This is a genomic window from Paractinoplanes toevensis, assembly GCF_018332695.1.
GTDB lineage: Bacteria > Actinomycetota > Actinomycetes > Mycobacteriales > Micromonosporaceae > Actinoplanes > Actinoplanes toevensis.
The window spans coordinates 171,044-224,525 of sequence record NZ_BOQN01000059.1 but is presented as its reverse complement, the minus strand read 5'-3'; the positions used below and the strand labels follow the sequence as shown (position 1 = coordinate 224,525).

Here is a 53,482-nt window from a genome sequence, read left to right as displayed (position 1 = left end):
CCGCGAGACCGTTCCAGGAGGCGACGACCTTGTCGTCGCGGGCCGGCTGGGGACGCTTGCTGCGCGCGTCCAGCAGCTTTTCCCGTACGCCGTGCCAGCGCGCGACCAGCGACGGCTCGGCGGCATCGATGTCCCGGGCGAGCACCAGCACGCTGCTGCCGTGCTCGAACGTGCCCTTGTCGGTGACCCGGAACAGGTCGGCGGCCCAGCGACCGTCCTCCTCCCCCAGCACCTCGACGAGCTGGGCAGGCGTCCACGCGTAGGTGAGCCCCTCGACCCCGTCGGTGTCGGCGTCCAGCGCCGACGCCAGCCCACCGGCCGGCGTGCCCAGGTCGCGAAGCAGGAACTCGGCGGTCTCGTCGGCGATGCGCCTGGCGAACGGGTCACCGGTGAGTCGCCACAACTGGGTGTACGCCCGGAGCAGCAGCGCGTTGTCGTAGAGCATCTTCTCGAAGTGCGGAACGGTCCAGGTCGCGTCGACCGCGTACCGGGCGAACCCACCGGCCAGCTGGTCGTAGATGCCGCCCCGCCCCATCTGCTCGGCGGCGTGCCGGGTCACCTCGAGCGCTTCCGCGGAACCGGTCCGCTGATGGTGCCGGAGCAGGAACAACAGACTCATGTGCGGCGGAAACTTCGGCGCGCCGCCAAACCCGCCGTACGTCCGGTCCTGGTCCTTGAAAAGCCCGGCGGCCGCGGCCGAGAGCAGTTCCGCCGAGATCGGCGCGGTGGGCCCACCGACCAGCTGAGCGCCGCCGATCGCCTGTACGACCGCCGCGCCCTGCTTGAGCACTTCCTCGCGCTGCTCCCGCCACGCGGTGCCGACGGACTCGAGAAGCCGGGTGAAGTGGGGTTTGGGGTAATAGGTCCCGCAGAAGAAGGGCTCACCGTCGGGCGTGGCGAAGACGGTCATCGGCCAGCCGCCCTGCCCACTCATGGCCTGTGTGGCGGTCATGTAGACGGCATCGACGTCCGGCCGTTCCTCCCGATCCACCTTGATCGCGACAAACCCGTCGTTCATCACCTTGGCCACGCCGTCATCCTCGAAGGACTCGTGTGCCATGACGTGACACCAGTGGCAGGCCGCATAACCCACCGAGATGATCACCGGCACGTCTCGCCGCCGGGCTTCGGCGAACGCTGCCTCCGACCATTGCCACCAGTCGACCGGGTTGTCCCGGTGCTGCAGAAGATAGGGCGAGGTCGCATCAGCGAGGCGATTGGCCATACCCCACCTTCTCACGCGGCCGGATCGGCCGCGCGGTGGTCAGGAGGCGTCGTCGGCGCGTAGGGGGCGGATGTTGTTCGGGGCCGCCTCGGCCAGCTGGGTCAGGGCCTGGACTATGCGGTCGGAGGGCATCGGGCGGCAGAAGTGGTAGCCCTGGGCGGCCGGGCAGCCCAGCGCGATCAAGGCCGCACGCTGCTCCGTTGTCTCGACGCCCTCGGCTACCACTCGCACGCCCAGGCGTGCGCCCAGCTCGACGGCGCCGCGGACCACGGCCTCGGCGGCCGGGGAGTCGATCATATCGTCCACGAAGGAGCGGTCGATCTTGATCTCGTCGACCGGCGCTCTCGTAACTATTGCCAGGGAGGAGTAACCGGTGCCGAAGTCGTCGAGGGAGAGTTGCACGCCCGCGTCGCGCAGGGCGGCCAGGACGTCGTCGACGATGGCCTGCTCGCTCACGGCGACCGATTCGGTGATCTCCAGGACCAGGCGGGAGGCGGGGGTGCGATGACGGCGCAGGGCGTCCGCCACCTGGCCGGGGAAGGCCGGGTCGAGCAGGCTGCGGGCCGACACGTTGACCGAGACGGGCAGGTCGACGCCGGCGTTGTTCCACGACGCGGCGGCGGACAGGGCCAGGTCGAGCACCCGGTGGGTGAACGGGGTGAGCAGCTCGGTGTGCTCGACCGTGCGGATGAAGTCGTTCGGGGAGAGCTGGCCGCGGCGCGGGTGGCGCCAGCGGACCAGGGCCTCGACGCCGCTCGGGGCCGCGGTGATCAGGTCGACCGCCGGCTGCAGGTGCAGCACGATCTGGTCGTCGGTGGCCAGAGCGTCCTGCAGCTCGGCCAGCAGGGCCAGCTCGTCGGTGGTCAGCACGTCCTGGCTGGTGTCGTAGGTGGCGACCGCCACCTCCTGCTGTTTGGCCTGGTCGAGGGCGAGCGACGCGCGGCGCACCATCTCGGCGAGCTCCACCTGGCCGGCCCGGGCCACGACGACGCCGACGGCGATCTCCACGGCGAGGCGTACGCCGGCGATCTCCATCGGCTGGCCGATGTGTTCGCCGAGCTCGCGGGCCCGGCGGATGGCCAGCGGCAGCGGGCTGGGCGTCTCGCGCAGCGGGGTCGCCGAGTCGGTGAGCGTGGCGATGGCGGGGATGAGCAGCGCGAACTCGTCGTCGCCGACCCGGGCGACCAGTTCGGAGTCGCGGGACAGCTCGCCGAGCCGCTCGGCGATCAGACCCAGCACCTCGTCGCCGCAGCGGTGCCCGAGCGTGCCGTTGACCTCGCGGAAGCCGTTCACATCGAGCAGCAGCAGGGCCACGTGCTGGTCACGGTCGAGGCCGCGCAGCATGCGGTCGCCGTCGGCGAGCAGGCTGGCCCGGTTGAGCACGCCGGTGAGCTGGTCGTGGATGAAGTTGTAGGTGGCCTGTTCGCGCAGCTCGGCGACCTGCACGTTGGCCGCCGCATCATGCAGCGCCGCGGCGAGTGCGTCGCCGTAGGCGGAGATCGCGGCCTCGTCGCGGGGCGCGGGCAGGGTGGGCTCGGCCAGCCAGACGGTCAGCTCGCCGACGACCTCGCCGGCCACCGCCATCGACCGGGTGATCGCCGGGCCGGGCAGGCCGGCGAGGAGGTTGTCCAGGCCGGGGCCGTCCTCGGTGTAGCGGTGTTCGCCGTCGGGGGTGCGCACGTCGATCTCGACCCGGCGGGCACCGAAGACGTCGAGCGCGCCACGCAAACCGGCCGCGGCCACCTGGGATTCGCTGCCGCCGGGCAGCGAGGAGGTCGCCGCCGCGAACGCCTCCCACATCCGGCGTTCCTCTTCGGCGCGCAGGTGGAAACGGTAGGTGCGCTGGAGCAGCCACAGGCCGGGCACGAAGGCGAGCAGCCAGACCGGGCCGCGGACCAGGGTGAACACCGCGCCGAGACCGACCAGGACGTTTCCGACGACCATCGGGATCTTGGCGTACGGGATGCGGGCGAAGATCTGACCGGTGGCGGCGTCGCGGTGCAGGGTGAGGGTGAGCGCCGCCAGCCCGAACGTGATCAGCAGGTAGGTGAGCGCGCCGGCGACCAGGGCGACCTGGGTGCGCATGCTCAGCACCGGAGCGTCGCCGCCGACCAGCCGGGCCACCGTGGCCGCACCGGCCGCGCCGAGCGACAGGGAGGCGGCCAGGTGCGCCACCTCGGCGATGTTGTGGTGTTCGTCCAGCCAGGACAGAACCGCCCAGGCGAGGACCGCGCCGGCCAGGGTGGCCAGCGGCAGCCAGCCGGGTGGCACCACAACGAAGCCGATGATGAACGCGGCTTCGCCCCAGGAGACGGAGACGACGCCGCGGCCGAGCCGGAACCGAAGGCGGGCGAGTTGGCCGGCGGCCACGAGAAGAGCCGCGAGACCCACCCCGGCCATTACCGAGAGTGGACGATCGGCGGGCCGTGGGACGGGCAGAAGGACGCCGCCGACGGCCACCAGAACGGCCACTCCGACGACCGCGGCGGTGAGCGCGCGGACGGCTCGGGAACGGCCGGCGAGACCCGCCGCCTCGATCCACGATCGACGGACTCCGGTCCCGGCGACCGGCGGGGCGCTCACGAGTTGTCCCTGTTCACGAGCGGCACACGCGGATGCACGTGCATCTGCAGGGGAGAAAGCCGGGGGCGGGGAGTGGTCATTTCGAGCGCCCCCTTCCGCGCAGGGTCGGGGGTCGTTGGGACCCCCGGCGGAAGGCTAAATCAATCCTGATGAACACAACAAGGGTTGACGCACGACCCGTGGCGGCCTTTTGTCAGACCAATACGGAGAGTGGTGTCCACTGAGGGTGATGAATACCCTGCGACGTGGTTAAACGCGGCGCTGGTCGCCATCCGCGGGAGCGGCATCACTATGAGTAGTAATGCCTTTGACCTCGTGTTCCGTAGCGGTGGTAGCAGCTTCCGATCGATCCTGGTCGACTTTCGCGTCGGCCGGTGCCTCGTCGGAGCGCTCAAGGTCCGCATTGAGGCGCGCGATCTCAGCTTCACGCTGTGTCGGCTGTGCGTCCGCGAAACTGTCGGGAAGCCGACGCAAGCGCTTATTCATATTGCGAATCAGCAGAACAGTCGCTATGACCAGCAGCACGATCACGAACAGGCCCATCGGGCCGGCCAGACCGCCGGACCGGGTGTCGCCGAAGTTGTTGACCGCGAAGAGGTTCACACCTCGGATCGTACTGCCGACTCGTGGATGCCCGCGAACAGGTCGGACTCCGGAATCGGGCTGTCGACCAGCGAACGGACCAGCTCGAAGTCTTCCGTCGGCCACACCTTCTGCTGCAGCTCCAGCGGGATGCGGAACCAGAAGCCGTCCGGGTCGACCTGGGTGGCGTGCGCGCGCAGGGCGTCGTCGCGGGTATGGAAATACTCCCCGCACTCGATCCGAGTGGTGATCTTGTCGCCGCGGTCGTCACGGTCGGACCACTTCTCCAGCCACTCCGTGTACGGCGACTCGAGCCCGGCGGCCAGCATGCCCTCGTGCAGCGCGATCATCCGGGCCCGCGTCCAGCCGGAGTTGTAGTAGAGCTTCAGCGGCTGCCACGGCTCGCCGAGCTCGGGGTATTTCTCCGGGTCGCCGGCCGCCTCGAAGGCCACCACCGACACCTTGTGGCACATGATGTGGTCGGGGTGCGGGTAACCGCCGTTCTCGTCGTACGTCGTCATGACGTGCGGGCGGAACTCGCGGATCAGCTTGATCAGCGGCTTGGCCGCCTCTTCCGGGTCCTGCAGGCCGAAGCAGCCCTCGGGCAGCGGGGGCAGCGGGTCGCCCTCGGGCAGGCCCGAGTCGACGAAGCCGAGCCACGCCTGGTCGACGCCGAGGATCTCGCGCGCCCGGGCCATCTCGGCCCGGCGGATGTTGGTGATGTCGGCCAGCACCTCGGGGCGGTCCATCTTCGGGTTGAGCACGCTGCCGCGCTCCCCACCCGTGCATGTCGCGACCAGGACCTTTGCGCCATCGGCCACATACTTGGCCATGGTGGCGGCGCCCTTGCTCGACTCGTCGTCGGGGTGGGCGTGCACCGCCATGAGACGCATCTGCTCGGTCACGTGAAACTCTCCCTGCAGCCTGCTGCGAAGATGGACCCTGCCATTCTGGCCGATCCCACCGACAAGAAACGCATGAGAGGTCGTCAGGTGAGCGAGACGCACACCACAACCCCGGTCTTCCCACCGGGCCGCTACGGGCGCCGGCGCGACGGCCGCCGCAAACTGGCGGGGCCGATCATCGCCCTCGCGCTGGTCGTCGCGGTCTCGGTGCTGATCTCGATCAAGCTCTACCAGAGGTACGGCGAGACCGACTACCAACCGCAGATCGTCGGCTGGGCGGAGCCCAGCGACACGGTCATGACGATCAAGTTCACCGTACGGGTCCCGGCCGGCGGCGCCACCGAGTGTGTGCTGCGCGCCCGCGACTACGGCGGCAACGAGATCGGCCGCAGGACGGTGGTGGTGCGCGCCGCGGCGGGCGAGACCACGATCGAGGCGGAGGAGGCGGTGACCACCACCGAACGGGGGTCGGTCGGTGATGTGGTCGGGTGTCACCCGGCGCCCTGATCGGTGCAAGATTGAGCAAATCCGGCCCCGTGCGCACCGCTGGTAAGCTTAGTGATTCGCTCCGTTCAGCATGCAACGACGATGTTGAGCGTTTCCCCGTTCCAGCAAGGAGATCGACCGTGTCCAGTTCAGAGGCGCCCAAGACTTGGCTTTCTCAGGACGCTCACGACCGGCTGCAGGCCGAGCTTGACGAGCTGATCGCCGGCCGGCCCGCGATTGCCGCGGAGATCAATGCGCGCCGCGAAGAGGGCGACTTGCGGGAGAACGGTGGCTACCACGCCGCTCGCGAGGAGCAGAGCCGGCAGGAAGGCCGCATCCAATACCTCAAGGAGTTCCTCCGCAACTCCGAGGTCGGCGAGGCGCAGGCGGCCGACTCCGTGCAGCCCGGCTCGGTCGTGACGATCTACTTCGACAACGACAAGAGCGACACCGAGACCTTCCTGCTCGGCTCGCGCGAGATCTCCTCCACCACCGACCTGACGGTCTACAGCCCCGAGTCGGCGCTCGGCAAGGCCATCCTCGGCAGCAGCACCGGCCAGACCGTGACCTACACGGCCCCGAGCGGCGCCGACATCAAGGTCACCGTGGTCAAGTTCGGCGCCTTCGAGGGCTGACCTCCTCGAGAACGAGGTGACGGGCCCGTTCAGAAGCTGAGCGGGTCCACCCGATAGCCCGACCCCCGCAGTGCGCTGATCAGCGCCGCGGAGTGGTCCGGCCCGCGAGTCTCGACCGAGAGAGCCACCTCGGCCTCCCCGAAACTGAGCCGCGGGCTCTGCCTCGAGTGCGACACGTCGACCACGTTGGCCCGCTGGTCCGCGATCTCGCCGAGCAGCCGCGCCAGCGCCCCGGGCCGGTCGTCGCAGCGCACCGCCAGCCGCAGGAACCGGCCCGCCGACGCCAGCCCGTGCTCGATCACCCGCAGCAGCAGCATCGGGTCGATGTTGCCGCCGGACAGGATCGCCACCACCGGCCCGGTCGAGGGCACCACGCAGGCCCCGGTGAGCAGCGCCGCCACTGCCGCGGCGCCGGCCGGTTCGACCACCATCTTGTGCCGTTCGAGCAGCACCAGCAGCGCCGCCGACAGGTCCTCGTCGGTGACCGTGACGATCTCGTCGACCAGCTTGCTGACGTGCGCGAAGGTGAGATCCCCGGGCCGTAGCACGGCGATGCCGTCGGCGATCGTGACACCCCGGTCCAGCTTCACCGGCGCGCCCGCGGCCAGCGACGGCGGATAGGCGGCCGCACCGCTGGCCTGCACCCCGACGATCCGGATGTCCGGCCGCAGCGCCTTGGCCGCCACCGCGAGACCGGAGATCAGCCCGCCGCCGCCGGTCGCCGTCACGATCGTGGCGGCCTCCGGCAACTGCTCGAGGATCTCCAGGCCGACCGTGCCCTGCCCGGCGATCACGTCCGGGTGGTCGAACGGGTGGATCAGCACCGCGCCGGTCTCCGCCGCGAACTGATGTGCGGCGTCGAGCGCGTCGTCGACGCTGGTACCGGCGTACTCGATCGCCGCGCCGTACCCCCTGGTCGCCGTGACCTTCGGCAGCGGCGCGCCCTCCGGCATGAAAACCGTGGAGCGCGCGCCGAGCAGTCCGGCGGCGAGCGCCACCCCCTGCGCATGATTTCCGGCGCTCGCGGCGACGACGCCGCGCTTGCGCTCGGCGTCCGAGAGACGAGCAATCCGGGTGTACGCGCCACGCACCTTGTACGACCCGGCACGCTGCTGGTTCTCGCACTTCAGCCAGGCCGGCACCCCGGTGATCTCGGCGAGCAACCGGGACGGGATCAGCGGGGTCTTCTTGACGACCCCGCTGATCAGCTCACGAGCCGCTTCGACATCAGCGAGGGAGAGGAGGTCCATGACTGCGATCGTGCCACCCGCTCACCCGAAGGCGTGACGCTGCCAGGGGTTGAGCACCTCGAACTGGCCGGCCACCGCGAGCAGCAGCAGTTCCGAGTCGGGCGGGCCGACGATCTGCACGGTCAGCGGAAGACCGTCGGGGCGCACGCCGATCGGCACCACGATGGCCGGGAGACCGGCCACGTTCCACGGCGCGGCGTACGGCGCGTACCGCATGCTGGCCTGCATGTTGTGCCGCCAGGAACCGGTCGAGTACTGCTCGGCCGGCGGCGGAGCCGCGGCCAGCGCCGGGGTGACCAGCAGGTCTACGTTGTGGTCGGCGAAGAACTTGATCGACGCCTCCCGCCAGGCGTCCCGGTGGGCCTGCTTGACCAGCCCGGCCTTCCACGCCCACTTCCCGAGCCGGACGTGCTGCCGGGTGCGCGGCTGGAGTTTCGACACGTCCAGCTGCTGCGACTCGCGGTAGGCCGAGGCGAACCAGGTGGCCAGCACCCGCAGGCCCAGCGAGGTCGGGTAGCGCGGATCGGCGGTGACGGTGTCGTGGCCGGCCTGCACCAGCAGTCTCGACGCGGTGGCGACGGCTTCCCGGTTCGGCTCGTCGGGGCGGACGCCGACCACCGGCGACCGGGTCGAGATGCCGACCCGCAGTTTCGGCGGCTCGACCAGTTTGGCCGGTTCACGGCCGGCCAGCACCGAGAAGCCGAGCACGGCGTCGGCCACCGTGGTGGTCAGCACGCCGTTCTCCACCAGGCCGAACCAGCCGTCGATGCCCAGTTCGGCCGGGATCACACCGCGGCCCGGCTTCAGGCCGACCAGCCCGCAGCAGGCCGCCGGGATACGGATCGAGCCGAGCCCGTCGTTGCCCTGCGCGATCGGCACCAGCCCGGCCGCCACCGCCGCGGCCGAACCGCCGGACGAGCCGCCCGGCGTCCGGTCGCGGTCCCACGGGTTGCGGGTCGGCACGTCCGCGTCGTCGGTGACCGCCCACAGCCCCATCTCGGGCATCCGGGTGACCCCGACGACGATCGCGCCGGCCCCGCGCAGCCGGCGGACCACCTCGTGGTCCACCTCGGCGACCGGGCCGCGCGCGGCGGCCGACCCGCCCCAGGTGGGCAGGCCGGCGACGGCCGTGTTCTCCTTCACCGCGACCGGTACCCCGGCCAGCGGCAGGTTGGCCAGATCTTCCTGGTCGTCGACCTTCTCCGCCTCGGCGAGCGCCTCGCCCTCGCGGACCACCCGGAACGCGTCCAGCGACGGGTCCGAAATGGCGATCTGCTCCAGCGTTTCGGCGACGACCTGGGTGGCCGACACGTCACCGCGTCGCACCGCCCGGGAGATCTGCTTCGCCGTGGCCCCCACCCAGCTCGTGCCGTCCGACATGCCTCGCTCCGTATGTAAGGTCAGCCGAGCGCCTGCTCCAGGTCGGCCAGCAGATCGTCAACGCTTTCGATGCCGACAGACAGTCGCACGAGATCGGCGGGGACTTCAAGCGGTGAGCCCGCAGCGGACAGGTGTGTCATCTGACCCGGGTGCTCGATGAGCGATTCGACTCCACCGAGCGACTCCGCGAGCACGAACAGTTTCGTCCGGTTGCAGATGTCGATCGCGGCCTCCATCCCGCCGGCCGCCCGGAACGACACCATGCCGCCGAAGCGCTGCATCTGCTTGGCCGCCGTCTCGTGACCCGGGTGCGACTCCAGACCCGGGTAGTAGACGGTCTCCACGGCGGAGTGCTCGTTCAGGTAACCGACGATGCGCTCGGCGTTGTCACAGTGCCGGTCCATCCGTACGCCCAAGGTCTTGATGCCCCGCAGGGTCAGCCAGGCGTCGAACGGTCCGTTGATCGCACCCATCGCGTTCTGGTGGAAGAGGATCTGGTCGCCGAGCTCGTCGTTCGCGATGACCAGGGCACCACCGACCACGTCGGAGTGTCCGCCCAGATATTTAGTGGTGGAGTGCACCACGACATCCGCGCCGAGCGCGATCGGCTGCTGCAGATACGGCGAGGCGAACGTGTTGTCCACGGTCAGCAGCGCGTCGTACTCGTGGGCCAGACCGGCCAGCGCCGCGATGTCGGCGATGTTCAGCAGCGGGTTCGTCGGCGTCTCGGCCCAGATCATCCGGGTCACGCCGGGCCGGAACGCGGCGCGCACCCCGTCCAGGTCGTCGAGCGGGACGGCGGTCCAGTCCAGCCCCCAGTTCTCGGCGACCTTGGCGAACAGGCGGTAGGTGCCGCCGTACGCGTCACCCGGGATGACCACATGGTCGCCGGGGCGGCAGACGGTGCGCAGCAGCGTGTCCTCGGCCGCGAGGCCGCTCGCGAAGGCGAGGCCGCGCCGGCCGCCCTCGATCGCCGCGAGGCACTCCTGGAGGGCGTCGCGGGTCGGGTTGCCGCTGCGGGCGTACTCGTATCCGAGGCGTGGTGCGCCGACGGCGTCCTGGGCGTAGGTGCTCGTCTGGTAGATCGGCGGCACCACCGCGCCCGTTCGCGGGTCCGGATCCTGGCCGGCATGGATGGCAAGGGTGTCGAAGCCGTAGCTGTTAGCCGTCATGCTGCGCAAGGCTAGTCTCACCTGGTGGCGGACTGCGTGTTCTGTGCGATCGTGGCGGGGTCGGTACCCGCTTTCAAGGTGATCGATTCTCCCGAGGGAGTGGGCTTCCTCGATACGCGCCCGGTGTTCAAGGGGCACGTCCTGGTGGTCCCTCGCCAGCACGTGATCACGTTGCCCGACTTGTCGCCTACCGATTTGCCCGGATATTTCGGACTCGTTCAGCGGGTTGCCGCCGCGGTGCCGCAAGCGCTGGGTGCGGCCGGCACCTTCGTCGCGATCAACAACATTGTGTCCCAGTCGGTCCCCCACCTCCACACCCACGTGGTGCCACGGACAAAGGGGGACGGATTGCGCGGCTTCTTCTGGCCCCGAACCAAATACGCGAGCGACGAGGAGGCGACCGAATACGCCGCCAAGATCGCCGCAGAGCTCGGGTAAGGACGGCCTAACCTTCTGCGTTACACCAGGCAGACGAAGGGAGTGACCGTGTTCCTGCGGTACAAGAAGCTCGAGCTGCCCACCCCCGACCAGGCCCTCCCCGGCCGCCCGATCGAGATGCCGGTCGCCGACCAGCACACCGTGCTCGGCACCCCGCTCAAGGGCCCGTGGCCGGCCGGCCACGAGGTCGCGGTGTTCGGCATGGGCTGTTTCTGGGGCGCCGAGCGCATCTTCTGGCAGCTGCCCGGGGTGTACTCGACCTCGGTCGGCTACGCCGGCGGCTTCACCAAGAACCCGACCTACGAGGAGGCGTGCTCCGGCTCCACCGGTCACGCCGAGGTGGTCCAGGTCGTCTACGACCCCAGCAAGATCGCCTTTGCGGACCTGCTGAAGGCGTTCTGGGAGAACCACGACCCGACCCAGGGCATGCGCCAGGGCAACGACGTGGGCACCCAGTACCGGTCGGCGATCTACACCACCACCGACGCGCAGCTGGCGACCGCGAAGGCGTCCCTGGAGGCCTTCCAGCCGGTGGTCACCAAGGCCCGCCGCGGCCAGATCACCACCGAGATCCAGCCGCTCTCGACGTACTACTACGCCGAGAACTACCACCAGCAGTACCTGTCCGACGCGAAGAACCCGTACGGCTACTGCAACCACGGCCCGAACGGCATGACCTGCCCGGTCGGCGTCGCGAAGGTCTAGAGCAAGTCGCCGGGGGCGTTTTCACGCCCCCGGTTGAAAAAGATCGACATATCCCTACATGGTTCGCACACTGGGAGTGATCCCCACCCACCCCGGGAGGTGCCACCATGCCGACTTTCCACAACGAGGAGGAGCGAGCCGCCTGGGCTCTCGCTGAATCCCTCACCGAGCAGGCCGGCAAGATGATGCGTCAGGCCGAGGCCGCCCTCGAGACCTGGAAGATGGGCAAGGAGATGAACCGGCTGCGCTGCGAGCGGCGCGGCATCTCCGCCTCGGACGCCGAGATCCGCTGGTCCGGGTCGGCGAACGCGAAGAACGCGCTGACCGACAACAGCTTTCACGTCGGGCTCGCGACCATGTATTTCAGCGCCGCCACCGCGAATTACTCGCGGGCGCTCTATCTGCGCAATCGCGGCAGCCTGCGGTAGTTACCGCTGATCCTTGTCGGCATTCGGCGAGGCGGTCGGCGCGGGCGGACGCGGAGCGTCGGACGGCGCGGCCGAGGCCGGCGCTGCGAGGGCCAGGCCGAGCACGGCTCCCGCGCCGATCAGGCCGAGGCCGGTCAGCGAAACCGGGCGACGGTCGGACTTCTCCATGAGTTACCTCCTGGCGGTAGCGAACCGGCCCTCAACAGTGGCAGCAGAAACTGAGACGATCCTGTGCGAAAGCTGGCAATCGATTGGTGTGTGTCGCGGGCCTCCGCTCAGGCAACATGGACTGATGGAGATCGCCAGCGAAACCGAGCGTAAATACGACGTCCCGGACGGCTTCGTACTGCCTTCGCTGGTGGGTACGGCCGGGATTCGCGACATCACCGGTGCCGAGACGCACGATCTCGACGCCACGTACTTCGACACCGACGACCTGACCCTGATGCAGAACCGGCGGACTCTGCGCCGGCGCACCGGTGGCGGCGACGCAGGCTGGCACCTGAAGACCCCCGGCGCCGGCGCGAGCCGCACCGAGCATCGCGTTCCGCTCGACGGCGGCGACGAGAACACCGTTCCCGCCGAGCTGCACGGCCAGGTCCGGGCCTTCAGCCGCCGGGCGGACCTGAAACCGGTCGCCCGCCTGCGCACCCACCGGATCGAGACGCCGCTGCGCGACGCCAAGGGCCGCACCCTCGCGCTGGTCGCCCAGGACCAGGTGCGGGCCGAGTCCGACGGCACGGAGCAGCGCTGGCAGGAGATCGAGGTCGAGCTGGTCGACGGGGACGCCAAGGTGCTCGATGCGGTCGAGCGGCTGCTGTTCCGGGCCGGCGCCACCCCGGCCACCGGCCCGTCCAAGGTCGCGCGGGCTCTCGACGGCCGCCTGCGCAAGAAGGAAACCCCCAAGATCAAAAACCCGGTTCAGGCGTACGCCCGGGACCAGCGCGAAGCCCTGACCGGGTACGACCCGGGTGTACGGCAGGGCGACCCGGAGTCCGTACACAAGATGCGGGTTGCCACCCGGCGCCTGCGCAGCACGCTGAAGACCTTCAAGCGGTCTTTTCCCGGCTTCGAAGAAGTCGGGGACGAGTTGAAGTGGCTCGCCGATCTGCTCGGCCAGGTGCGCGACGGCCAGGTGCAGAAGGGCAAGCTGCTGGCCGGGGTGAAGGAGTCCGGCGAGCACTTCGCCGAGGTCGCGACCCGCATCCGGCAGTACCTCGACGACCAGGTCGAGCAGGGCCGGGCGGCACTCGACGAGGCCCTCGAGAGCGAGCGTTATCTGGCCCTGCTCGACCGCGTCGACCAGCTCGCCGAGCTGCCCGGCGGCGGCGAGCCCGACCCCGTCAAACGGGCCGCGAAGAGCCTCGCCAAGGCCGACCGCCTGCTCGACCAGGCGCTGGCCGACGGCGAGGACGCCGAGCTGCACGAGGCCCGCAAGGCCTACAAGCGCGCCCGGTACGCGGTGGAGGTGTTCGCCGCCGGGAAACCCGGAAAGAAGCTGGTCGACGCGCTGACCGACCTCCAGGACGTGCTCGGCGCGCACCAGGACTCGGTGGTCGCCCGGGAGCTTCTGCACGAGCTCGGGCCGGACAATTTCTGGTTCGGCGTGCTGTGGGCGCGCCAGGAGCAGGTCGGCAAGGACACGTACGCCGAGCTGCCGGTGGTGATCGAGTCCTCGCGAAAGAAAAAGCTTAGGAAGTGGATCGGCTGAAGTTCACCTGAGCAGGGTATGAACTCACGTTATGCACGTGGAGGCGGAGTTCCAGGACGATCAGATCACCCAGCCGTACGACGGACCGGTCACGACGCTGGGCGGATACCGGGTCGCGGACGACGATGACGACGACCCGGTGCTGCTCAACGAGGACGGGAGCCCGGTCGACACCTGGCGCGAGGACTATCCGTACGACGAGCGGATGCCCCGGGGCGAGTACGACCATCACAAGCGGCTCCTGCAGATCGAGCTGCTGAAGCTGCAGAACTGGTGCAAGGACACCGGTGAGCGGATGGTGGTGCTGTTCGAGGGCCGGGACGCGGCCGGCAAGGGCGGCACGATCAAGCGGTTCATGGAGCATCTGAACCCGCGCGGCGCGTCGGTGGTGGCGCTCGAGAAACCGAACGAGCGCGAGAGCACCCAGTGGTATTACCAGCGCTACATCAACCACCTGCCGGCCGCCGGCGAGATCATGCTGTTCGACCGGTCCTGGTACAACCGGGCCGGCGTCGAGCGGGTGATGGGTTTCTGCACCCGCGCCGAATACCTGGAGTTCATGCGGCAGACCCCCGAGTTGGAGCGGATGCTGGTGCGCTCGGGCATCCACCTGATCAAGTTCTGGTTCTCGGTCACCCAGGGTGAGCAGCGCACCCGCTTCGCGATCCGCCAGGTCGACCCGGTCCGGCAGTGGAAGCTCTCCCCGATGGACCTCGCGTCGCTCGACAAGTGGGGCGATTACACCGAGGCCAAGGAGGCGATGTTCTTCTACACCGACACCGCGGACGCACCGTGGACGGTGGTGAAGAGCAACGACAAGAAGCGCGCCCGCCTCGAGGCGATCCGGCACGTGCTGAGCCGCTTCGATTACGAGAACAAGGATCACGAGGTGGTCGGCCGCCCCGACCCGCTGATCGTCGGCCCGGCCGCGCTCGCGGTGGAGGGCACCGACTCGTCCCCCCGCGTATTCCCGCGGCTGTAGTGATTCAAAAAGCGTTGGCACGGGACGGATCAGCTGGTTACCGTGGCCGTACACGTGAAGGGAGGTGGTCCAAAGTTGGATAGCAACGGGACTCGTGAGGTGGCTGTCCGCTAGCCGCTGTCCTCGACAGCTTGTCTAACCAAGCGTCGAGACCGTGTGGCAGCGGTCCGGCGAAAACTAGGCAGCCATCCGACCCCCAGGGATCCGGCCTTGTCCGACCGGACCACGACTCGCTTCGCGTGCGTGGAAGCCCCTGGGGGTCGACCTATGCCTCCGTCGGAGCGTGCAGATGCGCGAGCTGGTCGTGCTGGGAACGGCAAGCCAGGTTCCCACCCGTCACCGCAACCACAACGGTTACGTCCTGCGCTGGGACGACGAGGTGATCCTGTTCGATCCCGGCGAGGGCACCCAGCGCCAGATGCTGCTGGCCGGCCTGGCCGTGACCCCGCTGCGGCGGATCTGCATCACCCACTTCCACGGCGACCACAGCCTGGGCCTGCCCGGCATCCTGCAGCGCATCTCGCTGGACAAGGTCCCGCACCCGGTGACGGTCCACTACCCCGCGGCCGGCCAGGAGTTCTACGACCGCCTGCGGCACGCCACCAGCTACTGGGACAACGCCGACATAGTCGCGGCACCGGCCGACGGCGCGATCTTCGAGACGGAGACCCCGGCGGGGCGCCTGACGGCCCGTCCGCTATGGCATTCCCTCCCGACGTACGGCTACCGCCTCACCGAACCCGACACCCGCCGCATGGTCCCGGCCCTCCTGGCCGAACACGGCATCGCCGGCCCCGCCGTGGGCGAGCTGCAGCGCCTGGGCCGCCTGGGCGACGTGACCCTGGAACAGGTGAGCACGGCCCGCCCCGGCCAGACGTTCGCCTTCATCATGGACACGGGCCTGTGCGACAACGTCTACGCCCTGGCAGAAAACGCCGACCTGCTGGTCATCGAGTCGACGTTCCTCGAGGAGGACGCCGAGCTGGCCGCCCAGGTAGGCCACCTGACCGCGGCCCAGGCGGCCACGGTGGCCCGCAAGTCGAACGTCCGAACCCTGGTCCTGACCCACTTCTCCCAGCGATACCCCGACCCGTCCCGCTTCCTGGCCGAGGCCGGCCCGCACTTCAACGGCGACATAGTCCTGGCCGAAGACCTCATGCGAGTCCCGCTCCCACCCCGCCGCTGATTCAGCGCGACCGGTAGGCGTCCGCACGATGCTCGATTGCCGTCACGGTCACGACGAGATCGTCCTTGTCGATCTCGTAGAGGACCCGGTACGTGCCCCGTCTGGCCGACCAGGTGCCTTCGAATGGCGGCAACAGCAGTCGTTTGCCGACGCGCTGCGGATTCTCCAGGAGCGTGGTGGTGATGAACTCGTACACGGCCGCGGCGACCTTCTCCGGGAGACGGCCGGCCAGAGCGCGCGCCGCAGGCCCCGCCACTCGAAGTCGGGAGCGGGCTGACTCGCGGTCGTCGCTCACCGGGCTCCCCTTGACCGCTTCGCCATCAATGCCGCGAGTTCGTCGCTGTCCAGGACGTCACCGGCTTCAACGGCCGCCCGGGACTCGGCGAGTTGTCGCATGGCCTCGGGGCTGGACAGAACGTCCAGAGTCTCCTCCAGCGCCGCAAGGTCGTCGGCCGAGATGAGCACTGCAGCAGGGTGACCGTGCCTCGTGATCTCCACTCGCTCGTGCGTCCTGACCACGTCGTCGATGAGCTCCGAGAGGCGGTTACGGGCATCAGTGAACGGCACGATAGTCATGCTCGAAGTCTAGGCGATCGCTGGCGCGAAGCCTGTACAAACTTTTGGGCTCCCGATGCCGGTCGAGGTGAGGCAAGCGGTTAGCGTGGGGTGATGACTGTTGTCCTGCGTACCGGGGAAGATGTTGATCTTCTTGGGGTTGGGGATCTGCATTTTCGGTCGCGGGCCGACTCCTATGCGCACATCCTCTCGGCCGAGGCGCTCGCCACGCTCTCCGGTGCGGCGCTCGGGGCCTGGTGGAGTGAGCGCTGGAAGTGGGAGCGGGGCACGCATCGGCTGACCGTCGCGGAGAGCGACGGGCGCCTCGTCGGCTTCACCTATGTCGGGCCCAGTGAGCTGGACGGGGCCGCTGAGCTCTACGCCATCCACGTCGACCCCGGGCTGGTCGGCCGTGGGGTCGGGAAGCTGCTCATGGTCGACGCGCTCGGCTCGCTCGCGGAGATCGGTGACGGGCGGGCCGTGCTCTGGGTGCTCGAGGGGAACGAGCGGGCCCGGCGCTTCTACGACCGGGGCGGCTGGCGGCCGGACGGCACGACGCGGGTGGAGGCGATCGGTGGGGAGCCGGTGCCGCAGTTGCGCTACGGACTGGATCTCCCGCGCCCGGACGGTCCTTCGACCGGCCGGGCGCTCCCCCGAGATGTTCCTTCATCGTCGGTGATCGCCGAGTAGCCCGACCAGGCAGCGCACCGGCAAGCAACCGGCAATTCAGCCGGACATGGCCAGGTGGAACTGTTCCCGCTCGCCGCCTTCGAGGCCGAAGGCGTCGGCCAGCAGCCGCATGGTCTCGGGGCGGGGCCGGCCGGCCCGGCCGGATTCCAGGTAGCGGATGGTGCGCACGCTCAGGCCGGTGCGATCGGCCAGATCTTCCTGCGACATGCCGCGGCGCAGCCGGTGGCCGCGGATGCCGGCCCCGCCGGGCCGGTCCGGGGAACTGGCGGGGGCGAGCTTTCTGCGCAGGTCGGCGGCCTGTGGGTGGCCGAGGTCGGCGAGGATTTCGTACGCCTGACGGCGGCGCTCGCCGGCACTGTCGGGGTCGTGCAGCGCTTCGTGCTGGTCGCCGAGGTGGGCGAGGATCTGCGCCTCCAGCACCGGGTTGTCGATCTTGCGGGCCAGCCGTAGGCCCTCCTCGAAGTGCCGGGCGGCGTGATCCTGTTCGCCGGTGAAGAGGTGCAGCAGGCCGAGGGCGTCCCGGGTGATGGCCTCGTTTTCCCAGTCGCCGGACCGCTGCTGCAGGGCGAGCGCCCGGCCGAAGTGGGTCAGCGCCGTCCGCGGTTCGCCGCGCTGCGCGTGGTACCAACCCACCGCCAGCGCCGCCTTGCCCTCCCAGATCGGGTCGTCGAGCGTGCCGAACAGTTCCAGCGCCGTCCCGGCCTCGGCCAGCGCCCGTTCCTGATCGCCCTGCAACCACCACAGGTAGGACAGGATGAACCGGCACTCCGCGACGCCGGCCACGTCGCCGGCGCCCTCCACGAGGGCGAGGGCGCGGCGCAGATTTTCCTGCGCGCCGTCGAAGCGCTGCCGGCGACCGTCGGCGACGGCCAGGAAGGAATACGCGTACGCCAGGGCCGGCCCGTCGGCGAGGGTGGCCGCCGCGTCCAGGGCCACCGCCCAGGCCGCGCCTTCGTCGTCCCATCGCCGTTCCTCGTGCAGAAACGAGTCGAGCGCCCAGCTCAGCTGCCACGCCTGGGTGTCGAGGCCCTCGTCGCGGGCCTGCCGGACCGAGGCGAGCAGCGTTTCCCGTTCCCCGCGCAGCCAGTCGATGGCGTCCTTCATGTCGATCAGCGGGCGGGGCCGGGCGTCGTCGGCGGGTGCGGACAGGGTCATCGGGATGGGTGCCCGGGTCGGGTTGAGCACCAGGTCGGCCTGGTAGGCGGTGTGCGTGTAGTGGTCGAGCAGCCGGGTGAGGGCAGCTCGGCGGCCGACCGCCGGCTCGAGCTCGCGGGCCAGCTCACCGGCGTACGTGCGGATCAGGTCGTGCGCCGCGTACCGCCCCGGCATCGGCTCGGCGAGCAGGCCCGACTCGATGAGCTCGCGCAGCGTGCGGCGGGTTTCGGCAGGCGGCTGCCCGTTCAGCGCGGAGGCGGCGGCGAGCGCGATGTCCGGCCCGGCGGCCAGCCCGAGGAGCCGGAACAGGCGGGCGGCGGGTGGGGTGAGCCCGTGGTACGACCACGAGAAGACGGCCCGCAGGTCGTCGAGCGCGTCGAGCCGGCCGGCCGGGCGGCGCAGTTCGGCGGCGAGGGCGGCCAGCGCGGCGAGCGGGTAACCGGCGGTGCGGATGCGGGCGGCGGCCAGGGTCAGCGCGAGCGGCAGCCCGCCGCAGGCCCGGATGATCTCGGCTTCCGCGGACGGGTCGGTCTCCTCGGGGCCGAGGCGGCGGCGGAACAGCTCGGTGGCGTCGGCCATCGGCAGCGCCTCGACCGGAAGCGGCCGGGCCCCGACCGCGGCGACCAGGCCGGTGAGCCGGCTGCGGCTGGTCACCACCGTGCGGGTGGCCGCGCCGGCCGGGAGCAGCGGGCGCACCTGCTCGTCGTCGCGGGCGTTGTCGAGCACCAGCAACAGCCGCAGCGACGCGGTCAGCCGGTGGTAGAGCCCGAGCCGGCCGTCCAGGTCGGCGGGCATCGCGCCGGCTTCGACGCCGAGCCCGGCGAGCAGCAGGCGCAGGCCGTCGGACGGCTCGCGCGGGGCGGAGCTGTCGAAACCACGCAGGTCGAGGTGGAGGCATCCGTCGGGGTAGTGCGGTGCGGCCCGGCGGGCCCAGTGCACGGCGAGGGCGCTCTTGCCGGTGCCGGGCGGGCCGAAGACGACCGTGACACCGGCCGGGTCGGCGGCGAGCCGGGACAACTCGGCGGTGCGCCCGGTGAACTCGGTGATGTCGGGCGGCAACTGCGCAGGAACGGACATGTGGTCGCCGCACCTCCACTATGGACCGCTTCCACTTTATAGGTGGGCGGGAGCGCGCGACCGAGTTATTGCGGGGGAACCTGTGGTCACGCGCTCCCGCCAACCGCCCCGCCCAAAACCGGGGGTCGCGCCTGGCCGGAGGCGCTGGACCAGCGGAGGCGTGCCGGTCCTGACCAGTTGTAGGGCGGGTCCTGTTGCGGGATGCCGCGGCGCTGGCGGGGCGCAGCGGCATCACCGCCGGGAGACGTCGACGGGCTGGAGAGCCGGGGCCTGCCGGGGGAGGTCAAGCTGTCGGCGACGTCGAAGCGTGGTGCGATGGAGTTGTCAGTAGTGGAGATCACCGCGGTTGTGGTAGCGGGCACCTCTGTCCATGTTGTCCCCGAAGCCGGGCATGGCCCGGATGCTGTTCAGGTCGTGCCGCAGGGTCCATGCCTCCCGCCACGGGCGGCGGGACGCCGCGTCGGCGCGTTCGGCCAGGCGGCGCGGAGCGCACGGCCACCGCCATCCGCACCAGACGCAGTTACCTTCGTGATCCGCCTCCGCGTGCCGTCCCAGCATCTGCTGGGCGTCTCGCCAGAGAAGGCGATCCACGATGTCGGGCGGCACTGACTGGTCGGCGATGACCATCCGTCACACTCCGTCGGGATGTGTTGCAACCTCCGGTACGTCAGATACAACCGCAGGAGGCTCACCCAGGGTCGGACAACGGGTGCGATGAGTGATGAGGGTCTGTTCGCCGTGGGCGGACGCCGCCGCGGCATGGACCTTGACCAGCGCTTTGTTGACGCCGTCATGGATACCGAACACACGGGTGTCGAACCTGGGGCACTCGATGCCTACAGCCGCGTCGTGACCGGTGTCGCCACGAGCCTGCTCCCCTCGGTCGCCGCGCTTTCGGTGCGCAGCGCCCGCGGGGCCGGCGCCGGCTCGGCCGTCACCTTCACCGACGACGGATTCCTGCTCACCAACGCCCATGTGGTCGCGGGCGCGACCGGCGGCACCGCCGATTTCGCCGACGGCACCGAGACTCGATTCGACGTGGTCGGCGCGGACCCGCTCTCCGACCTCGCCGTGGTCCGGGTGCACAACCCGGGCGCACCGGCCGCGCCGCTCGGCGACGCCGATCTCCTGAAGATCGGCCAGCTGGTGGTGGCGGTCGGCAACCCGATGGGTCTCGCCGGATCGGTGACCGCCGGGGTGGTCTCCGGCCTGGGCCGGTCCCTGCCGGCCCGCGACGGCCGCCGGGTCCGCATCATCGACAGCGTCATCCAGACCGATGCCGCGCTGAACCCCGGCAACTCGGGCGGCGCGCTGGCCGATTCGACCGGCACGGTGGTCGGCATCAACACCGCGGTCGCCGGGTACGGCCTGGGCCTGGCCGTACCGATCAACTCCACCACCCGCACGATCATCGGCGAGCTGGTCGCCACCGGCCGGGTCCGGCGGGCCTGGCTGGGCGTGGCCGGCATGCCGAGCCCGCTGCCCCCGCCCCTGGCCACCCGCCTGGGACAGAAGCTCGGGCTGCGGGTCGTCGAGGTCGTTCCCGGCAGCCCGGCCGGTTCGGCCGGGATCTACCTGGGCGACGTGCTGATCTCGGCGGGCGGCCAGCCGCTGCAGACCGTTCAGGCCCTGCAGCGGCTCATGCTCAGCCCGGCGATCGGCGCCAACCTCCCGATCACCCTGCTCCGCAAGAACGCCCTGGTGGACGTCATCACGGTGCCCGCCGAACTCGGTTAGTCGCTATTTTCCGGGCGCCCGGTATCGCGTAACTGCCCGCGATCGCCCCGCTGATGAGGAGGAAGTCAATTTTTCGTCGCCGCGGGGTTTGCGGTGCCGGAAAATCGGCTTCCTCCTCATCAGCCTCAAAGGGGCGATCGCCCGCGGAGCGAAGCGGAGCCAGCTAGCTGAGATGCGTGAGCAGGTCCTGCCTCGTCAGCACGCCGGCCGGCTTGCCGTCGATCAGGACCATGGCGGCGTCCGCCTTCTCCAGGAGGGCGACCGCCTCGCTCACCGGCTGCCCGCCACCGATCATCGGCAGCGCTTCCTCCATGTGCCGTTCGATCGTGTCGTGCAGGTGGGCCTGTCCGGTGAACAGCGCGTCCAGCAGCGCCTTCTCCGCTATCGACCCGGCCACCTCGCCGGTGACCACCGGCGGCTCGGCCTTGAGCACCGGGAGCTGGCTCACGCCGTACTCCCGCATGTAGTCGATCGCGTCGCGCACCGTCTCGGTCGGGTGCACGTGGATCAGCGGCGGGGTGCGGCCGTCCTTGCCGGCCAGCGCGTCGGCGACGGTGGGCGCGTCGCCGTCGCCGGTGCGCAGGAAGCCGTACCGGGCCATCCAGTCGTCGTTGAAGATCTTGGAAAGGTAGCCCCGGCCGCCGTCCGGCAGGAGAACCACGACCACGTCGTCCGGGCCGGCCCGGCGGGCCACGTCGAGCGCGGCCACCACGGCCATCCCGCACGAGCCACCGACCAGCAGGCCCTCCTCGCGGGCCAGCCGGCGGGTCATCTCGAACGAGTCGGAGTCGGAGACCTCGATGACCTCGTCGGTGATGTCCCGGTCGTAGGCGGCCGGCCAGAAGTCCTCGCCGACGCCCTCCACCAGGTAGGGCCGGCCGGTGCCGCCGGAGTAGACCGAGCCCTCCGGGTCGGCGCCGATCACCCGGACCAAGCCCTGTTCCTTGAGGTAACGGCCGACGCCGCTGATCGTGCCGCCGGTGCCGACGCCGGCCACGAAGTGGGTGATCCGGCCGGCCGTCTGCTTCCACAGCTCGGGGCCGGTCTCCTCGTAGTGCGACCGGGGGTTGGCCATGTTCGAGTACTGATCCGGCTTCCAGGCGCCGGGAACCTCGCGCGCCAACTTGTCGGAGACGTTGTAGTAGGACCGCGGGTCCTCGGGAGCGACCGCGGTCGGGCACACGACGACGTCGGCGCCGTACGCCTTGAGGACGTTGCGCTTGTCCTCGCTGACCTTGTCAGGGCAGACGAAGATGCATCTGTAGCCGCGCTGCTGCGCGACGAGGGCGAGGCCGACACCGGTGTTTCCGCTGGTCGGCTCGACTATGGTGCCCCCCGGGCGAAGCAGGCCGGCCTTCTCGGCATCCTGCACCATCCGTAAGGCGATCCGGTCCTTGACCGATCCGCCAGGATTGAAGTACTCGACCTTCGCCAGCACCGTGGCGGAAATGCCCTCGGTGACATGGTTCAGCTTGACCAGGGGTGTGTCACCGATGATCTCGACGACGTTGTCGTAGTAACGCACGCCCTAGATTACGACGACGCGGTCCCGCTGCTTCTCCCACTCCAGGAAGCGCTCGGTCTCGGCGAGCACCGTGCCGGCCAGCCAGGTGATCATGACGGCGTCGTCGGCAAGGCCCACGACCAGCAAAAACGCCTCCGGAATGAGGTCGATCGGCGACACCACGTAGGCCGTCGCGGCAGCCATCAGGGCCACCCGCATTCCCCCGTCGTACTGGCCTGTCGCGGTCGCCTTGAGCATGCGGGGCACGGCCGCGATGCGTTTGCTCAGCGACGGTCCGCCGCGTGCGCCCCGCATCAGCTGCCGGGCCAGCGCGGTGAAAGCCGCGGTCCGCTTCAACGTCTTAGCCATCGGTTCCCCTCTCGGTAACTCCAGCATGACGTGGGCCCGCCATGATTGCCTCTCGCCAGAACGCGTTAGCCTCGAATTCCAAGCCGGATCTGGGAGGGGGATACCCATGAGCGGCATCGAAATCACCGCGGAGGACTGGCGCCGGATCAAATTGGCAGGCCAGATCGTCGGCGGAGTGACCGGCACGCTGGCCGGTCTGACCGCCCTCTCGGCCGGGCTCCTGCTTCGGCAGGCGGCCGACGCACGCCGGATCATCCCGATGGCCGAGGCGCCCCCGCCGCGCGGGGACGGCGTCTACGGCGCGAAATTCGGCGGCAAGCCCATCACGATGGTCGTGCTCGGCGATTCCTCAGCCGCGGGGTACGGCGTGCACCGTCCCCGCGAGACACCCGGCGCCCTGCTGGCCACCAGCGTGTCCCGCCGCCTGCACCGGCCGGTGAAGCTCTACCGGGTGGCCGTCGTCGGAGCCATGTCGTCGGGCCTGCCCTACCAGGTGGACGCCGCGCTGGAGTACGCGCCGGACGTCGCGGTGATCCTGATCGGTGGCAACGATGTCACCCACGCGTCGGCCCGGGTCATGGCCGTGCGCTACCTGGGCGACTCGGTGCGCCGGCTGCGCGCGGCCGGCTGCAAGGTCGTCGTCGGCACCTGCCCCGACATCGGCGCGATCCAGCCGATCAAGCCGCCGCTGCGCTGGCTCGCGCGAAAGTGGAGCCGCGACCTGGCCGCCGCACAGACGGTCGCCGTGGTCGAGGCGGGCGGCCGTACGGTGTCGCTGGTCGACCTGCTCGGCCCGGTGTTCGAGGCCGATCCGGCGCGGATGTTCAGCTCGGACCACTTCCACCCGTCCGCCGACGGCTACGCGCGGGCCGCGTCGGTGATGCTGCCGACCCTGCTGGCCATGCTCGGCGAGGACGACCGCCCGGCGCTGGCCGCGGGCGAGGGCGTGCGGAGCCTGGAGGAGGCCGCGCAGGAGGCGGTCCACACGGCCGGCACCGAGGTCAGCGCCATCCAGGTCGGCGGGCGCGAACGCGGCCCGGCCGGGCGCTGGGCGGTGCTGCGTAAGCACCCCTGGTTCGGTGAACCTCGCACCTGGTTCGGACATAAGGCATCCGTTCCGAGCGGCCGTCCGGCGGCGGGCGCCGTAGGCTGGACCCCAGCGGATCAATAACGTCGCAGTAACGCAGGGAGGCGAGAGATGGCGGGGCTGAACGCACGAATCGGCAGGGCGGCGGCCACCAGTCTGCTCGCCGGGGCGGTGAGCGGGGTCGCTCTGCTGGCCGGTGAGGTGCTCGCCGCCAAGGCCCGGCGCTACGCGAAACCCACCATGGGCCTGGCCCTGCGCACCTCGATGGGCAAGCTGTCCGCGCCCTCGGTGCGGCTGGTGCTGCTGGGCGACTCGGCCGCGATCGGGGTCGGCGTGGAGTGGCTGTCCGAGACCGTGGGCGGCCAGCTGGCCCGGCTGCTGGCCGAGGGCGGCACCGACACCGGCGAGCGGCACGTGCTGCTCTCCAGCGTGGGCGTGGCCGGTTCCCGGTCGGCCGACCTGGCCACCCAGGTGGCGCGGGCCCTGCTCGGTGAGCGACCCGATGTGGCCGTGGTGCTGATCGGCGCGCACGACGCGACCAGCCTGCGCAGCCCCGAGGAGTCGGCCGAACTGCTCGGTCAGGCCGTGCGGCGGCTGCGCGACGCGGGCGTGCGGGTGGTCGTGGGCACCTGCCCCGACCTCGGCGCGCTGCGGGCGATCGCGCCGCCGCTGCGCCAGGTGGCCGGCGTGCTCGGCCGCCGGATGGCGAAAGCGCAGGCCAAGGCGGTGGTGGCAGCCGGTGGCGCGGTGGTCGACCTGGCCGAGGAGACCGGCGCGGTCTTCCGGGCCGACGCGGGCACGTTCTGCTACGACGGTTTCCACCCGTCCGCCGACGGCTACCGGGTGTGGGCGCACGCTTTGTATCCGGCCGTAGCAAAAGCAGCACTGAGCCACATCTGAAAAAGATGGCCGGCGTGTGACAAAGTTGCACTCGCAGAGGTTGTTACTCACCGGTTAACGTGGGTTCATGCCCGAAGCCGTCATCGTCGCCACCGCTCGCTCCCCGATCGGCCGCGCTCACAAGGGATCGCTGAAGGACCTGCGTCCCGACGACCTGACCGCCACGATCGTCGACGCCGCGCTGAACAAGGTGCCCCAGCTCGACCGCGCCCTCATCGAGGATCTCTACCTCGGCTGCGGGCTGCCCGGTGGCGAGCAGGGCTTCAACATGGCCCGTGTGGTCGCCACCAAGCTCGGCCTCGACAGCCTGCCCGGCGCCACCATCACCCGTTACTGCTCGTCGTCGCTCCAGACCACCCGGATGGCGTTCCACGCGATCAAGGCGGGCGAGGGCGACATCTTCCTCTCGGCCGGCGTCGAGACCGTGTCCCGCTTCGCCCGGGGCAGCTCCGACGGCCTCCCGTCGGCGGCGGCCGCGCTGGTCGGCGGCGGCTGGGAGAACCCGTACTTCGCCGATGCCAAGGCCCGCACGGCCGGCTACGCCGAGGGCGGCAAGACCTGGCACGACCCGCGTGAGGACGGCCAGGTGCCGGACATCTACATCGCGATGGGCCAGACCGCCGAAAACCTGGCCCAGATCAAGGGCATCTCCCGCGAGGAGATGGACGAGTTCGGCGTACGCAGCCAGAACCTCGCGGAGAAGGCGATCGCCGACGGCTTCTGGGAGCGGGAGATCACTCCCGTGACGCTGCCGGACGGCACGGTCGTGTCGAAGGACGACGGTCCCCGCCCCGGCGTCAACATCGAGGGCGTGTCCGGTCTCAAGCCGGTGTTCCGCCCCGACGGCCGGGTCACCGCCGGCAACTGCTGCCCGCTCAACGACGGCGCCGCCGCGGTGGTCATCATGAGCGACACGAAGGCCCGCGAGCTGGGCATCACCCCGCTGGCCCGGATCGTCTCGACCGGCGTGACCGCGCTCTCCCCCGAGATCATGGGCCTCGGCCCGGTGGAGGCGTCGAAGCAGGCGCTCAAGCGGGCCGGCATGACCATCGACGACGTCGACCTGGTCGAGATCAACGAGGCGTTCGCGGCTCAGGTCATCCCGTCGTACCAGGACCTGGGCATCCCGATCGACAAGCTGAACGTGAACGGCGGCGCGATCGCGGTCGGCCACCCGTTCGGCATGACCGGCGCCCGCATCACCGGCACCCTGCTGAACTCGCTCGACTGGCATGACAAGAGCATCGGCCTCGAGACGATGTGCGTCGGTGGCGGTCAGGGCATGGCGCTGATCATCGAGCGCCTGAGCTAGAAACCCCCGGTTGTCCGCCGGGTCCGGTCTGCCACGAGCGGCCGGGCTCGGCGGTTTTCATTTCCGCCCGCCGCCCACTACAAGGCGCTGCGGACCGCATCGACCGCCGCGGCCGCTTCGGCCAGCACCGACTCGGCCGGGCCGGCGGCGAGCAGATCGTCGGCGACGACGCGGAGCTGGTCCGGGAGGATCATGTCGTGCTCACGCGGGACCGGGCGGCGCGGCTGACCCTCCGCATCGGCGTCCAGGTCGGCGAGGAGCTGAACCAACGCGTACACCTGCTCGGCCTTCTGGCCGCGCCAGCGCGGCTGTTCCCAGTGCCGCACCTGGTTGTGCAGGCGATCGACGGAGGCGGCGAAATCGGTCACGCCGCGAGCGTAGCCCGGACGCGAATCGGCGCCCGGACCGTGGGAGGACGATCCGGGCGCCGATTTTCTGGAGCGTCAGTCTCTGCTGCTGCCCTGCAGGTAGCTGAGCAGGCGCAGGATCTCCAGGTAGAGCCAGATGAGGCCGACCAGGATGCCGAACGCGCAGGTCCAGGAGTAACGCTGGGGCAGGCCCATCCGGACACCCTGCTCGATCTGGTCGAAGTCGAGGATGAAGCTCAGCGACGCGACCACGATGCAGACGATGCTGAAGATGATGCCGATGGCACCGCCCTCACGGATGCCGGTGTGCACGCCGAACAGCGAGAGCACCAGGTTGAGGATCATGATCATGAACAGACCGCCCATGACGGCGATCAGGCCCTTGGTGAACTTCGGCGTCGCCCGGATCACCCGCGACTTGTAGAGCAGCGCCATCAGGAAGAAGACGCCGAACGTGGCGACCACGGCCTGCAGGACGATGCCGTTGTAGAAGTTCTCGAAGGCCTCGCTGACGAGGCCGACGAAGGCGCCCTCGACCACCGCGTAGGTCACCACGAGCGCCGGGTTGGCCACCCGGGAGAACGAGATGATCAGGCCGAGGATCAGGCCGACGATGGCGGCACCGAACCAGGCGACACCGACCACGCTGTTGGGGATCAGGTTCCACGCGGCGATGGCCGAGATGCCGGTGATGCCCAGGAGGATGACGGTCTTGACGACCACGTCGTCGATCGTCATCGGCTGCGCGACCGGCGGAGCGGCTGCGTAGCCCGGGCCGGTGGGGTACGGCTCGCCGTATCCGTACCCGGCCGTCCGCTCGCGTTCGGCCGCCTGGCCGAGGCGGCTCAGAACCGGGTTCGAAGATTTCACTGTGTCCAGCCTCCCTGAGGTCAACTGCGGTCTTTCCAGGGTAAAGGCCATAAGCACCCGATGAGGGTGCCAGAAGCTGTGCGTAGCCTGAAAATACGAAGTCTGTCTAAACAGTGAGCGCGGTGCCCGGGGCGGGTCTCGAACCCGCACGCCTCGTAAGGCAGCCGCTTTTAAGGCGGCCGTGTCTGCCATTCCACCACCCGGGCGGGCAGTCACACCGTATCGGGTGCCGCCCGGGCAGTGGAATCAGCCTAGCGGGCTCCCGCGCCGACCTTTTCGCGCTCGTCGGGGAGCTTGACCGTCGGGGTCACGTGGGTGAACTCCTCGCGCGGCGTGTGCAGCTGGCCGAGGGCGACCGTCTCGCGCTGCAGGAAGAAGGCGAGCGTCCAGTCCGCGACAACTCGGACTTTCCGGTTGAACGATGGGATACGGCTCATGTGGTACGTGCGGTGCATGAACCACGCGGGCAGGCCCTTGACCTTGATGCCGTAGACGTGCGCCACGCCCTTGTACAGGCCGAGGCCGGCGACGCTGCCGACGTACTTGTGCCGGTACTCCTTCGGCAGGCCGCCGAGGACCACCGTACGGATGTTGTCGGCCAGCACCTTCGCCTGCCGGACCGCGTGCTGGGCGCTCGGCGAGCACCAGGCACCCGGGTTGGTCAGGTCGGGGACCTGGGCACAGTCGCCGGCCGACCAGGCGCCCTCCAGCACCTCGTCGCCGTCGACGACCTGCAGGGTGGGCAGGCAGGTGACGTGGCCACGGGGGCCGCGCGGCAGGTCGGTGCGGTCCAGCATCGGCGAGGGCTTCACGCCGGCCGTCCAGACCAGGGTCTCGGCCTGGAAGCGGTCGCCGTCACTGAGCACGATCTCGCCGTCGACGCAGGACTCCAGCCGGACGTCCAGGCGCAGGTCGATGCCGCGCTTGGACAGCTCGCGGGCGGCGTACGCGCCCATCTTCGCGCCGACCTCGGGCAGGATCCGATTGGTCGCCTCGACGAGGACGAACCGGACCTCCTTCTGGTCGAGGTCGGGGTAGTACTGCAGCGCGTCGCGGACGACGTCCTCCATCTCCGCGAGCGCCTCGATGCCGGCGAAGCCGCCACCGACGAAGACGAAGGTGAGCGATGCCTTGCGCACCGCCGGGTCGGGGGTGACCGCCGCGACGTCGAGCCGGTCCATGATGTGGTTGCGCAGGTAGATGGCCTCACCGATGGTCTTGAACCCGATGCCCTGCTCCCGGAGACCGGGGATCGGCAGGGTCCGCGAGACCGAGCCGGGCGCCACGATGATGTGGTCGTACTCCATCTCGGTGGACGGGCCGTCGATCGGCTGGATGGTGACCGTCTTGCGCGCGTGCTCGATCTTCGTGACCTCACCGGACACGATGCGGCACTTCTTAAGCTCACGCCGGAGCGGGACCACCGAGTGCCGCGGGCTGATGTTGCCGGCCGCTGCCTCGGGGAGGAACGGCTGGTACGTCATGTGCGGCTGCGGGTCGATGACGACCACCTCGGCCCGGCGCCGGTTGAGCTTCCTGGACAGGCGCAGGGCGGCGTAAAGCCCGACATGACCTGCACCTACGACGACGATGCGCTGCGGATTCACCTGGATATTGTCGCGCGCACCGGGCCGTCATGCCTCGTTCTGTGACGTATGACAACCCCGTTTGTCAAGTGCCATGAAGCACATATTTCCAGAAGATTTCACGCTCTCTGCAAGAGCCGTGCAATCAGGACGGTGGCACCGACCGCACCCGCGACGCCGACCAGCGTCGCCACCAGGAACGCGCCACCAGCGAGATCGGCGGACAGTCCCAGCGTGAACACGGTGAGTACGGCCGAGACCAGTACGACGATGGTGGCGCGCAGCATCCAGCCGGCCACCACGTCGATGTTCACCACCGCGTCGTACGGCAGAACCGCAGCCAGCGCCGTCAGGCTGTGTCCAAGGTAGAGCAGCGTGGCGATGGAGAGGACCCGCCACAACTCGACCTCGGCGCCGTAACCGGCGGTGTCCACCAGCCAGCCGCCGACCACGGCCAACGCCGCGAGGGTGGCACCCCGGCCGCGCGGCGCCACCGCCGGATAGATGGCGAGCAGCGTGAGCGGGACGAAATATTGCGTCCCGAGCAGCGAGACCGGCCAGGCCACCATCATCGCGAGCAGGCCGGCCAGGCCCACCCCGCAGCGCACCAGGAACGGTGCGGCGGTGGCCCGGGCGGTGACCGCACGGGCGGCGGTGACCGCCGCGGAGAAGGAGCGGGCCATCAGCGCCCCCGGGGTGCCGAGGCGAGCCGGGCCACGTCCCGCAGCACCAGGTCGAGGCTGCCGGCCCCGGCCCAGGCCACCACCGGCACGCCGTGCTCGCGCAGCCGGCCCAGCACGTTTTCCCGCTCGATCCGCCACAGCCGGGTGGCCAGCGGCGTCCACTGACCGCGGTTGGCGGGGGCGGCACCGGGCGGCAGCGTGTCGACCGCCACCACGTATCGGCCGGACTGGGTGAGCTGGGCGAGCATGTCCGCCGAGCGCGGGTCGACGAGCGGGGTCAGCACCATCACCAGGGCGTCCGAGGAGACGCGGTGCACGCCGAAGACGTTCGCGTAGGTGTCGCTCTCCGACTCCACCGGGTCGGGTCGCACGTCGAGCAGCCACTCCAGGACCGTGAGGTATTGCCGGCGGCCGGTGGCCGGGCGCAACCGACGAGCCGTGGCGCCGTACTCCAGCAGCGACACCCGGTCACCCCGATGCAGGTAGTGCTCGGCGATCGCGGCCGCGGCCCGGACCGTGGTGTCCAGCACCGACGCGTCCCCGCCGACACCGCCCGAGCGGCCCACCTCGCCGAGCACGTCGAGCAGCAACAGCACCTCGGCGTCCCGGTCGGACAGCGTGGAGGCGACGTGCAGATCCCGGGTGCGCAGGGAAACCCGCCAGTCGATGCGCCGCAGACGGTCACCCGGCGCGAACGGCCGTACGCCCGCAAGCTCGCCGCCCTCGCCCGGCCGCCGCGACCGATGGTTTCCGACCAGGCCGGCGGCGGCCGGCATGGCCTCGGTCGCGTTGAACGGATCGGTGACCGGGTAGACCCGCACCCCGCGCGCCGGGACCACCACCGGCCGGCAGGCCAGCAGGCCGCCGCAGGCGGCGACGCGCGCCGCCGCCGGGCCGACGTCCTGCCGGCCCCACCGGTTGGCGTCGCCGGGCAGGTCCACCGCGTGCCAGCCGTCCGGCGGAACGCGGATCGCGAACGGCCGGTCGGCGTGCTCCAGCTTCAACCAAGGCGACGTACGGGTACGGACCACGACCAGGTCGTAGGTGATGACGTCGGGGTTGGTCACGGTCACCGCGGCCTCCACCTGACCGCCCTCGACGATGTGGTCCTCCCCCGCCGAGATGGTCAGCTCGGGCGCGGACCGCGGCATCCGGCGCAGGCCGGCCGCCGCACCGATCGCGAACGGCGCCGCCAGCAGCACCAGATCGACCCGGCCCAGCGCCACGCCGAGCAGCAGGAGCAGGCCGGTGAGCAGCACCGACCGGCCGAGCGCCCGGGTCGGCACCCAGGCCGGTCCGGCCACCGCTTCCGGCTCGGGCGGCGCCTGCGGCACCGCGTAGCGCAGCAGCGGCCGGTCAGTCATGCCGCGCGTAGGTGGGCAGCGCGCCGCTGGCCGGCGCCGGCACGTTGGTCAGCACCTCCTGCACCACGAACGACGGGTCGACGCGGCGCAGCCACATCTCCGGCCGCAGCGTGATCCGGTGGGCGAGCGCGGGGATGGCCACGTCTTTCACGTCCTCGGGGACCACGAAGTCGCGACCGGCCATCGCGGCCCGCGCGCGGGCCAGCAGCAGCAGCGCCAGCGAGCCACGGGGGGACGAGCCGACCAGCACCGACGCGTGCTCGCGGGTGGCGGCGGTAAGCGCCACGATGTAGCGGCCGATCGAGTCCTCCACCGTCACGCTCTCCAGGGCGGCCTGCATGGCCTGCAGCACCTGGGAGTTGACCACCGGCTGCAGGAACGATTCCTCCTGGCGGCGGGACATGCGGCGCTGCAACACCTCCCACTCCTCCTCGGCCGTCGGGTAACCGAACGACACCCGGATCAGGAAGCGGTCGAGCTGGGCCTCGGGCAGCGGGTAGGTGCCCTCGTATTCGATCGGGTTGGCCGTGGCGAGCACGTGGAACGGCGGGTCGAGCCGGTAGGTGACACCCTCGACCGAGACCTGCTTCTCCTGCATCGCCTCGAGCAGCGCGGCCTGGGTCTTCGGCGGCGTCCGGTTGATCTCGTCGGCGAGCAGCATGTTGGTGAAGACCGGGCCGGCCCGGAACGCGAAGTCACCCTTGCGCTGGTCATAGAGGAAGGAGCCGGTGACGTCGGCCGGCAGCAGGTCGGGGGTGAACTGCAGGCGGCGGAAGTCGAGCCCGAGCGACTGCGCGAAACAGCGGGCGGTCAGCGTCTTGCCGAGACCCGGCAAATCCTCCAGCAGCACGTGCCCGCCGGCCAGGATGCCGGCCAGGACGAGCTCGAGGGATTCCCGCTTGCCCACCAGGACGCTGCCGACCGAGTCCAGGACGGCACCGGCCAACCTGCCCACCTCGTACGGGGGAAGGGCATTTTCCGTCACAGTCTCTCCAACGCATCCACGTAGGTCTCCAGTTCACGGGACTTCGCCGTGCGGCGCCCGCGATCGTGCAAAGCCGCCCAAAGTGGGTCGCCGAGCAACTCGCGGGCGCGGCGCGGATCGGACGTCCGAGTGATCCCGTGCCGCAGCCGCAGACGCTCATCGGCGAGCTCGGCAATCACCGGCAGGACGTTACTCGTATACAGATCGGGATCGGTGTGCGCCCGGTCCAGGTTTCGCTCCCAGCGGCGCACCGCGGCCCGCAGCGAATCCAGGGCCCGGCCGTCGTCGTTCCGGCCCGCTCCCCCGCGCCGCTTCGGCAGCGCCGGCGGCGCCACCTCGGACACCGCGTAGAGCACGGCGCGCAAACCGATGAAGAAGGCCACCACCAGGAGTACGGAGATGTGCAGTCCACCGGCTCGCATCGCGGCGATGGTCACCACCGTGGCCCCGGCGATCAGCAAGACGTTGCGAACCACCCACCAGGCGCGCGATTTCTGCTTGGGGGCCGCCTCGGTGACCTCCTCGACCGGTTCGTCGCGGAAGCTGAACAGTTGGTCGAGCCCGCCGTCGCTCATGCCTGCACCCCCGCGTCGGCGGTCGCGCCCAGGTCGGCCCGCAGCCGCTCGAGGGCGCTGATCGCCTGCTGGCGCATCCGATTGTCGACGGTGTGCGTGGCGTAACGCGCCTCCCGGTAGACCTCGAGCAGCGCGGCCAGCACCTGAGCGTCGACGTGCTGCTCGCGCAGCAACCGGCCGACCAGGTCGGTCGGGCTGTCCCCCGGGTGCCGTGGGGTGCCCGCCGCCGCCGCGGCCTGCTCCAGGCGGACCCAGCAGGCGATCACGGCGCGGCGCGGGTCACGGTCGGTGTCGGACAGCTCCTCCAGGCCGGCGTCCAGCGCGGCGACCAGCTCCTCCGCCGTACGCGAACCGTCCTGGCCGTTTTTGATCTGCCGTTTTCCCTTGCGCGCCCGGCGCTTGGCCGCATCGCGCAGCACCGCCCAGACCACCACCACGAGGACGATCGCCAGCACGATGCCGAACAGCACCAGCGCCGCGGTGCCCAGCCACTCCGGCAGGCCCTGGGCCGCTTCGGGCGGCGGTTGCGGCGCCTTCGAGAAGCTGGGCTCAGTGGTCGGCAGCAGCGGCGGGGGCGTCGGCGTCGCGTCGGGCTGGATCTGATCGAGCTGCGGCGCCGACCGGGTGGCGGCGAGCGCCGTGACGAAGAGCAGCACGAGGACGGCGGCCATCGGCCACCAACGTCGCACAGCAGCGAGATCCATCAGCGCGGGCTCAGTTTCGTGGTTCGGGTGCGGACCTGCCGAATCATGCCAGGCCCGCGAGCGTCTTCGCACGGGCGAACACGTCGTCGAGCATCGCCGGGGTGAGCCGGCCGGTGAAGGTGTTCTGCTGGCTGACGTGAAAACACCCGAGGAGGTCGGGAACGCCGGGCAGGCTGACCAGCGCACCGTGCCCGAACTTCGGCCGCGGCACCGGGGTTTTCGTTTGATAGACCGCGCTCATGGCGGGCCACCACGCACCCCAGGCAAATGCCCCGAGGGCTACGACAACTTTCAAAGTCGGGCGAATCAACTGAAGCTCGCGGTGAAACCAGGGCGCGCAGGTGTCCCGTTCCTCCGGGGTCGGCTTGTTGTCCGGCGGCGCACATCGGACCGCCGGGAAGATCCGGGTGTTGCGGAGTTCGAGGCCGTCGTCGATCGACACGCTCAGCGGCTGGTTGGCCAGGCCGGCCCGGTGCAGCGCCGCGAACAGCACGTCGCCCGACCGGTCACCGGTGAAGAGGCGGCCGGTCCGGTTACCGCCGTGCGCGGCCGGGGCCAGGCCGAGGATGCCGATCTCCGCGTCCGCATTGCCGAAGCCCGGGATCGGCCGGCCCCAGTAGACCTGGTCGCGGAAGGCGGCCCGCTTGACCCGGGCGACTTCCTCGCGCCAGGCGACCAGGCGCGGGCAGGCAAAACACTCCGCGATCTCCGCGTCCAGAACGCCGAGATCCGCGGCCGCGGCCGCGCGGTCCACCACGTCGGCTTTCGTACGGGATTCCACCCCGGCGGCCCCCTGATCTTGAAGAGTTCGCGTTAGGAGATGCCAGCAATTCAACATGATCGCGGCGAACCGTAGTTCTCTCGCCGCGGATAACCCTGGACCGACGGCGATTCGCCCGGCGCGGGCGCGCGATCTAATGGGCGGATGGAACAGAGCCTCGCGGAAATCCTGGACGCGGCCGCGGCGGGGCGGTTCCCGCCGGACGACGCCGGCGTCACCGTCGTGCCGCAGCACCATGCGCGGGATGCGGGGGTGGTGGCGTTCACCGGGCACTCGGTGGTGTTCATCGACGAGGACCCGGCGTGGGTGCGGGCCACGCTGGCCGGGATCGACTGCGATCGGCTGGCGGCGGCCATGAATCCGCGCTTTCTCGCCGCGCTGCTGGAACGGACCGGCCGGCAGACCGAGACCATCGATCTGCTCACCGTCGCTTCTGCCCTGCCGGGAGAGCCGCCGATAGCGCTCAAAGAGATCAGCGACATGGGGCATCCGCGGGTGCGCCGGGCGCTGACACGCCGGGATGACGTGCGGGTCTGGCTGGCCGACGGCGGCGTGGTCGTTCTCGGGCGAGGCATCGCCGGGCGCTGGGAGATGGCGATCGAGGTGGAGCCGGGCGAACGCCACCGCGGGCTCGGGCGGCAACTGGCGGTGGCGTCGCGGCATCTCGTGCCGGCCGGGGCGATGATCTGGTCTCAGCAGGCGCCGGGCAATGCCCGGGCCGTCCGCTCCTTCCATGCAGCCGGCTTCCGGGCGGTCGGCTCCGAGGCGCTGCTCGCGGCTCCTACGGGTTTTTTGACGCGGTAATCCTTCAGGCGGGCGTTGTGGTCCTGGCCGGCGCGGATCCCATCGGTTCACACCAAAGGTCAACGGCAATCAGGAACGGGACGGGGTGGGCACGGCGGAGGACGGCGAAGCGTCCGGCTCAGCGGGCAACGACGACGCCTGCGGGTCTTGCGTGTGGCTGTTGCCGAACGGGGCGTTCTCGGGGCAGTAGGGGTAGCCACCGCCCCGGGCCACGGACACGTCGTACTGCGCCTGGTCCAGGCAGATGTCGGCGCCGAATTCGATCGGGCTGCCGTCCTGGTCGTACAGGTGAGCGCCGGTCACCAGCTTGCCGGAGCCGTCGTAGACGTACACGTCGTTGATCTGGCTGTAAGGGTTGTTGTCGTAGTAGGTGCCGTAATTCGCGTCGCTGTACTGAACGTTGCGGGCATTGCTGTCGGCGCCCTCGAAGCCGGCCAGGGCGAAGATGACCAGGAAGGCCGTGCCGGCCCGCAGGGCGTAGCGGGGGCCGCGGGCGAGATTGCGGCTGCGTCCACCCAGGACGATCGACGCGATCACGCAGCCGGCCAGCAGGACCAGCGCGACCAGTTCGTTGTCGCCGACGCGGGGCAGCAGGCCGGTGCCGCTGCGGTTGGTGTCGAGCAGGAACGCGATCGCCATCGCGGCCAGGTAGCCGCGAAGCACCCACCATGCCGGGCGGAGCAGGACCAGGAAGTCGCTGGCCTTCTGGTAGCCGATCACCGGGCCGACGCGGACGTCCGCCCGGCCCAGGAGCCGCACGATGGTGTCGCGGGTCTCGGCCAACCGCCGGAAGCGGGGCGCCGGCGGGTCCGGGAAACCGCCGACCAGGCCGGCGGAGGAGCGCAGCTCAGCGGCGTACGCCTCGGGGGTGCCCAAGCGGTCGACCAGCGTGCCGGAACCCTCGGCCAGGACTTCCGCCAGGTGTTCCGGAAGGTCTTCCAGCAACTCGTCGCGCATCTCGTCGGTCAGGCCCGACAGGGCCTGCCGGACCGCGCCGACATATTCGTAGATCTCGTCCTGTGCCGTGGTGTTCACGCCGCCCCCCGCTCACGCAGCAAGTCGTCCATCGTGGATGCGAACCCGTGCCAGATCTTGCCGGACCGTTGCAACTCGGCTCGGCCGGCCGCGTTGAGGCCGTAGTACTTCCGGTGTGGGCCCTCGTCGCTGGGCACCACGTAGGTGTTGAGCAGGCCGGCGTTGAACAGCCGGCGCAGCGTGCCGTAGACCGAGGCGTCGCCGACCTCCTCGAGGCCGGCCGCGCGCAGCCGACGCAGAATGTCGTAGCCGTAGCCGTCCTCGTCGCGGAGGGCGGCCAGGACGGCCAGGTCGAGCACGCCCTTGAGGAGCTGGGTCGTATCCACGCGCCGCACAGTACTGTGCACTGCGAAGTACCGTCAAGACCGTCATAGCGAGCCTGCCCAAAAAGGACTAAGCGATCGAGAAGGCGATGCCGTCGAGGATGTCGTGCTCGGAGGCGATCACGGACTCGTGGCCCGTGCGCTCCATGATGATCTTCAAGATCAGGGCACCGCCGGCGATCACGTCGGCCCGGCCGGGGTGCATGACCGGGAGGGCGAGACGTTCGGCGGTGGTCATGGCCAGCAGTTCGTCGGCCACCTTGGCGACCGCCTCGCGGCTGATCCGGGCGTGGTGGATGCGGGTCGCGTCGTAGGACGGCAGCCCCTGCGCCAGCGCCGTGATCGTGGTGACCGTGCCGGCCAAGCCGACGAGGGTGCGTGCGTTCCGCCCGGGAACGGTGGCCAGTGCAGTGTCCACCGCCTCGGTGATGTCCCGGGTGGCGGCGGCGATCTCCGAGGCCGACGGCGGGTCGGAGTGCAGGTGCCGCTCGGTCATCCGGACGCAGCCGATGTCCATCGAGATCGCGTGCTCCACCCCGTCGACGCCGGTCACGAACTCGGTCGAGCCGCCGCCGATGTCGAAGATCAGAAAGGGTGGTGACGCGTCGAGGCCGGCGACCGCGCCGGTGAACGAGAGTCGCGCCTCCTCGTCCCCGGTGATCACCTCGGGGTCGACGCCGAGCACGCCGCGGACCATCTCCCGGAAGTCGGCCGCATTGGACGCGTCCCGGGACGCCGACGTGGCACACATCCGGACCGTCGTGATCCCGAGATCCGCTATTTCCGCGGCGTACCCCTCGAGGGCCTTTCGCGTGCGCGCCAGCGCCGCGTCGGACAGCCGGCCGGTGCGATCGACGCCCTCGCCCAGCCGGACGATCTCCATCCGCCGGGCGACATCGGTGATCTCGCCATTCGCGACGTCCGCGATGAGCAGCCGGATCGAGTTGGTGCCGCAGTCGATCGCCGCGACTCTCATAGGTGCAGCAGCATTCTCGTGTTCCCCAGGGTGTTGGGTTTGACCCGCTCGAGGTCGAGGAACTCGGCGACACCCTCGTCGTAGGAACGCAACAGCTGCTCGTAGACGGCGTGCGGCACGGGGGCGCCGTCGATCTCGGTGAAGCCGAACAAGCCGAAGAAACGGGTCTCGAAGGTCAGGCAGAAAACCCGGGCTACGCCCAGCTCACGAGCAACATCGAGGAGGCGGGTCACAATCTTGTGCCCCAGCTTGCGGCCGCGGAAGGCAGGGTCGACCGCCACCGTACGGATCTCAGCGAGGTCTTCCCACATCACGTGCAGAGCGCCGCAGCCGAGGACCCGATCCTCCTCGTCGACCGCGACCCAGAACTCCTGCACCGACTCGTACAGCGTGACGGTGGCCTTGCTGAGCAGGCGCCGATCGGCGGTGTAGGCATCGACGAGAGTCCGGATAGCCTTGATGTCCCTGGTGCGCGCCCGCCGGATTTCCACTCATTCGTCCTTTTTAAGGGAAACGCAGGGACCCTCGACCCACCACGGCTCCACCGCGTCGCGCACCTCGTCGCCGAACGGGTTGACGCCGCGACCCGCCGCCAGGGCGTGCCCGAGGTGGACGTGAAGGCATTTCACCCGGTCCGGCATGCCGCCCGCGGCCACCTGGGAGATCTCCGGCACGTCCTCGATGGCCTTGCGCCGGGCCAGATAGTCCTCCGCCGCCCGCGCATAGTGCTGGGCCAGCTCCGGATCGGTCGACAACCGCTCCTGCATGTCGCGCATCACGCCGGCCGACTCCAGCCGGCTGCACGCGGCCGTCGCATGCGGGCAGGTCAGATAGAAGAGCGTGGGGAACGGGGTGCCGTCGGGCAGACGCGGTTCGGTCTCGACCACGTCGGGATTGCCGCAGGGGCAGCGGTGCGCGATCGCGCGAGTGCCACGGGGGGTGCGGCCGAGCTGGGCCGCCACGATCTCGAGGTCGGCTTCGGAGGGTGTGGCCATGATCAGTTAGAAGGCTCCGAGTCGGCGGCTTGGACGCTGCTCCACAACGTGTCGTACCAGCGGTCAGGGACGGCCGAGGCCGGCTTCCCGGATTCTTTCGCGGCGCCGTCCGGGTCGTTGAGCACGCGCAGCGGGGTCTCCCCCGGCAGGACGTAGAAGAGCCGCTCCCGGGCCTGCGCCCGGAGATATTCCGGATCGTCCCACTTCGCCAGCTCTTCCGATTTCGCGGCGATCAGCTTGCGCTGGGCGGCCTGATCGGCCTCCAGCTGGGCGATCTGCGACTCCTGGGCGAGATAGACCCGCAACGGATAGGTGTACGCGAGAGCCAAGGCGACGAACACCACGATCAGGACGGTGGCCCGGCCGGTCAGCGCGCGTGGCCTGGGGGCGGCGGTGCGTTTCGCCGGTCCGGAGCCCACATTGACGGTGCGCCGGGTCGGGGCGGGCCGAGCCCGGGTGCGGGTCTGCACGCGGGTCGTGCCGGTCGTGCGCACCCGCGACGATGCCGGGCGGCGGGACGGGCCCTGTCCGCTCGGTGCGCGCCGCTGTGTGGTCACCCCTGGCTCCCCCGCTCGACGGTCACGGATTGTGGCACTCCCATTGAGAGTGCCACAACTCCATGATCTTCGGTCGGCCCGTTACGCGGTCCGGTAACGCGGGAAAGCGCCCGCACCGGCGTACCGCGCCGCGCTCTCCAGCTGCTCCTCGATGCGCAGGAGCTGGTTGTACTTGGCGACCCGGTCGGAACGAGCCGGGGCGCCGGTCTTGATCTGGCCACTGCCGACCGCGACCGCGAGGTCGGCGATCGTGGTGTCCTCGGTCTCACCCGAACGGTGCGACATCATCGTCTTGAAACCGGCCCGGTGGGCCAGGTCGACCGCGTCCAGCGTCTCGGTGAGCGAGCCGATCTGGTTGACCTTGACGAGGACCGCGTTGGCCGCGTCTTCCGCGATGCCCCGGCCGATGCGGGTCGGGTTGGTCACGAACAGGTCGTCGCCGACGATCTGGATCTTGTTGCCGAGCTGGGCGGTCATCGCGCTCCAGCCGGCCCAGTCCTCCTCGGCCAGCGGGTCCTCGATCGAGACGATCGGGTACTCGTCGGCGAGCTTCGCGTAGTACTGGATCATCTCGTCCGTCGACTTGGGCGAGCCCTCGAAGACGTACGCCCCGTCCTTGTAGAACTCGGTGGCCGCGACGTCCATGGCCAGCACGATGTCGGTGCCCAGGGTGAAACCGGCCGCCTTGACCGCCTCGGCGATCAGGTCGAGCGCGGCGGCGTTGGCCGCCAGGCTCGGCGCGAAGCCGCCCTCGTCGCCCAGGCCGGTCGACAGGCCCTTCTTCTTCAGCACCGACTTCAGCGCGTGGTAGACCTCCGCGCCGGTGCGCAGCGCCTCGCGGAAGGTCGGCGCGCCGATCGGGGCGATCATGAACTCCTGCACGTCGACGTTCGAGTCGGCGTGCGCACCACCGTTCAGGATGTTCATCATCGGCACCGGCAGCAGCGCCGCGTTGGGGCCACCGAGGTAGCGGAACAGCGGCAGCTCGGCCGACTGCGCGGCGGCCTTGGCGATCGCCAGCGACACGCCGAGAATCGCGTTCGCGCCCAGCTCCGACTTGTCGGCGGTGCCGTCCAGGTCGAGCATCTTCTGGTCGATCAGCCGCTGCTCGCTCGCCTCGTAACCGATGAGCTCGTCGGCGATCTTGTCTTCGATGTTGGCAACGGCCTTCTCGACGCCCTTGCCCAGGTAACGGCCCTTGTCGCCGTCGCGCAGCTCGAGCGCCTCAAACGCGCCGGTGGAGGCACCCGAAGGCACCGCGGCGCGGCCGACCGTTCCGTCGTCCAGCCCGACCTCGACCTCGACGGTCGGGTTACCCCGGGAGTCGAGAATCTCGCGGGCGACGATCGCTTCAATGGTGGCCATGTGTGGTGTCGCTCCCCTTCATAAGGCTGCAGGTCTTCGACCGCGACCTTGCGGCCGACCACGGCACTGAGCGTATCCGGGCCCGGGATCGGGCGTACGGGCGGCCGGTGAACTTATGCCGGATGGCTAAGGATCGGGGCGAAAATGCCGAACACCCGGGCACTATGAGCGCTCCGAGTCTCCCGCCGGACGGGTCATACGTCGAGATGACCTCGTACGGCGAAACGCATCCTGAGGTAAGGGTCGTCCACGCGTCCGGGACGGTGATCACACTGTCCCTGGCGATGGCCCAGGTGCCTCCCGCCAACTCGACGGTGGAACTGCGCTGGGCTGCGGCTCCGCGTGGCCGCTACGCCCAGCAGGGGCACGTGGTCGGCGTCGACGGCAACCGGGTGGAGGTCCGCTTCACCGGGCATCCCGCGGTGCTGCAGAGCCGCTCCTACGTGCGGGGCGGTGGCGGTGAACCGGTGGTGATGAGCCGACCGGGGCACGACGACGCGGTCGGCCTGGTGCACGACATGAGCGAGCGGGCGGTCCGCGCCCACTTCACCGACGTCGAGCTGCACCCCGGCGACGAGATGACGCTGAGTATTCAGGTCGGCGACGAAGTCGTGTCGTTCCCGGCGACCACTTACAAGGTCAACTCGCTGCGCCAGCAGGTGCCGAGGCGCGGCCCGCTTTCGGTGGAGATGGTCGCCGTCTTCGACGACCAGGAAGAGGTGCAGGCCCGGGTCATTCGGCGGTACATCATGCGGAACCAGCTGCTGCACCGCAACCGCAGCCACGACTGAGCCCGATTCTCGTTTGCGCACGGTTGCGTAAGTAGGCAATGGTGTCAGTCGTGCCCTTCCGTCTGCGCCTTACCGCCACCGGTCTCGCCAGCGTCGCGGTGGTGCTCGGCGCGGCCGGGTGCACCGGGCTCGACCAGGCCAGCGCGGCCGGCCTCAGCCAGGACGACATGGTCTCGGAGATGGCCGGCCAGCTCGCCCGGGTGACCGGGCTCACCTACACGGCGACCTACCAGCTCGCCGGCGGCGAGACCGCGACCGTGACGCAGGCGCAGAAACCCGCCCGAACGGCGTACGTCTATCCCGGTGGCCGGCTCCTCGAGCAGACCACCGGCAACACCCGCTGCACCGGCGACGCGGCCCTGAAATGCACGCGGACCGACCCGGCGCCGCCCACCGCGGCCCCGCTGACCGGCAGCACGCTGATCACGCCCGAGGCGGCGCTCGCCCTGCTCAACACGGCCTCCCTCGACCAGGAGGTGGAGGCGGTGCCGCACGACACCACGATCGCCGGGCGGCACGCCACCTGCCTCGACCTCAAGCAGGTCGACGGCACGCCCACCGCGGAGTTCGGGCTCTGCGTCACCAACGAGGGCGCGCTCGGCAGCTTCACCGGCACGATCGCGGGCGAGCGCTTCGAGCAGGCCCTCACGGCCTACCAGGACAAGGCGTCACCGGCCGGCTTCGACCTGCCCGCCTCGGCGCAGGTGACCGACCGGCGCTCTCAGACCTTCCGGTAACGCGCCTGCACCACCGAGAACAGCCCGTACGCCGCGATGCCGAGCGCCGTGGCCGCCAGCAGCCACGAGCCGTACGTCTGGTCGGCCATGGCTCGCAGGGCCGCGTCGAGGCCCCGGGCCTTGTCGGGGTCGTAGGTGACCGCCGCGAGCACCAGCAGGGCCCCGGCGACGGCGTAGGCGCCGCCCTTCGCCGAATAGCCCACCTCACCGAGCCGGCGCACCACCCGGCGGACGTGGGCGGTCATCCGGGACGTCAGCAGGTGCTTCTCGAACTTCTTGGTGAGGCCGTAGATCGCCAGCCCAACGCCGATCGCGGCGACCAGCACACCGATCGCGGCCACCGCGAGCCGCCCGCCACCGGACACCATGAGGTCCTGGCTGGCCTGCTCCTGCAGGTCGGCGGACGACTTGTTCTTGCCCCGCAGGACCTTGATACCGGTCCAGGCCAGGTAGGTGTAGAACGCGGCCCGGCCGGCCGACGCGACCCGCTCGTAGACGCGGTGCCGTCCGCGCTCGCCGCGGTGACCGATCGCCGCCTCGAAGATCTGCCAGATCGTCATCGCGACCAGGCCGATCACCAGCAGCACGATGAGCGCCGCGCCGTACGGCTTGGTGGCCAGGTGGTGCAGCGCCCCGGACTGGTCGCCGTCGGCCGGGGCGGTGCCGAACGCGATGCGCAGGATCAGCCACGCGAACAGCACGTGCAGAACGCCGTAGGCGACCAGCCCGGCCCGGGTCAGTCGCTCCAGCCAGGGATTGTCGGCAGCTTTGTGTGCGTGCGAGGTCAAGGAGGCCACGGGGCCTACCTTGACCGAACGATCTTCCGGCTAAACGCCGAGCAGCGTGCGCAGGTGGCGCGGCGGCGGCGAGCCGTGCGCCAGCATCGCGTCGTGCCAGGCCTTCGGAGTGGCGCCGAACGGGCGGGCCGCGGCGATCTCGGCCACCTCGGTGTAGCCCACGAAGTAGGTGCTCAGCTGGGTGGAGGTGAGCAGGGCACGCCGCCACTTGCCAGCCGCCTCGCCCTCCTCCTGGAAACCGCGGCCGGTCAGCAGCGCCATCGCCTCGGCCTCGGGCAGGTCCGCACAGTGGACCAGCTGGTCGATGATCGCGTTGAGACTCATCCGCAACTGCATCTTCAGCTGCTGGAGGCGCACCGGCAGGCCGCCGAAGCCGAGCCCGGCCATCAGCTCCTCGGTGTAGACCGCCCAGCCCTCGATGAACGGGCCCGACCAGCCCAGCGCGCGCACCCTGGTCTCGGCCCGGAACCGCCGCGCGTGCGCCAACTGGAGGAAGTGACCCGGCATCGCCTCGTGGACGGTGAGGTCGCGGATCATGTGGTCGTTGTACTCCCGGTAGAACGACTCCACCCGCTCCGGGGACCAGCCGGCCGGGGTCGGCGAGATGCAGTAGAACGTCGGCACGTCGGCCGTCTCGAGCGGGCCGGGCGGGTCGCAATAGGCCACCGCGATGCCGCGGGCGAACTCGGGCATCTCCTCGATCACGCACGGGTCGTCGAGCAGGGTGAGGATGTCGTGCTCGCGGACGAACGCGGTCGCCTCCTCCATCGTGACCTTGGCGAGGTCGACGATGGTGGCGTCGTCGGGATGGTCGGCGGCGAGCGTGTCGAGCGCGCGGCGAACCGTCTCGTCGCTCTCCGGCCCGCCGATCAGCTCGGCGGAGGCCGCGCGCAGCTGCTCACCGACCAGATCGAGCCGCTCACGGGCGCGGGACAGCACCTCGGCCGCGGGCAGCTCGGTGTCGAGCGTGTGCCAGAGCCGCGCCTCCCACAGCGGGCGGCCCAGGCGCGGGTCACGGCCCGGCTCACCGCCCTCGAGCCGGGTGCGCAGCCAGCCGTCGAACTCGGTCAGGGCGGCCAGCGCGGCCGCCGCGGCCGGCTCGACCGCGGCCCGCATGCCCGGCTCCTGCTCGATGAGGGCCGGCAACTCGTCGCGGATCAGCGCGGCCGTGCCGCTGAACTGGCCCACCGCGGTCTCGGCGTGGATGCGCGGCACGTCGCGCAGCACCGCCCGGGCGGTGGCCAGCGCGTCGGGGATCGCCGCGAGCCGGCCGCCCAGGCTGGTCAGACGCTCCTCGGCCGGCGCGAACTGGCGGGCGATCAGCGCGTGCAGCAGCGGGCCGGGGTTGTGGTGCAACGGGTTCCACTCGTGCTCGCGCACGTCGGTCAGCTCGAACAGGTCGCGCTCGACGAGGGCCGCGAGAATCGCGTGGTCGGCCTGATCTTCCGGACCGAAGGACTCGGGATCGATGCCGGACAGCGAGTCGGCGGCATCGCGCAGCATGCCCACCCGCTCGGACACCGCGCCCGGTGACAGGTCGGGCAGGCGGTCGTCATAGCGATGATCGCCGACCTCGGAAGCGAGGGCGGGATCGCTCTGCAGGATGGCATCGACGATGCGCTCAGCGAGGGGCACGAACTCCGGCATGCCGAGAAAACTACTCGGCGGGTCCGACATTTTTCTGCTCGGCGCTCCGCACTTCTTCCGCGTACCTCAATGCGGCCCGCCGCAATTCCGCCTCCGCGTCCACTCCGGCGGCACGAGCCTCAGCAACCACCCGCAGCAGCGCCGGGCCGAGATCATCGCCGCTCGGCAGGGGCACGCCGAGGCCGGCCCGCTCCGCCCGCTGCAGGATCTTGGCGGCCAGCGCCAGGGCGGGCTGACTGAGCGCGATGCCGTCCAGAACCGAGTCCCGGGACTTCTCGGTCTTCTTGATCCGCTCCCAGTTGTCGGTGATCTCGTCGAGATCGGCCACCTCGGCACCGGCGAAGACGTGCGGGTTGCGGCGGACCATCTTGTCCACCAGGCCGCCCGCCACGTCGTCGATGCCCCAGGCCCCGCCGTCCGGGATCTCCTCGGCCAGCCGGGCGTGCAGGACGACCTGCAGGAGCACGTCGCCGAGCTCCTCGCGAAGGGCGTCCAGGTCGTCCGACTCGATCGCGTCGAAGGCCTCGTACGCCTCCTCCAGCAGGTACTGGGCCAGGGTGCGGTGGCTCTGCGCCCGCTTCCACGGGTCGCCGCCCGGGGACACCAGGCGGTCCATGACGGCCACCGCGTCGAGCAGGCGGGCGCCGGGCGGGTCCCAGGAGCCGTACATGAGTTCCAGTTCGGCCCGGTCCGGCTCACGGGTCAGGCGCAGCCCGAGTTGCCGGGCGAAATCCTGGTCGCCGGCCGGGCCGGAGAGCCAGACGACGGCCTGCTCCCCCGAGACCTCCGCGAGGAAACGCTCGGAGTCCGGCTCGATCACCGTGACCGGCACGCCGGCGTGGCGCAGCGCGTCGGCCTGCTCGGACTCGGCCGCCGTGAACACCGGGAACTGCCGGACCGCGTCCCAGGCGGCCGCGGTGAGCAGACCGGCCGGCAGGCGCGGCGAGGTGACGAGCAGGATGATTCGCGCGGACACCTCAGGAGACGGCGCTGACCGGCACGGACTCGTCCGCACCCAGCGGCACGCTCACCAGCGGGCGGACCGCGCCGTTCTGCGTCTGGAACTGCAGCACCGGGATGCCGAGCGGCTGGTAACGCGGGTTGACCGTGATGTCCATCGGCTCGGTGATCTTGGCGATCTCCTGCCGCACCGCGGTGGCCGTCTGCACCAGCTGCTTGTTGTTGTCCGGCAGGCTCTGCTTGAACTGGTCGAACGAGTAACCCTCGACCTGACCGTTGGCCGCCAGCACGTCGTAGACCTCGCGCAGGTCGGCGTCGGTGGACGCCGGTGGGTTCTTCACGCCCTCGCGCAGCAGCCGGACGTAGGTGTCGGCCTGCGCGTAGAGCTTCACGAACTCGGTCGTGGCCGGCACGTGCAGCGACGTCGCGTACTCGTCGTAGGACAGGTCGGCCGGCAGCGCCACGCCCTCCTGCTTGGCCACCTTGGCCAGCACGTCCGCGCTGACCAGAGTGCGAACCACGTCGGTGCGGGTGATCGGCATGGTCGCCGGCGCCGCACTGGCCGCCGGACCGGCGGCCTTGACGACGGCGTCCTGCGCCTCGTCCCACACGTCCTGCACACGGGACTCGGTGATGCGAACATCGCCGAGATAGGCGGCCACCGACGGCGCGGACCGGCAGGCGGAAAGCCCGGTCACGGCCAGTGACGCGACGACGGCGACGGATGCGAGTCGGCGAGCACGCTGCATGGCCTGACTCTCTCACGCCCGCTGTGACCCACGTCGCCGACCCCCGGAAAACGGATCAACCGCCTACCGTGGCCTTTGCCGGGACCTCGCCGAGGACGTCTTTGAGAAGCTGGGCGCACCACTGGAGCAGGGCCAGGTCGCGCAGGGGCTCGCCGCCCATCCGGCGGGTGGCCGGGCGTGGGACGCTCACCTGGTCGGTGGCCTGCTTGTAGACCGAGTCGGGGTGGTAGCGCTTCAGGCGCAGCTGCTTGGAGTCGGGCAGCGGCAGCGGGGACAAGCGGATGTGCTTGCCCTGCATGGAGACGTCGGTGAGGCCGTAGGCGCGGGCCACCTGGCGGAACCGGGCCACCGCGATCAGGTTGGCGACCTGGGTCGGCGGCTCGCCGTAGCGGTCGGTCATCTCGGCGACGACCTCGTCGAGCTGCTTGTCGTCGCGGGCCTCGGCCAGCTTGCGGTACATCTCCAGGCGCAGGCGCTCCACCGAGATGTACTCCACCGGGAGGTGCGCGTCGATCGGGAGGTCGATCTTGACCTCGGGCTCCTCCTCGGGGCGCTCGCCCTTGAAGGCCTGTACGGCCTCGCCGACCATCCGCACGTACAGGTCGAAGCCGACGCCCTCGATGTGGCCGGACTGCTCGCCGCCCAGCAGGTTGCCGGCGCCGCGGATCTCCAGGTCCTTCATCGCCACGTACATGCCGGCGCCCAGCTCGGTGTGCTGGGCGATGGTCGCGAGCCGCTCGTGGGCGTGCTCGGTCAGCGGCTTCTCCCGGGGGTAGAGGAAGTAGGCGTACGCCCGCTCCCGGCCCCGGCCGACCCGGCCGCGGATCTGGTGCAGCTGGGCCAGGCCCAGCAGGTCGGCGCGCTCGACGATGAGGGTGTTGGCGTTCGGGATGTCGATGCCGGACTCGACGATCGTGGTGCAGACCAGGACGTCGAACTCCTTCTCCCAGAAGCCGACCATCACCTTCTCCAGCTGTTCCTCGCTCATCTGGCCGTGCGCCACCGCGACCCGCGCCTCGGGGACCAGCTCGCGCAGCTTGCGGGCGGCGCGGTCGATCGACTCGACCCGGTTGTGCAGGTAGAAGACCTGGCCGTCGCGGAGCAGCTCACGGTGGATGGCCGCGGCCACCTGCTTGTCGTCCTGCGCGCCGACGAAGGTGAGCACCGGGTGGCGCTCCTCGGGCGGGGTGGCGATGGTGGACATCTCCCGGATGCCGGTGATCGCCATCTCCAGGGTGCGCGGGATCGGGGTGGCCGACATGGTCAGCACGTCGACCGAGGCGCGCAGGGCCTTGAGCTGCTCCTTGTGCTCGACGCCGAAGCGCTGCTCCTCGTCGACGATGATCAGGCCCAGGTTTTTGAACTTGGTCGAGTTGGACAGCAGGCGGTGGGTGCCGATCACGATGTCGGCGGTGCCGTCGGCGGCGTGCTCCAGGGTCAGTTTCGCCTCGGTCGGGGTCTGGAACCGGGACAGCTGCTTGATCTGGATCGGGAACTGGTTCATCCGCTCGGTGAACGTGTTGAAGTGCTGCTGGGCCAGCAGCGTCGTCGGCACCAGGACGGCCACCTGCTTGCCGTCCTGAACGGCCTTGAACGCGGCGCGCACGGCGATCTCGGTCTTGCCGTAACCGACGTCGCCACAGATCAGCCGGTCCATCGGGACGGCCAGCTCCATGTCGTGCTTGACCTCGGAGATCGCGGACAACTGGTCGGGCGTCTCGGTGTACGGGAAGGCGTCCTCCAGCTCGCGCTGCCACGGGGTGTCCGGGCCGAACGCGTGACCCTGTGACGCCTGCCGGGCCGCGTAGAGCTGGATCAGCTGGGCGGCGATCTCGCGGACCGCCTTGCGGGCGCGGGCCTTGCTCTTCTGCCAGTCGGTGCCGCCCATCTTGTGCAGGGTCGGCTGCTCCCCGCCGACGTAGCGGGACAGCTGGTCGAGCTGGTCGGTCGGGACGTAGAGCCGGTCGCCGGGTTGGCCGCGCTTGGACGGGGCGTACTCGATCACCAGGTATTCCCGGTCGGCGCCGTTGACCGTGCGCTGCACCAGCTCGACGTAGCGGCCGATGCCGTGCTGCTCGTGCACCACGTGGTCGCCCGGCTTCAGCTCGAGCGGGTCGATCGTGTTGCGCCGCCGGGACGGCATCCGGCGCATGTCCTTCGTGGAGGCGCCGCGGCCGCCGCTGATGTCGTTGCCGGTGATGATCGCGAGCTGCGAGGCCGCGTCGACGAATCCGTGGTTGAGCCCGCCGCAGGTGATCAGCACCTGGCCGGACTCGATGGCTTTCTCGATGGAGTCAACCGGGGTGACGCCGACGCCGGCGTCGCGCAGCACCTCGGTCGCCCGCTGCGCGGTGCCGTGCCCCTCGAAGATCAGCGCGACCGCCCACCCGGCCGCGACCCACTCGCTCAGATCGGCGGTCAGCCGGGACGTGTCGCCGTGGTAGAGCGGCACCGGCTGGGCCGCGAGCGCGATGGCGTCGCCCAGGTCGGGCGACACCGCCACCGCGGCCGGGGCGTCGAGCCACGGCTGATCGGCGGCCGGCGCCTCCTCGGACTCGGCCAGACCGAACGGCGAAACCGACCACCACGGCTGGGACAGGGTCGCCGCATGAGCGCGTACATCGGCGAGGGTTTTGAAAGCGGCGGCGCCGACGTCGATCGGCGCCTGGCCGCCGACGGCGGCCGCGGCCCAGGAGGCCTCGAGAAACTCATTCGAGGTACGGGTGAGGTCGTGCGCCCGGGTGCGGATGCGCTCCGGATCGCAGAGCAGCACGTGGGTGCCGGCCGGCATGCAGTCGAGCAGCAACTCCATGCTGTCGGTGCCGTCCAGCAGGGCCGGGGCCAGCGACTCCATGCCCTCGACCGGGATGCCCTCGGCCAGCTTGTCGAGGATCTCGGCCAGCTCGGGGTGCTCGGCGGCCAGCTCGGCGGCCCGCGCGCGAACCTCCGGCGTCAGCAGCAGCTCGCGGCAGGGCGGTGCCCACAGCCGCTCGACCGGGTCGATGGTGCGCTGGTCGGCGACCGCGAAGGTGCGGATCTCCTCGACCTCGTCGCCCCAGAACTCGACCCGGGACGGGTGCTCGTCGGTGGGCGGGAAGACGTCGAGAATGCCGCCGCGCACCGCGAACTCGCCGCGCTTGGTGACCAGGTCGACCCGCGCGTAGGCCATGTCGGAGAGCCGCCGGGACACGCCCTCGAGATCGGCCGAACCGCCGGTGACCAGCTCTACCGGCTCGAGATCGCCGAGGCCCTTGAGCTGCGGCTGCAGCACGCTGCGCACCGGCGCCACGACCACCCGCAGCGGGTGGCCCGCGGGGTGGGCGAGCCGCCGCAGCACGGCGAGCCGCCGCCCGACCGTGTCGGACCGCGGCGACAGCCGCTCGTGCGGCAGCGTCTCCCAGGACGGGAAGACGGCGACCTGATCGGGGTTGATCAGGCAACCGAGTGCCTCGGCCAGGTCGTCGGCCTCGCGGCTGGTGGCGGTGACGGCGAGCACCGGGCGCCCGGCGCCACCGAGGTCGGCCGCGCCGGCCACGGCCGCGACCACGAACGGCCGCAGCGATGCGGGCGCGGTCAGGTCGAGGGAGTCGGAGTCGACGAACCCTTTTCGCGCGAGGTCGCGGGCGCGAGCGAGCCCGCGGTCGCGCAGGGCCGCCGGGATCAGGCCGGAGAGCTGCATGGTGATGACCTCACGAACACGTCGAATAACCCCAGCGTCCGGCGGGACGGGGGTATGCGGACGAGTCTAGTCCGGCCCTCTGACATTCACGGGCCGGACAACATGTCCGACATAACGGTCGATAGCCGGAGAATAGTGCCAGCGAGTTGTACGGCTCCCAAGGAGGCAACGTGCGGATCCTGCTGCTCGTTACGGCGTTCAACGGGCTGAGCCAGCGGGCCTGGTGCGCGCTGCGTGAGGCCGGGCACGACGTGAGCGTCCTGTTCGCCACCGGTGAGGCGGACATGATCTCGGGGGTGCAGCGGGCCGACCCGGAGTTGATCATCTGTCCGTTCCTCAAGGACCGGGTGCCGGCCCAGGTCTGGCAGAACCGGCCCACCGTGATCATCCACCCCGGGCCGGTCGGTGACCGCGGACCGTCCTCGCTGGACTGGGCGATCGCCGACGGCGCCCGCTCCTGGGGCGTCACCGCGCTGCAGGCCGTCGAGGAGATGGACGCCGGGCCGATCTGGGCCACCCGCACGTTCGCCCTGCCGGCCGCGCCGCCGCGCAAGTCGTCGCTCTACAACGGGCCGGTCGCCGACGCCGCCATGGAGTGCATCCTCGAGGTGGTCACCAAGGCGCACGACCCGTCCTTCGCACCGGTACCGGCCGACCAGGCGCAGGCCCGGCCGCTCATGCGCCAGCCGGACCGCGCCTTCGACTGGACCGACTCGACCGAGAAGATCGTCCGGAAGATCCGGGCCGCGGACGGCGCCCCGGGCGTGAAGACCGAGGTCGGCGGGCTTCCGGTGTTCGCGTACGACGCGCTTCCCGGCGTCGGTCGCGGTGGGCGACCGGGACAGATCCTCACCCGGCGGCAGGGCGCGGTGCTGGTCGGGACCGGAGACGGCAGCGTCTGGCTGGGGCATCTGCGGCCCGCCGACCCCGGGCACGGCCGGTTCGGCATCAAGCTTCCGGCGACCTCGCTGCTCGGCGCGCGCCTGCGCGGCGTACCCCACTCGCCGCTGCCGGTCGGCAGCGAGCCGGAGCATCCCGGCACCTACCGGCAGGTGCGCTACCGGCGCACCGGCGCGGTCGGCTGGCTCGCCTTCGACTTCTACAACGGCGCCATGGCGCCGGGGCACTGCCGGCGGCTGATCGCCGCGCTGCGGCACGCGGTCGCCCAGGACACCGAGGTGCTGGTGCTGCGCGGCGGCACCGACGCGTTCAGCAACGGCATCCACCTCAACGTCATCGAGGCCGCACCCGACCCGGCCAGCGCGGCCTGGGCCAACATCCGGGCGATCAACGAGGTCTGCCGGGAGATCATCACGTGTACGCGGCAGGTGGTCATCGCCGGCTATGCGGGCAGCGCCGGCGCCGGTGGCGTGATGCTCGGCCTGGGTGCCGACATCGTGGCCGCCCGGGACGGGATCGTCCTCAACCCCTTCTACGACATGGGCCTGTACGGCTCCGAACTGCACACGTTCACCCTGCCCCGGCGGGTCGGTGCCGACTCGGCGCAACGGCTGATCGACGAGAAACTGCCGGTGAGCGCGGCCCGGGCCCGATCGATCGGCCTGGTCGACGAGGTCGGACCGCGCCACCCCGACGCGTACGCGGACTGGCTCGCCGCCCTCGCCGAACGCGAGAGTGACGTGCGCGCCGCGCGCAACCGGCGCCAGGCCAAGGCGCGGCGGCTCGCCGCCGAGCGCGTCCCGCTCGAGGTGTACGAGGCCCGGGAGCTCGCCGAGATGAGCCGTGACATGTACGCCGACCGGTCCGGTTTCGCCGCGGCCCGGCACGCGTTCGTCCGCAAGGAGAAGGCCACCGAGACCCCGGTCCGGCTCCTGCCGCCCGCGGCGGTCAAGGCTGCCCCGAAAGCCCGCCGGGCAGCTACGCTTCGCCCGGCGGTACCCGTCTCAGCCTGACGGATCCGTGAGACTTGCCTCAATTCACCCGGCCCATAGGCCACGCCGATAGCATCGGCAGAGTCGGGGACAGCGCCGTCCTTGAGCACCTGATTGCCCTAAGGAGCGCCCCGATGACCGACCAGCCCGGCCACCTCGACCCCGAAGGCCCGGACGCCGCGCTACGTGCCGACATCCGGCGGATCGGCACGCTGCTCGGCCAGACCCTGGCCCGGCAGGAAGGCCGTCCGCTGCTCGACCTGGTCGAGGAGGTTCGCGCCCTGGTCCGCCAGGACGCCGTGGCCGCCGCCGACCGGCTCGCCGCGATGGACGTCACCACCGGCACGAAACTGGCCCGCGCCTTCTCCACCTACTTCCACCTGGCCAACATCACCGAGCAGGTGCACCGGTCCCGTGACCTGCAGCGCCGCCGGGCCAAGGACGGCGGCTGGCTCGACCAGGCGGCCAAGCGCATCGCCGAGAAGGGTGTGCCGGCCGACGAGATCGCCGCCGCCGCCCGCCGGCTCGCCGTGCGCCCGGTCTTCACCGCGCACCCGACCGAGGCATCCCGCCGCTCGATCCTGTCCAAGCTGCGGCAGCTCGCCGACGCGCTGGACGCCGAGGCGGCCGCCGCGGTCCTCTACGGCGCGTCCGACACCACCGCCTCGACCCGGCGGTTCGCCGAGCTGATCGACCTGCTGTGGCAGACCGACGAGCTGCGGCTGGACCGGCCGGACCCGACCGACGAGGCCCGCAACGCCGTCTACTACCTGCGCGACCTGTACGCGGAGGCGGCCCCGCAGGTGCTCACCGACCTGGCCGAGACGCTGCGCAACCTGGGCGTGGAGACCGCACCGACCGCGCGCCCGCTGACCTTCGGCTCGTGGATCGGCGGCGACCGGGACGGCAACCCGTTCGTCACCCCGGCCGTCACCCGCGACGTCCTGATGATCCAGCACGAGCACGGCATCCAGGCCACCGAGAAGGCCATGGACAAGCTGATCGACGAGCTGTCGGTCTCCCGCCGGCTGCGCGGGGTGTCGCTCGACCTGTCCGCGTCGCTCGCCAAGGACCTGGACAACCTGCCCGAGGTCGCGCCCCGGTTCCGCAAGACCAACGCCGAGGAGCCGTACCGCCTGAAGGTCCGGGCGATCAAGGCGAAGCTGTCGAACACCCGGGAACGGCTGCGCCGTGGCACCGCGCACGCGCCCGGCCGCGACTACCTCGGCAACGACGAGCTGATCAGCGACCTGGAGCTGATGCGCGCCTCGCTGGCCCGCAACTCCGGCCAGCTCACCGCGGTCGGCGTGGTCGCCTCCGCGATCCGGACGGTCTCCGCCTTCGGCCTGCAGCTGGCCACGCTCGACGTGCGCGAGCACGCCGAGAAGCACCACGAGGTGCTCCAGCAGATGTACGCGCAGGTCGGCGAGGTCGACGATTACGCCGCGCTGGACCGGCCCGAGCGCACCAAGCTGCTCGCCGCCGAGCTGACCGGGCGGCGGCCGCTGGCCAGCGCCGACACCCCGCTGACCGACTCGGCCCGCAAGACGTTCGACGTGTTCAACACGATCCGGAACGTGCAGGAGCGGTTCGGCCCGGACGTCATCGAGACCTACATCATCTCGATGACCCTCGGCGTCGACGACGTGCTGGCCGCGGCCGTGCTGGCCCGCGAGGCCGGCCTGGTCGACATCCACACCGGCCGGGCCCGGGTCAACATCGTGCCGCTGCTGGAGACCCCGGCCGAGCTGGACGCCGGTGGCGAGCTGCTGGACGAGATGCTCAACCTGCCCGCCTACCGGGAGATCGTCCGGGCCCGCGGCGACGTGCAGGAGGTCATGCTCGGCTACTCCGACTCCAACAAGGAGGCCGGCATCACCACCTCGCAGTGGCGCATCCACAAGGCGCAGCGCTCGCTGCGTGACGTGGCCGCCCGGCACGGCGTACGCCTGCGGCTGTTCCACGGCCGGGGCGGCACCGTCGGCCGTGGCGGTGGCCCCACCCACGAGGCGATCCTGGCCCAGCCGTACGGCACGCTGGACGGCGCGATCAAGGTGACCGAGCAGGGCGAGGTCATCTCCGACAAGTACACGCTGCCCGCCCTGGCCCGGGAAAACCTGGAGCTCACGGTCGCGGCCGTGCTGCAGGCGACGCTGCTGCACACCACCCCGTCGGTCGACCTCGAGCGGCTGGCCCGCTGGGACG

Annotated in this window: 53 protein-coding genes and 1 tRNA gene (1 of these 54 only partly in view); 18 read left to right on the top strand and 36 right to left on the bottom strand. The window is 70.5% G+C overall.

What is annotated here, in order from left to right:
* The 4 genes from Ato02nite_RS23195 to mca form a co-directional block, all read right to left on the bottom strand.
* The coding region (locus Ato02nite_RS23195; RefSeq protein WP_213008687.1) for a thioredoxin domain-containing protein at positions 1 to 1,225 on the bottom strand (1,225 nt) is incomplete at its 3' end.
* 39 nt (positions 1,226 to 1,264) lie between these two features.
* Entirely contained in the window at positions 1,265 to 3,808 is a 2,544-nt protein-coding gene (locus Ato02nite_RS23190) for an EAL domain-containing protein (protein WP_246607320.1), read from the bottom strand.
* A 249-nt stretch (positions 3,809 to 4,057) separates the two neighbouring features.
* Positions 4,058 to 4,420, bottom strand: a complete 363-nt coding sequence (locus tag Ato02nite_RS23185) for a hypothetical protein (RefSeq protein WP_438873064.1) — start codon at positions 4,418 to 4,420, stop codon at positions 4,058 to 4,060.
* Positions 4,408 to 5,295 carry a mycothiol conjugate amidase Mca gene (gene mca / locus Ato02nite_RS23180; protein WP_213008685.1) on the bottom strand — a complete coding sequence of 296 codons (888 nt, stop codon included), beginning with the start codon at positions 5,293 to 5,295 and terminating at the stop codon, positions 4,408 to 4,410. The genes Ato02nite_RS23185 and mca overlap by 13 nt, the downstream gene beginning before the upstream one ends.
* A gap of 87 nt (positions 5,296 to 5,382) precedes the next feature.
* Between mca and Ato02nite_RS23175 the strand changes: the two genes are divergently transcribed.
* Entirely contained in the window at positions 5,383 to 5,802 is a 420-nt protein-coding gene (locus Ato02nite_RS23175) for a DUF4307 domain-containing protein (RefSeq protein WP_246607319.1), read from the top strand.
* 119 nt (positions 5,803 to 5,921) lie between these two features.
* On the top strand, positions 5,922 to 6,416 hold the full coding sequence (greA, locus tag Ato02nite_RS23170) for a transcription elongation factor GreA (protein WP_203802573.1): 495 nt from the start codon (positions 5,922 to 5,924) through the stop codon (positions 6,414 to 6,416).
* Positions 6,417 to 6,445: 29 nt separating this feature from the next.
* On the opposite strand, the gene ilvA is transcribed toward greA, so the two are convergent.
* The 3 genes from ilvA to Ato02nite_RS23155 are packed head-to-tail and all read right to left on the bottom strand — an operon-like array spanning position 6,446 to position 10,218.
* Positions 6,446 to 7,666, bottom strand: coding sequence for a threonine ammonia-lyase (gene ilvA / locus Ato02nite_RS23165; RefSeq protein WP_213008683.1), 1,221 nt, complete (start codon positions 7,664 to 7,666; stop codon positions 6,446 to 6,448).
* 21 nt (positions 7,667 to 7,687) lie between these two features.
* A complete protein-coding gene (locus Ato02nite_RS23160; RefSeq protein WP_213008682.1) occupies positions 7,688 to 9,046 on the bottom strand; it encodes an amidase in 1,359 nt (452 codons plus the stop codon).
* A gap of 20 nt (positions 9,047 to 9,066) precedes the next feature.
* Positions 9,067 to 10,218, bottom strand: coding sequence for a cystathionine gamma-synthase (locus Ato02nite_RS23155; protein ID WP_213008681.1), 1,152 nt, complete (start codon positions 10,216 to 10,218; stop codon positions 9,067 to 9,069).
* A 24-nt stretch (positions 10,219 to 10,242) separates the two neighbouring features.
* On the opposite strand from Ato02nite_RS23155, the gene Ato02nite_RS23150 reads away from it, so the two are divergent.
* From Ato02nite_RS23150 to Ato02nite_RS23140, 3 genes are all read left to right on the top strand, one after another.
* The gene (locus tag Ato02nite_RS23150) at positions 10,243 to 10,656 is read left to right on the top strand and encodes an HIT family protein (protein WP_213008680.1); all 414 of its coding nucleotides are present in this window, start codon (positions 10,243 to 10,245) and stop codon (positions 10,654 to 10,656) included.
* 48 nt (positions 10,657 to 10,704) lie between these two features.
* On the top strand, positions 10,705 to 11,361 hold the full coding sequence (msrA, locus tag Ato02nite_RS23145; RefSeq protein ID WP_213008679.1) for a peptide-methionine (S)-S-oxide reductase MsrA: 657 nt from the start codon (positions 10,705 to 10,707) through the stop codon (positions 11,359 to 11,361).
* Positions 11,362 to 11,468: 107 nt separating this feature from the next.
* Entirely contained in the window at positions 11,469 to 11,789 is a 321-nt protein-coding gene (locus Ato02nite_RS23140; RefSeq protein WP_213008678.1) for a hypothetical protein, read from the top strand.
* On the opposite strand, the gene Ato02nite_RS23135 is transcribed toward Ato02nite_RS23140, so the two are convergent.
* On the bottom strand, positions 11,790 to 11,957 hold the full coding sequence (locus tag Ato02nite_RS23135; protein WP_213008677.1) for a hypothetical protein: 168 nt from the start codon (positions 11,955 to 11,957) through the stop codon (positions 11,790 to 11,792).
* 124 nt (positions 11,958 to 12,081) lie between these two features.
* Here Ato02nite_RS23135 and Ato02nite_RS23130 point away from each other — a divergent pair, with 124 nt between their 5' ends.
* The 3 genes from Ato02nite_RS23130 to Ato02nite_RS23120 all read left to right on the top strand — a co-directional run bounded on the left by Ato02nite_RS23130 (position 12,082) and on the right by Ato02nite_RS23120 (position 15,668).
* Positions 12,082 to 13,500, top strand: a complete 1,419-nt coding sequence (locus tag Ato02nite_RS23130; protein WP_213008676.1) for a CYTH and CHAD domain-containing protein — start codon at positions 12,082 to 12,084, stop codon at positions 13,498 to 13,500.
* Between the two features lie 31 nt (positions 13,501 to 13,531).
* Positions 13,532 to 14,482, top strand: a complete 951-nt coding sequence (gene ppk2 / locus Ato02nite_RS23125; protein ID WP_213008675.1) for a polyphosphate kinase 2 — start codon at positions 13,532 to 13,534, stop codon at positions 14,480 to 14,482.
* A 289-nt stretch (positions 14,483 to 14,771) separates the two neighbouring features.
* Positions 14,772 to 15,668, top strand: a complete 897-nt coding sequence (locus Ato02nite_RS23120; protein WP_213008674.1) for a ribonuclease Z — start codon at positions 14,772 to 14,774, stop codon at positions 15,666 to 15,668.
* A 1-nt stretch (position 15,669) separates the two neighbouring features.
* Here Ato02nite_RS23120 and Ato02nite_RS52565 read toward each other — a convergent pair whose 3' ends face one another.
* Together Ato02nite_RS52565 and Ato02nite_RS23110 are read right to left on the bottom strand one after the other, a co-directional pair.
* Positions 15,670 to 15,963: a type II toxin-antitoxin system RelE family toxin gene (locus Ato02nite_RS52565; RefSeq protein ID WP_281419775.1), complete on the bottom strand. Its 294-nt coding sequence runs from the start codon at positions 15,961 to 15,963 to the stop codon at positions 15,670 to 15,672.
* Complete coding sequence (locus Ato02nite_RS23110; protein ID WP_213008673.1) at positions 15,960 to 16,244, bottom strand: type II toxin-antitoxin system Phd/YefM family antitoxin; 285 nt, start codon at positions 16,242 to 16,244, stop codon at positions 15,960 to 15,962. The genes Ato02nite_RS52565 and Ato02nite_RS23110 overlap by 4 nt, the downstream gene beginning before the upstream one ends.
* 93 nt (positions 16,245 to 16,337) lie before the next feature.
* Here Ato02nite_RS23110 and Ato02nite_RS23105 point away from each other — a divergent pair, with 93 nt between their 5' ends.
* Entirely contained in the window at positions 16,338 to 16,913 is a 576-nt protein-coding gene (locus Ato02nite_RS23105; RefSeq protein ID WP_213008672.1) for a GNAT family N-acetyltransferase, read from the top strand.
* Between the two features lie 36 nt (positions 16,914 to 16,949).
* Here Ato02nite_RS23105 and Ato02nite_RS23100 read toward each other — a convergent pair whose 3' ends face one another.
* Both Ato02nite_RS23100 and Ato02nite_RS23095 read right to left on the bottom strand, forming a co-directional pair.
* The gene (locus Ato02nite_RS23100; protein WP_213008671.1) at positions 16,950 to 19,145 is read right to left on the bottom strand and encodes a tetratricopeptide repeat protein; all 2,196 of its coding nucleotides are present in this window, start codon (positions 19,143 to 19,145) and stop codon (positions 16,950 to 16,952) included.
* 324 nt (positions 19,146 to 19,469) lie between these two features.
* Positions 19,470 to 19,772, bottom strand: a complete 303-nt coding sequence (locus Ato02nite_RS23095) for a hypothetical protein (RefSeq protein WP_213008670.1) — start codon at positions 19,770 to 19,772, stop codon at positions 19,470 to 19,472.
* Positions 19,773 to 19,994: 222 nt separating this feature from the next.
* Here Ato02nite_RS23095 and Ato02nite_RS23090 point away from each other — a divergent pair, with 222 nt between their 5' ends.
* The gene (locus tag Ato02nite_RS23090) at positions 19,995 to 20,882 is read left to right on the top strand and encodes a S1C family serine protease (RefSeq protein WP_246607317.1); all 888 of its coding nucleotides are present in this window, start codon (positions 19,995 to 19,997) and stop codon (positions 20,880 to 20,882) included.
* A gap of 163 nt (positions 20,883 to 21,045) precedes the next feature.
* On the opposite strand, the gene Ato02nite_RS23085 is transcribed toward Ato02nite_RS23090, so the two are convergent.
* Positions 21,046 to 22,407: a cystathionine beta-synthase gene (locus Ato02nite_RS23085; RefSeq protein ID WP_213008668.1), complete on the bottom strand. Its 1,362-nt coding sequence runs from the start codon at positions 22,405 to 22,407 to the stop codon at positions 21,046 to 21,048.
* 3 nt (positions 22,408 to 22,410) lie between these two features.
* Positions 22,411 to 22,755, bottom strand: a complete 345-nt coding sequence (locus tag Ato02nite_RS23080) for a YkvA family protein (RefSeq protein WP_213008667.1) — start codon at positions 22,753 to 22,755, stop codon at positions 22,411 to 22,413.
* Between the two features lie 106 nt (positions 22,756 to 22,861).
* Between Ato02nite_RS23080 and Ato02nite_RS23075 the strand changes: the two genes are divergently transcribed.
* The 3 genes from Ato02nite_RS23075 to Ato02nite_RS23065 all read left to right on the top strand — a co-directional run bounded on the left by Ato02nite_RS23075 (position 22,862) and on the right by Ato02nite_RS23065 (position 26,054).
* Positions 22,862 to 23,926, top strand: a complete 1,065-nt coding sequence (locus Ato02nite_RS23075) for an SGNH/GDSL hydrolase family protein (protein ID WP_213008666.1) — start codon at positions 22,862 to 22,864, stop codon at positions 23,924 to 23,926.
* A 27-nt stretch (positions 23,927 to 23,953) separates the two neighbouring features.
* A complete protein-coding gene (locus tag Ato02nite_RS23070) occupies positions 23,954 to 24,742 on the top strand; it encodes an SGNH/GDSL hydrolase family protein (protein WP_213008665.1) in 789 nt (262 codons plus the stop codon).
* Positions 24,743 to 24,809: 67 nt separating this feature from the next.
* A complete protein-coding gene (locus Ato02nite_RS23065) occupies positions 24,810 to 26,054 on the top strand; it encodes an acetyl-CoA C-acetyltransferase (RefSeq protein ID WP_213008664.1) in 1,245 nt (414 codons plus the stop codon).
* A gap of 77 nt (positions 26,055 to 26,131) precedes the next feature.
* On the opposite strand, the gene Ato02nite_RS23060 is transcribed toward Ato02nite_RS23065, so the two are convergent.
* From Ato02nite_RS23060 to Ato02nite_RS23015, 10 genes are all read right to left on the bottom strand, one after another.
* Positions 26,132 to 26,422, bottom strand: a complete 291-nt coding sequence (locus Ato02nite_RS23060; protein ID WP_213008663.1) for a hypothetical protein — start codon at positions 26,420 to 26,422, stop codon at positions 26,132 to 26,134.
* Positions 26,423 to 26,497: 75 nt separating this feature from the next.
* A complete protein-coding gene (locus Ato02nite_RS23055) occupies positions 26,498 to 27,292 on the bottom strand; it encodes a Bax inhibitor-1/YccA family protein (protein WP_213008662.1) in 795 nt (264 codons plus the stop codon).
* Positions 27,293 to 27,415: 123 nt separating this feature from the next.
* Positions 27,416 to 27,498: transfer RNA gene (locus Ato02nite_RS23050), tRNA-Leu, on the bottom strand.
* A gap of 45 nt (positions 27,499 to 27,543) precedes the next feature.
* A complete protein-coding gene (locus Ato02nite_RS23045) occupies positions 27,544 to 28,899 on the bottom strand; it encodes an NAD(P)/FAD-dependent oxidoreductase (RefSeq protein WP_213008661.1) in 1,356 nt (451 codons plus the stop codon).
* A gap of 98 nt (positions 28,900 to 28,997) precedes the next feature.
* Entirely contained in the window at positions 28,998 to 29,561 is a 564-nt protein-coding gene (locus Ato02nite_RS23040) for a hypothetical protein (RefSeq protein ID WP_213008660.1), read from the bottom strand.
* A complete protein-coding gene (locus Ato02nite_RS23035) occupies positions 29,561 to 30,925 on the bottom strand; it encodes a DUF58 domain-containing protein (protein WP_213008659.1) in 1,365 nt (454 codons plus the stop codon). The genes Ato02nite_RS23040 and Ato02nite_RS23035 overlap by 1 nt, the downstream gene beginning before the upstream one ends.
* Positions 30,918 to 31,910 carry an AAA family ATPase gene (locus tag Ato02nite_RS23030; RefSeq protein WP_213008658.1) on the bottom strand — a complete coding sequence of 331 codons (993 nt, stop codon included), beginning with the start codon at positions 31,908 to 31,910 and terminating at the stop codon, positions 30,918 to 30,920. The genes Ato02nite_RS23035 and Ato02nite_RS23030 overlap by 8 nt, the downstream gene beginning before the upstream one ends.
* Positions 31,907 to 32,485, bottom strand: coding sequence for a hypothetical protein (locus Ato02nite_RS23025; RefSeq protein WP_213008657.1), 579 nt, complete (start codon positions 32,483 to 32,485; stop codon positions 31,907 to 31,909). The genes Ato02nite_RS23030 and Ato02nite_RS23025 overlap by 4 nt, the downstream gene beginning before the upstream one ends.
* Positions 32,482 to 33,189 (bottom strand): DUF4129 domain-containing protein, encoded by a 708-nt coding sequence (locus tag Ato02nite_RS23020; RefSeq protein WP_213008656.1) that lies wholly within the window; start codon positions 33,187 to 33,189, stop codon positions 32,482 to 32,484. The genes Ato02nite_RS23025 and Ato02nite_RS23020 overlap by 4 nt, the downstream gene beginning before the upstream one ends.
* Before the next feature lie 43 nt (positions 33,190 to 33,232).
* The gene (locus tag Ato02nite_RS23015; protein ID WP_246607325.1) at positions 33,233 to 33,946 is read right to left on the bottom strand and encodes a uracil-DNA glycosylase; all 714 of its coding nucleotides are present in this window, start codon (positions 33,944 to 33,946) and stop codon (positions 33,233 to 33,235) included.
* A 168-nt stretch (positions 33,947 to 34,114) separates the two neighbouring features.
* On the opposite strand from Ato02nite_RS23015, the gene Ato02nite_RS23010 reads away from it, so the two are divergent.
* Complete coding sequence (locus Ato02nite_RS23010; protein ID WP_213008654.1) at positions 34,115 to 34,774, top strand: GNAT family N-acetyltransferase; 660 nt, start codon at positions 34,115 to 34,117, stop codon at positions 34,772 to 34,774.
* Positions 34,775 to 34,843: 69 nt separating this feature from the next.
* On the opposite strand, the gene Ato02nite_RS23005 is transcribed toward Ato02nite_RS23010, so the two are convergent.
* From Ato02nite_RS23005 to eno, 7 genes are all read right to left on the bottom strand, one after another.
* Positions 34,844 to 35,809, bottom strand: coding sequence for an HAAS signaling domain-containing protein (locus Ato02nite_RS23005; protein ID WP_213008653.1), 966 nt, complete (start codon positions 35,807 to 35,809; stop codon positions 34,844 to 34,846).
* Complete coding sequence (locus Ato02nite_RS23000; RefSeq protein WP_213008652.1) at positions 35,806 to 36,135, bottom strand: PadR family transcriptional regulator; 330 nt, start codon at positions 36,133 to 36,135, stop codon at positions 35,806 to 35,808. Before Ato02nite_RS23000 ends, Ato02nite_RS23005 begins: the two co-directional genes overlap by 4 nt.
* 67 nt (positions 36,136 to 36,202) lie before the next feature.
* Positions 36,203 to 37,108 carry a Ppx/GppA phosphatase family protein gene (locus Ato02nite_RS22995; RefSeq protein WP_213008651.1) on the bottom strand — a complete coding sequence of 302 codons (906 nt, stop codon included), beginning with the start codon at positions 37,106 to 37,108 and terminating at the stop codon, positions 36,203 to 36,205.
* Positions 37,105 to 37,599 carry an amino-acid N-acetyltransferase gene (locus Ato02nite_RS22990; RefSeq protein WP_213008650.1) on the bottom strand — a complete coding sequence of 165 codons (495 nt, stop codon included), beginning with the start codon at positions 37,597 to 37,599 and terminating at the stop codon, positions 37,105 to 37,107. Before Ato02nite_RS22990 ends, Ato02nite_RS22995 begins: the two co-directional genes overlap by 4 nt.
* Positions 37,600 to 38,103, bottom strand: coding sequence for a DUF501 domain-containing protein (locus Ato02nite_RS22985; RefSeq protein ID WP_213008649.1), 504 nt, complete (start codon positions 38,101 to 38,103; stop codon positions 37,600 to 37,602).
* 2 nt (positions 38,104 to 38,105) lie between these two features.
* A complete protein-coding gene (locus tag Ato02nite_RS22980; RefSeq protein ID WP_213008648.1) occupies positions 38,106 to 38,660 on the bottom strand; it encodes an FtsB family cell division protein in 555 nt (184 codons plus the stop codon).
* Between the two features lie 81 nt (positions 38,661 to 38,741).
* Entirely contained in the window at positions 38,742 to 40,025 is a 1,284-nt protein-coding gene (gene eno / locus Ato02nite_RS22975; protein ID WP_213008647.1) for a phosphopyruvate hydratase, read from the bottom strand.
* Positions 40,026 to 40,189: 164 nt separating this feature from the next.
* On the opposite strand from eno, the gene Ato02nite_RS22970 reads away from it, so the two are divergent.
* Together Ato02nite_RS22970 and Ato02nite_RS22965 are read left to right on the top strand one after the other, a co-directional pair.
* The gene (locus Ato02nite_RS22970; protein ID WP_213008646.1) at positions 40,190 to 40,816 is read left to right on the top strand and encodes a hypothetical protein; all 627 of its coding nucleotides are present in this window, start codon (positions 40,190 to 40,192) and stop codon (positions 40,814 to 40,816) included.
* A 50-nt stretch (positions 40,817 to 40,866) separates the two neighbouring features.
* Positions 40,867 to 41,553 carry a hypothetical protein gene (locus Ato02nite_RS22965; RefSeq protein ID WP_213008645.1) on the top strand — a complete coding sequence of 229 codons (687 nt, stop codon included), beginning with the start codon at positions 40,867 to 40,869 and terminating at the stop codon, positions 41,551 to 41,553.
* On the opposite strand, the gene Ato02nite_RS22960 is transcribed toward Ato02nite_RS22965, so the two are convergent.
* Genes Ato02nite_RS22960 through mfd form a run of 5 tightly spaced genes read right to left on the bottom strand, consistent with a single transcriptional unit; the run spans position 41,538 to position 49,385 of the window.
* The gene (locus Ato02nite_RS22960) at positions 41,538 to 42,350 is read right to left on the bottom strand and encodes a DUF1206 domain-containing protein (protein WP_213008644.1); all 813 of its coding nucleotides are present in this window, start codon (positions 42,348 to 42,350) and stop codon (positions 41,538 to 41,540) included. The two genes, Ato02nite_RS22965 and Ato02nite_RS22960, sit on opposite strands and share 16 nt — an antisense overlap.
* Positions 42,351 to 42,380: 30 nt before the next feature.
* On the bottom strand, positions 42,381 to 43,997 hold the full coding sequence (locus Ato02nite_RS22955; protein ID WP_213008643.1) for a DUF885 domain-containing protein: 1,617 nt from the start codon (positions 43,995 to 43,997) through the stop codon (positions 42,381 to 42,383).
* A gap of 10 nt (positions 43,998 to 44,007) precedes the next feature.
* A complete protein-coding gene (locus tag Ato02nite_RS22950) occupies positions 44,008 to 44,973 on the bottom strand; it encodes a nucleoside triphosphate pyrophosphohydrolase (RefSeq protein WP_213008642.1) in 966 nt (321 codons plus the stop codon).
* Between the two features lies 1 nt (position 44,974).
* Positions 44,975 to 45,706 (bottom strand): SurA N-terminal domain-containing protein, encoded by a 732-nt coding sequence (locus Ato02nite_RS22945; RefSeq protein ID WP_213008641.1) that lies wholly within the window; start codon positions 45,704 to 45,706, stop codon positions 44,975 to 44,977.
* 55 nt (positions 45,707 to 45,761) lie between these two features.
* Positions 45,762 to 49,385: a transcription-repair coupling factor gene (gene mfd / locus Ato02nite_RS22940; RefSeq protein ID WP_213008640.1), complete on the bottom strand. Its 3,624-nt coding sequence runs from the start codon at positions 49,383 to 49,385 to the stop codon at positions 45,762 to 45,764.
* 170 nt (positions 49,386 to 49,555) lie between these two features.
* Between mfd and Ato02nite_RS22935 the strand changes: the two genes are divergently transcribed.
* Together Ato02nite_RS22935 and ppc are read left to right on the top strand one after the other, a co-directional pair.
* Positions 49,556 to 51,298 (top strand): enoyl-CoA hydratase-related protein, encoded by a 1,743-nt coding sequence (locus tag Ato02nite_RS22935; RefSeq protein WP_213008639.1) that lies wholly within the window; start codon positions 49,556 to 49,558, stop codon positions 51,296 to 51,298.
* A 113-nt stretch (positions 51,299 to 51,411) separates the two neighbouring features.
* On the top strand, positions 51,412 to 53,482 hold the 5' portion of the coding sequence (gene ppc, locus Ato02nite_RS22930; RefSeq protein ID WP_213008638.1) for a phosphoenolpyruvate carboxylase. It continues 725 nt past the right edge of the window; the window shows 2,071 of its 2,796 coding nt (coding positions 1-2,071); it begins with the start codon at positions 51,412 to 51,414; its stop codon lies off the right edge, out of view.

Excerpts from the sequence above, each read along its gene's own strand:
- Ato02nite_RS23065 (WP_213008664.1), top strand. The coding sequence starts at position 24,810 with ATGCCCGAAGCCGTCATCGTCGCCACCGCTCGCTCCCCGATCGGCCGC.
- Ato02nite_RS23095 (WP_213008670.1), bottom strand. The coding sequence starts at position 19,772 with ATGGTCATCGCCGACCAGTCAGTGCCGCCCGACATCGTGGATCGCCTT.
- Ato02nite_RS23140 (WP_213008678.1), top strand. The coding sequence starts at position 11,469 with ATGCCGACTTTCCACAACGAGGAGGAGCGAGCCGCCTGGGCTCTCGCT.
- Ato02nite_RS23010 (WP_213008654.1), top strand. The coding sequence starts at position 34,115 with ATGGAACAGAGCCTCGCGGAAATCCTGGACGCGGCCGCGGCGGGGCGG.
- Ato02nite_RS23120 (WP_213008674.1), top strand. The coding sequence starts at position 14,772 with ATGCGCGAGCTGGTCGTGCTGGGAACGGCAAGCCAGGTTCCCACCCGT.
- Ato02nite_RS22985 (WP_213008649.1), bottom strand. The coding sequence starts at position 38,103 with ATGGCCACACCCTCCGAAGCCGACCTCGAGATCGTGGCGGCCCAGCTC.
- ppk2 (WP_213008675.1), top strand. The coding sequence starts at position 13,532 with ATGCACGTGGAGGCGGAGTTCCAGGACGATCAGATCACCCAGCCGTAC.
- Ato02nite_RS23130 (WP_213008676.1), top strand. The coding sequence starts at position 12,082 with ATGGAGATCGCCAGCGAAACCGAGCGTAAATACGACGTCCCGGACGGC.
- Ato02nite_RS22955 (WP_213008643.1), bottom strand. The coding sequence starts at position 43,997 with ATGCCGGAGTTCGTGCCCCTCGCTGAGCGCATCGTCGATGCCATCCTG.
- Ato02nite_RS23080 (WP_213008667.1), bottom strand. The coding sequence starts at position 22,755 with ATGGCTAAGACGTTGAAGCGGACCGCGGCTTTCACCGCGCTGGCCCGG.
- mfd (WP_213008640.1), bottom strand. The coding sequence starts at position 49,385 with ATGCAGCTCTCCGGCCTGATCCCGGCGGCCCTGCGCGACCGCGGGCTC.
- Ato02nite_RS22945 (WP_213008641.1), bottom strand. The coding sequence starts at position 45,706 with ATGCAGCGTGCTCGCCGACTCGCATCCGTCGCCGTCGTCGCGTCACTG.
- Ato02nite_RS22970 (WP_213008646.1), top strand. The coding sequence starts at position 40,190 with ATGAGCGCTCCGAGTCTCCCGCCGGACGGGTCATACGTCGAGATGACC.
- Ato02nite_RS23020 (WP_213008656.1), bottom strand. The coding sequence starts at position 33,189 with ATGGATCTCGCTGCTGTGCGACGTTGGTGGCCGATGGCCGCCGTCCTC.
- eno (WP_213008647.1), bottom strand. The coding sequence starts at position 40,025 with ATGGCCACCATTGAAGCGATCGTCGCCCGCGAGATTCTCGACTCCCGG.
- Ato02nite_RS23040 (WP_213008660.1), bottom strand. The coding sequence starts at position 29,561 with ATGGCCCGCTCCTTCTCCGCGGCGGTCACCGCCGCCCGTGCGGTCACC.
- Ato02nite_RS23070 (WP_213008665.1), top strand. The coding sequence starts at position 23,954 with ATGGCGGGGCTGAACGCACGAATCGGCAGGGCGGCGGCCACCAGTCTG.
- Ato02nite_RS22995 (WP_213008651.1), bottom strand. The coding sequence starts at position 37,108 with ATGAGAGTCGCGGCGATCGACTGCGGCACCAACTCGATCCGGCTGCTC.
- Ato02nite_RS23100 (WP_213008671.1), bottom strand. The coding sequence starts at position 19,145 with ATGTCCGTTCCTGCGCAGTTGCCGCCCGACATCACCGAGTTCACCGGG.
- Ato02nite_RS23160 (WP_213008682.1), bottom strand. The coding sequence starts at position 9,046 with ATGTCGGACGGCACGAGCTGGGTGGGGGCCACGGCGAAGCAGATCTCC.
- Ato02nite_RS23110 (WP_213008673.1), bottom strand. The coding sequence starts at position 16,244 with ATGACTATCGTGCCGTTCACTGATGCCCGTAACCGCCTCTCGGAGCTC.
- ilvA (WP_213008683.1), bottom strand. The coding sequence starts at position 7,666 with ATGGACCTCCTCTCCCTCGCTGATGTCGAAGCGGCTCGTGAGCTGATC.
- Ato02nite_RS23075 (WP_213008666.1), top strand. The coding sequence starts at position 22,862 with ATGAGCGGCATCGAAATCACCGCGGAGGACTGGCGCCGGATCAAATTG.
- Ato02nite_RS23025 (WP_213008657.1), bottom strand. The coding sequence starts at position 32,485 with ATGAGCGACGGCGGGCTCGACCAACTGTTCAGCTTCCGCGACGAACCG.
- Ato02nite_RS23105 (WP_213008672.1), top strand. The coding sequence starts at position 16,338 with ATGACTGTTGTCCTGCGTACCGGGGAAGATGTTGATCTTCTTGGGGTT.
- Ato02nite_RS23135 (WP_213008677.1), bottom strand. The coding sequence starts at position 11,957 with ATGGAGAAGTCCGACCGTCGCCCGGTTTCGCTGACCGGCCTCGGCCTG.
- Ato02nite_RS23035 (WP_213008659.1), bottom strand. The coding sequence starts at position 30,925 with ATGACTGACCGGCCGCTGCTGCGCTACGCGGTGCCGCAGGCGCCGCCC.
- Ato02nite_RS23155 (WP_213008681.1), bottom strand. The coding sequence starts at position 10,218 with ATGACGGCTAACAGCTACGGCTTCGACACCCTTGCCATCCATGCCGGC.